At 59.6% G+C, this 54,491-nt stretch carries 62 protein-coding genes (2 of these 62 running past the window's edge); 38 read left to right on the top strand and 24 right to left on the bottom strand.

The genetic code is table 11. The features are described from left to right. From yaaA to AC2FD8_RS01935, 3 genes are all read right to left on the bottom strand, one after another. On the bottom strand, positions 1–306 hold the start of the coding sequence (gene yaaA / locus AC2FD8_RS01945) for a peroxide stress protein YaaA (protein ID WP_496853560.1). Its footprint begins 465 nt before the window's first position; the window shows 306 of its 771 coding nt (coding positions 1–306); its start codon is at positions 304–306; the stop codon falls past the left edge of the window. Positions 307–339: 33 nt separating this feature from the next. Further along, on the bottom strand, positions 340–2,379 hold the full coding sequence (gene recQ / locus AC2FD8_RS01940) for a DNA helicase RecQ (RefSeq protein WP_496853561.1): 2,040 nt from the start codon (positions 2,377–2,379) through the stop codon (positions 340–342). Between the two features lie 78 nt (positions 2,380–2,457). Next, entirely contained in the window at positions 2,458–2,745 is a 288-nt protein-coding gene (locus tag AC2FD8_RS01935) for a YggT family protein (RefSeq protein ID WP_170472916.1), read from the bottom strand. A 129-nt stretch (positions 2,746–2,874) separates the two neighbouring features. Between AC2FD8_RS01935 and AC2FD8_RS01930 the strand changes: the two genes are divergently transcribed. From AC2FD8_RS01930 to smpB, 10 genes are all read left to right on the top strand, one after another. Continuing rightward, positions 2,875–4,242, top strand: a complete 1,368-nt coding sequence (locus tag AC2FD8_RS01930; RefSeq protein ID WP_496853562.1) for an MFS transporter — start codon at positions 2,875–2,877, stop codon at positions 4,240–4,242. After that, positions 4,239–5,102: a penicillin-insensitive murein endopeptidase gene (mepA, locus tag AC2FD8_RS01925; RefSeq protein WP_496853563.1), complete on the top strand. Its 864-nt coding sequence runs from the start codon at positions 4,239–4,241 to the stop codon at positions 5,100–5,102. The genes AC2FD8_RS01930 and mepA overlap by 4 nt, the downstream gene beginning before the upstream one ends. Continuing rightward, positions 5,075–5,959 (top strand): esterase-like activity of phytase family protein, encoded by an 885-nt coding sequence (locus AC2FD8_RS01920; RefSeq protein ID WP_496874281.1) that lies wholly within the window; start codon positions 5,075–5,077, stop codon positions 5,957–5,959. The genes mepA and AC2FD8_RS01920 overlap by 28 nt, the downstream gene beginning before the upstream one ends. A gap of 91 nt (positions 5,960–6,050) precedes the next feature. Further along, entirely contained in the window at positions 6,051–6,695 is a 645-nt protein-coding gene (locus AC2FD8_RS01915) for a queuosine precursor transporter (protein ID WP_496853565.1), read from the top strand. Positions 6,696–6,958: 263 nt separating this feature from the next. Further along, on the top strand, positions 6,959–7,378 hold the full coding sequence (gene arfB, locus AC2FD8_RS01910) for an alternative ribosome rescue aminoacyl-tRNA hydrolase ArfB (RefSeq protein WP_496853566.1): 420 nt from the start codon (positions 6,959–6,961) through the stop codon (positions 7,376–7,378). Positions 7,379–7,438: 60 nt separating this feature from the next. After that, the gene (locus AC2FD8_RS01905; RefSeq protein ID WP_496853567.1) at positions 7,439–8,185 is read left to right on the top strand and encodes an SDR family oxidoreductase; all 747 of its coding nucleotides are present in this window, start codon (positions 7,439–7,441) and stop codon (positions 8,183–8,185) included. An 81-nt stretch (positions 8,186–8,266) separates the two neighbouring features. Beyond that, positions 8,267–9,292 (top strand): P1 family peptidase, encoded by a 1,026-nt coding sequence (locus AC2FD8_RS01900; RefSeq protein ID WP_496853568.1) that lies wholly within the window; start codon positions 8,267–8,269, stop codon positions 9,290–9,292. Between the two features lie 97 nt (positions 9,293–9,389). Beyond that, complete coding sequence (locus AC2FD8_RS01895) at positions 9,390–9,803, top strand: c-type cytochrome (protein ID WP_496853569.1); 414 nt, start codon at positions 9,390–9,392, stop codon at positions 9,801–9,803. A 204-nt stretch (positions 9,804–10,007) separates the two neighbouring features. Further along, the gene (idi, locus tag AC2FD8_RS01890; protein WP_496853570.1) at positions 10,008–10,550 is read left to right on the top strand and encodes an isopentenyl-diphosphate Delta-isomerase; all 543 of its coding nucleotides are present in this window, start codon (positions 10,008–10,010) and stop codon (positions 10,548–10,550) included. Between the two features lie 47 nt (positions 10,551–10,597). Further along, on the top strand, positions 10,598–11,074 hold the full coding sequence (gene smpB / locus AC2FD8_RS01885; protein WP_170379480.1) for an SsrA-binding protein SmpB: 477 nt from the start codon (positions 10,598–10,600) through the stop codon (positions 11,072–11,074). A 66-nt stretch (positions 11,075–11,140) separates the two neighbouring features. Here smpB and glpK read toward each other — a convergent pair whose 3' ends face one another. From glpK to panB, 3 genes are all read right to left on the bottom strand, one after another. Beyond that, positions 11,141–12,619 carry a glycerol kinase GlpK gene (gene glpK, locus AC2FD8_RS01880; protein WP_496853571.1) on the bottom strand — a complete coding sequence of 493 codons (1,479 nt, stop codon included), beginning with the start codon at positions 12,617–12,619 and terminating at the stop codon, positions 11,141–11,143. 72 nt (positions 12,620–12,691) lie between these two features. Then, a complete protein-coding gene (gene panC / locus AC2FD8_RS01875; RefSeq protein ID WP_496853572.1) occupies positions 12,692–13,543 on the bottom strand; it encodes a pantoate--beta-alanine ligase in 852 nt (283 codons plus the stop codon). Then, the gene (panB, locus tag AC2FD8_RS01870) at positions 13,540–14,376 is read right to left on the bottom strand and encodes a 3-methyl-2-oxobutanoate hydroxymethyltransferase (protein WP_496853573.1); all 837 of its coding nucleotides are present in this window, start codon (positions 14,374–14,376) and stop codon (positions 13,540–13,542) included. Before panB ends, panC begins: the two co-directional genes overlap by 4 nt. 171 nt (positions 14,377–14,547) lie before the next feature. Here panB and AC2FD8_RS01865 point away from each other — a divergent pair, with 171 nt between their 5' ends. Next, complete coding sequence (locus AC2FD8_RS01865) at positions 14,548–16,035, top strand: ABC transporter substrate-binding protein (RefSeq protein WP_496853574.1); 1,488 nt, start codon at positions 14,548–14,550, stop codon at positions 16,033–16,035. Between the two features lie 9 nt (positions 16,036–16,044). On the opposite strand, the gene AC2FD8_RS01860 is transcribed toward AC2FD8_RS01865, so the two are convergent. Continuing rightward, on the bottom strand, positions 16,045–16,371 hold the full coding sequence (locus tag AC2FD8_RS01860; RefSeq protein WP_496874280.1) for an SH3 domain-containing protein: 327 nt from the start codon (positions 16,369–16,371) through the stop codon (positions 16,045–16,047). 105 nt (positions 16,372–16,476) lie between these two features. Between AC2FD8_RS01860 and AC2FD8_RS01855 the strand changes: the two genes are divergently transcribed. The 4 genes from AC2FD8_RS01855 to AC2FD8_RS01840 are packed head-to-tail and all read left to right on the top strand — an operon-like array spanning position 16,477 to position 21,320. Continuing rightward, the gene (locus AC2FD8_RS01855) at positions 16,477–17,424 is read left to right on the top strand and encodes an ABC transporter permease (protein ID WP_496853576.1); all 948 of its coding nucleotides are present in this window, start codon (positions 16,477–16,479) and stop codon (positions 17,422–17,424) included. Then, a complete protein-coding gene (locus AC2FD8_RS01850) occupies positions 17,421–18,236 on the top strand; it encodes an ABC transporter permease (RefSeq protein ID WP_496853577.1) in 816 nt (271 codons plus the stop codon). The genes AC2FD8_RS01855 and AC2FD8_RS01850 overlap by 4 nt, the downstream gene beginning before the upstream one ends. Beyond that, on the top strand, positions 18,233–19,831 hold the full coding sequence (locus AC2FD8_RS01845; protein ID WP_496853578.1) for an ABC transporter ATP-binding protein: 1,599 nt from the start codon (positions 18,233–18,235) through the stop codon (positions 19,829–19,831). The genes AC2FD8_RS01850 and AC2FD8_RS01845 overlap by 4 nt, the downstream gene beginning before the upstream one ends. Positions 19,832–19,868: 37 nt before the next feature. Then, positions 19,869–21,320 carry an aldehyde dehydrogenase family protein gene (locus tag AC2FD8_RS01840; protein ID WP_496853579.1) on the top strand — a complete coding sequence of 484 codons (1,452 nt, stop codon included), beginning with the start codon at positions 19,869–19,871 and terminating at the stop codon, positions 21,318–21,320. Here the strand turns inward: AC2FD8_RS01840 and pncB are convergent. Continuing rightward, entirely contained in the window at positions 21,317–22,609 is a 1,293-nt protein-coding gene (pncB, locus tag AC2FD8_RS01835; RefSeq protein ID WP_496853580.1) for a nicotinate phosphoribosyltransferase, read from the bottom strand. The genes AC2FD8_RS01840 and pncB overlap by 4 nt on opposite strands. Before the next feature lie 165 nt (positions 22,610–22,774). Between pncB and AC2FD8_RS01830 the strand changes: the two genes are divergently transcribed. Further along, positions 22,775–23,272 (top strand): hypothetical protein, encoded by a 498-nt coding sequence (locus AC2FD8_RS01830; RefSeq protein WP_496853581.1) that lies wholly within the window; start codon positions 22,775–22,777, stop codon positions 23,270–23,272. Here the strand turns inward: AC2FD8_RS01830 and pncA are convergent. After that, positions 23,269–23,865 (bottom strand): bifunctional nicotinamidase/pyrazinamidase, encoded by a 597-nt coding sequence (gene pncA / locus AC2FD8_RS01825; RefSeq protein ID WP_496853582.1) that lies wholly within the window; start codon positions 23,863–23,865, stop codon positions 23,269–23,271. The two genes, AC2FD8_RS01830 and pncA, sit on opposite strands and share 4 nt — an antisense overlap. A gap of 94 nt (positions 23,866–23,959) precedes the next feature. On the opposite strand from pncA, the gene trhO reads away from it, so the two are divergent. Both trhO and AC2FD8_RS01815 read left to right on the top strand, forming a co-directional pair. Next, complete coding sequence (gene trhO / locus AC2FD8_RS01820) at positions 23,960–24,865, top strand: oxygen-dependent tRNA uridine(34) hydroxylase TrhO (protein WP_496853583.1); 906 nt, start codon at positions 23,960–23,962, stop codon at positions 24,863–24,865. A gap of 64 nt (positions 24,866–24,929) precedes the next feature. Beyond that, the gene (locus AC2FD8_RS01815; RefSeq protein WP_496853584.1) at positions 24,930–25,430 is read left to right on the top strand and encodes an ion channel; all 501 of its coding nucleotides are present in this window, start codon (positions 24,930–24,932) and stop codon (positions 25,428–25,430) included. Positions 25,431–25,533: 103 nt separating this feature from the next. Here the strand turns inward: AC2FD8_RS01815 and AC2FD8_RS01810 are convergent, their stop codons facing one another. Further along, positions 25,534–25,863, bottom strand: a complete 330-nt coding sequence (locus tag AC2FD8_RS01810) for a hypothetical protein (protein ID WP_170555375.1) — start codon at positions 25,861–25,863, stop codon at positions 25,534–25,536. A 164-nt stretch (positions 25,864–26,027) separates the two neighbouring features. On the opposite strand from AC2FD8_RS01810, the gene betB reads away from it, so the two are divergent. After that, positions 26,028–27,482: a betaine-aldehyde dehydrogenase gene (betB, locus tag AC2FD8_RS01805; RefSeq protein WP_496853585.1), complete on the top strand. Its 1,455-nt coding sequence runs from the start codon at positions 26,028–26,030 to the stop codon at positions 27,480–27,482. A 478-nt stretch (positions 27,483–27,960) separates the two neighbouring features. Here the strand turns inward: betB and AC2FD8_RS01800 are convergent, their stop codons facing one another. The 5 genes from AC2FD8_RS01800 to AC2FD8_RS01780 are packed head-to-tail and all read right to left on the bottom strand — an operon-like array spanning position 27,961 to position 32,602. Beyond that, positions 27,961–30,108: a hypothetical protein gene (locus AC2FD8_RS01800; protein WP_496853586.1), complete on the bottom strand. Its 2,148-nt coding sequence runs from the start codon at positions 30,106–30,108 to the stop codon at positions 27,961–27,963. Further along, on the bottom strand, positions 30,105–30,974 hold the full coding sequence (gene motA / locus AC2FD8_RS01795; RefSeq protein WP_496853587.1) for a flagellar motor stator protein MotA: 870 nt from the start codon (positions 30,972–30,974) through the stop codon (positions 30,105–30,107). The genes AC2FD8_RS01800 and motA overlap by 4 nt, the downstream gene beginning before the upstream one ends. 45 nt (positions 30,975–31,019) lie before the next feature. After that, positions 31,020–31,604, bottom strand: a complete 585-nt coding sequence (locus AC2FD8_RS01790; RefSeq protein ID WP_496853588.1) for a MotE family protein — start codon at positions 31,602–31,604, stop codon at positions 31,020–31,022. Continuing rightward, the gene (locus AC2FD8_RS01785) at positions 31,601–32,095 is read right to left on the bottom strand and encodes a hypothetical protein (protein WP_496853589.1); all 495 of its coding nucleotides are present in this window, start codon (positions 32,093–32,095) and stop codon (positions 31,601–31,603) included. The genes AC2FD8_RS01790 and AC2FD8_RS01785 overlap by 4 nt, the downstream gene beginning before the upstream one ends. Before the next feature lie 9 nt (positions 32,096–32,104). Beyond that, positions 32,105–32,602 carry a flagellar basal body-associated FliL family protein gene (locus AC2FD8_RS01780; protein ID WP_496853590.1) on the bottom strand — a complete coding sequence of 166 codons (498 nt, stop codon included), beginning with the start codon at positions 32,600–32,602 and terminating at the stop codon, positions 32,105–32,107. 119 nt (positions 32,603–32,721) lie between these two features. On the opposite strand from AC2FD8_RS01780, the gene fliF reads away from it, so the two are divergent. From fliF to fliP, 4 genes are read left to right on the top strand one after another with little or no spacing between them, the layout of a single operon-like run. Then, entirely contained in the window at positions 32,722–34,314 is a 1,593-nt protein-coding gene (gene fliF, locus AC2FD8_RS01775) for a flagellar basal-body MS-ring/collar protein FliF (protein ID WP_496853591.1), read from the top strand. Next, a complete protein-coding gene (locus AC2FD8_RS01770; RefSeq protein ID WP_496853592.1) occupies positions 34,314–34,910 on the top strand; it encodes a FliH/SctL family protein in 597 nt (198 codons plus the stop codon). The genes fliF and AC2FD8_RS01770 overlap by 1 nt, the downstream gene beginning before the upstream one ends. Then, positions 34,903–35,181, top strand: coding sequence for a FliM/FliN family flagellar motor switch protein (locus tag AC2FD8_RS01765; protein WP_496853593.1), 279 nt, complete (start codon positions 34,903–34,905; stop codon positions 35,179–35,181). The genes AC2FD8_RS01770 and AC2FD8_RS01765 overlap by 8 nt, the downstream gene beginning before the upstream one ends. After that, a complete protein-coding gene (gene fliP / locus AC2FD8_RS01760) occupies positions 35,181–35,912 on the top strand; it encodes a flagellar type III secretion system pore protein FliP (protein WP_496853594.1) in 732 nt (243 codons plus the stop codon). The genes AC2FD8_RS01765 and fliP overlap by 1 nt, the downstream gene beginning before the upstream one ends. A 177-nt stretch (positions 35,913–36,089) precedes the next feature. Here the strand turns inward: fliP and AC2FD8_RS01755 are convergent, their stop codons facing one another. Beyond that, positions 36,090–36,698 (bottom strand): MlaC/ttg2D family ABC transporter substrate-binding protein, encoded by a 609-nt coding sequence (locus AC2FD8_RS01755; RefSeq protein WP_496853595.1) that lies wholly within the window; start codon positions 36,696–36,698, stop codon positions 36,090–36,092. Continuing rightward, positions 36,688–37,458, bottom strand: coding sequence for an MlaA family lipoprotein (locus tag AC2FD8_RS01750; protein ID WP_496853596.1), 771 nt, complete (start codon positions 37,456–37,458; stop codon positions 36,688–36,690). Before AC2FD8_RS01750 ends, AC2FD8_RS01755 begins: the two co-directional genes overlap by 11 nt. Before the next feature lie 335 nt (positions 37,459–37,793). Here AC2FD8_RS01750 and AC2FD8_RS01745 point away from each other — a divergent pair, with 335 nt between their 5' ends. Genes AC2FD8_RS01745 through AC2FD8_RS01730 form a run of 4 tightly spaced genes read left to right on the top strand, consistent with a single transcriptional unit; the run spans position 37,794 to position 40,536 of the window. Then, positions 37,794–38,249, top strand: coding sequence for a RidA family protein (locus tag AC2FD8_RS01745; protein ID WP_496853597.1), 456 nt, complete (start codon positions 37,794–37,796; stop codon positions 38,247–38,249). Further along, a complete protein-coding gene (locus AC2FD8_RS01740) occupies positions 38,246–39,013 on the top strand; it encodes a glycerophosphodiester phosphodiesterase family protein (RefSeq protein WP_496853598.1) in 768 nt (255 codons plus the stop codon). Before AC2FD8_RS01745 ends, AC2FD8_RS01740 begins: the two co-directional genes overlap by 4 nt. A gap of 45 nt (positions 39,014–39,058) precedes the next feature. Further along, positions 39,059–40,246, top strand: coding sequence for a GNAT family N-acetyltransferase (locus AC2FD8_RS01735; protein ID WP_496853599.1), 1,188 nt, complete (start codon positions 39,059–39,061; stop codon positions 40,244–40,246). Continuing rightward, a complete protein-coding gene (locus tag AC2FD8_RS01730; RefSeq protein WP_170379422.1) occupies positions 40,243–40,536 on the top strand; it encodes a 4a-hydroxytetrahydrobiopterin dehydratase in 294 nt (97 codons plus the stop codon). The genes AC2FD8_RS01735 and AC2FD8_RS01730 overlap by 4 nt, the downstream gene beginning before the upstream one ends. On the opposite strand, the gene AC2FD8_RS01725 is transcribed toward AC2FD8_RS01730, so the two are convergent. The 3 genes from AC2FD8_RS01725 to AC2FD8_RS01715 form a co-directional block, all read right to left on the bottom strand. Continuing rightward, positions 40,533–40,844, bottom strand: a complete 312-nt coding sequence (locus tag AC2FD8_RS01725; RefSeq protein WP_170379420.1) for a hypothetical protein — start codon at positions 40,842–40,844, stop codon at positions 40,533–40,535. The two genes, AC2FD8_RS01730 and AC2FD8_RS01725, sit on opposite strands and share 4 nt — an antisense overlap. 14 nt (positions 40,845–40,858) lie before the next feature. After that, positions 40,859–41,203, bottom strand: coding sequence for an EF-hand domain-containing protein (locus tag AC2FD8_RS01720; RefSeq protein ID WP_480542064.1), 345 nt, complete (start codon positions 41,201–41,203; stop codon positions 40,859–40,861). 346 nt (positions 41,204–41,549) lie between these two features. Continuing rightward, positions 41,550–42,035 (bottom strand): peroxiredoxin, encoded by a 486-nt coding sequence (locus AC2FD8_RS01715; protein ID WP_496853600.1) that lies wholly within the window; start codon positions 42,033–42,035, stop codon positions 41,550–41,552. Between the two features lie 99 nt (positions 42,036–42,134). Between AC2FD8_RS01715 and AC2FD8_RS01710 the strand changes: the two genes are divergently transcribed. The 4 genes from AC2FD8_RS01710 to AC2FD8_RS01695 all read left to right on the top strand — a co-directional run bounded on the left by AC2FD8_RS01710 (position 42,135) and on the right by AC2FD8_RS01695 (position 44,609). After that, entirely contained in the window at positions 42,135–43,346 is a 1,212-nt protein-coding gene (locus tag AC2FD8_RS01710; protein ID WP_496854001.1) for an NAD(P)/FAD-dependent oxidoreductase, read from the top strand. After that, a complete protein-coding gene (gene rsmD / locus AC2FD8_RS01705) occupies positions 43,343–43,909 on the top strand; it encodes a 16S rRNA (guanine(966)-N(2))-methyltransferase RsmD (RefSeq protein WP_496853601.1) in 567 nt (188 codons plus the stop codon). The genes AC2FD8_RS01710 and rsmD overlap by 4 nt, the downstream gene beginning before the upstream one ends. A 130-nt stretch (positions 43,910–44,039) precedes the next feature. Further along, entirely contained in the window at positions 44,040–44,387 is a 348-nt protein-coding gene (locus tag AC2FD8_RS01700) for a hypothetical protein (protein ID WP_496853602.1), read from the top strand. Positions 44,388–44,429: 42 nt separating this feature from the next. Continuing rightward, positions 44,430–44,609 (top strand): hypothetical protein, encoded by a 180-nt coding sequence (locus AC2FD8_RS01695; RefSeq protein ID WP_496853603.1) that lies wholly within the window; start codon positions 44,430–44,432, stop codon positions 44,607–44,609. Here AC2FD8_RS01695 and map read toward each other — a convergent pair. Continuing rightward, on the bottom strand, positions 44,597–45,409 hold the full coding sequence (gene map / locus AC2FD8_RS01690) for a type I methionyl aminopeptidase (RefSeq protein WP_496853604.1): 813 nt from the start codon (positions 45,407–45,409) through the stop codon (positions 44,597–44,599). The two genes, AC2FD8_RS01695 and map, sit on opposite strands and share 13 nt — an antisense overlap. A gap of 190 nt (positions 45,410–45,599) precedes the next feature. Between map and AC2FD8_RS01685 the strand changes: the two genes are divergently transcribed. Then, positions 45,600–47,264: a tetratricopeptide repeat-containing sulfotransferase family protein gene (locus AC2FD8_RS01685; protein ID WP_496853605.1), complete on the top strand. Its 1,665-nt coding sequence runs from the start codon at positions 45,600–45,602 to the stop codon at positions 47,262–47,264. Between the two features lie 111 nt (positions 47,265–47,375). Then, positions 47,376–47,741, top strand: a complete 366-nt coding sequence (locus AC2FD8_RS01680) for a hypothetical protein (RefSeq protein WP_496853606.1) — start codon at positions 47,376–47,378, stop codon at positions 47,739–47,741. Here AC2FD8_RS01680 and sfsA read toward each other — a convergent pair. Continuing rightward, entirely contained in the window at positions 47,738–48,445 is a 708-nt protein-coding gene (gene sfsA, locus AC2FD8_RS01675) for a DNA/RNA nuclease SfsA (RefSeq protein WP_496853607.1), read from the bottom strand. The genes AC2FD8_RS01680 and sfsA overlap by 4 nt on opposite strands. Before the next feature lie 51 nt (positions 48,446–48,496). Here sfsA and AC2FD8_RS01670 point away from each other — a divergent pair, with 51 nt between their 5' ends. Genes AC2FD8_RS01670 through AC2FD8_RS01655 form a run of 4 tightly spaced genes read left to right on the top strand, consistent with a single transcriptional unit; the run spans position 48,497 to position 51,414 of the window. After that, positions 48,497–49,219 (top strand): competence/damage-inducible protein A, encoded by a 723-nt coding sequence (locus AC2FD8_RS01670; protein ID WP_496853608.1) that lies wholly within the window; start codon positions 48,497–48,499, stop codon positions 49,217–49,219. Further along, positions 49,216–49,926, top strand: coding sequence for a GNAT family N-acetyltransferase (locus AC2FD8_RS01665; protein ID WP_496853609.1), 711 nt, complete (start codon positions 49,216–49,218; stop codon positions 49,924–49,926). Before AC2FD8_RS01670 ends, AC2FD8_RS01665 begins: the two co-directional genes overlap by 4 nt. 16 nt (positions 49,927–49,942) lie before the next feature. Next, complete coding sequence (locus AC2FD8_RS01660; protein WP_480760081.1) at positions 49,943–50,515, top strand: peroxidase-related enzyme; 573 nt, start codon at positions 49,943–49,945, stop codon at positions 50,513–50,515. Further along, entirely contained in the window at positions 50,512–51,414 is a 903-nt protein-coding gene (locus tag AC2FD8_RS01655; protein ID WP_496853610.1) for an OmpA family protein, read from the top strand. The genes AC2FD8_RS01660 and AC2FD8_RS01655 overlap by 4 nt, the downstream gene beginning before the upstream one ends. Positions 51,415–51,477: 63 nt before the next feature. Here the strand turns inward: AC2FD8_RS01655 and AC2FD8_RS01650 are convergent, their stop codons facing one another. Continuing rightward, positions 51,478–52,383 (bottom strand): LysR family transcriptional regulator, encoded by a 906-nt coding sequence (locus AC2FD8_RS01650; RefSeq protein WP_496853611.1) that lies wholly within the window; start codon positions 52,381–52,383, stop codon positions 51,478–51,480. 227 nt (positions 52,384–52,610) lie between these two features. Here AC2FD8_RS01650 and AC2FD8_RS01645 point away from each other — a divergent pair, with 227 nt between their 5' ends. After that, positions 52,611–53,051: a DUF4399 domain-containing protein gene (locus AC2FD8_RS01645; RefSeq protein ID WP_496853612.1), complete on the top strand. Its 441-nt coding sequence runs from the start codon at positions 52,611–52,613 to the stop codon at positions 53,049–53,051. A gap of 137 nt (positions 53,052–53,188) precedes the next feature. On the opposite strand, the gene AC2FD8_RS01640 is transcribed toward AC2FD8_RS01645, so the two are convergent. Beyond that, positions 53,189–54,491: the 3' portion of a 2,4-dienoyl-CoA reductase FMN-binding domain-containing protein gene (locus AC2FD8_RS01640; RefSeq protein ID WP_496853613.1), read on the bottom strand. It continues 725 nt past the right edge of the window; only the last 1,303 of its 2,028 coding nucleotides appear in the window; its start codon lies beyond the right edge, outside the window; the stop codon is at positions 53,189–53,191.

The raw sequence follows: 54,491 nt of genomic DNA, 5'->3' as shown, positions 1-54,491 counted from the left end.
TGCCCATGCCATTTCATCAGCGTCCAGCGAGGCGGCCTCTAGCCCCTGATAGGTGTCACCGGCAAAGGCCAATGCGGCGGGGCGTGTAGCCTCAAGCTCGGGCGCGTCGGCGAAGGTGCGATAGCGGTCGCGGTTCAGACGGGCCAGATCATCGCTGAGGTCCATCAGTTTCTTGAGGTCGCCCAGTGTCAGGTTGCGCGCGGTCTTGGACAGCCGGATCGCATCGTCCTGAAAGTCGGGCTGCGTGGCCTCAACATCCCGTTCCGCCCAGTCCAGCCGTTTGGCCGGGGAAATCACTACCAGCATATCCGCCCTCGTTCCTTGCCTGATAGGGCGTATTTAGCCCTCTTGCCGCAGCACGTCCAGAAAGGCCGCCCCAAACCTTTCGTGACGACGATCGCCCAACACCTGTTCGACCCCGCGCGAGTCATCCGGCCGCAACTGCGCCACCTTCGCCAGTTGCGAGGCCGTGCAGCTGAGCGGTTTGTCGATCCCATCTGGCCCGCGGGACAATTGTGACTGCACCTCGAGCAGGCGATCGTAGATATCGCCCTGCTCGCGCCCGGCCAGCTTGCGGCGGGCGGGGTGGACAGCTTCGACGGCCCCAGAGATGACCTCAAGAAACGTGTCGCCGTAGCGCTCCAGCTTTTTGGCCCCGACCCCTCCGACCCGAGCCATGTCGTCCAGTGTTTGCGGGCGGTTCTCGGCCATTTCGATCAGGGTGCGGTCGGGGAAGATGACATAGGCAGGCACACGCGCGGCTTCGGCCAAAGCGCGGCGCTTGGCCTTGAGTGCTGAGAGCAGCGGCGCGTCTTCTTCGGCCACCATCGCCTTGACTGCAGGGCGGCGCGTGGCTTTGCGGATCGTATCTTTGCGCAGGTTGATCTGCGCCTCGCCCTTCAGGATAGGCTTCGCGGCCTCGGTCATACGCAGGGCACCGTGGCGTTCGGGGTCAGGGCGGACCAGATCATGGCCCATCATCTGCCGAAAGATCGCCTGCCATTGCGGGCGCGACCAGTCTTTGCCGATACCCCATGTCGACAGCGTATCATGGCGGCGAGCGCGGATCTTGTCGGTTTCATTGGCGAGCAGGATGTCGATCAGATGGCCACTGCCAAACCATTCCTCGGTCCGAAGGATCGCCGACAGCGCCATACGGACGGGGGTTGTGCCATCAAAAACCTCGGGTGGGGTGTCGCAGAGATCGCATTTCCCGCAGGGTTCGGCCGTTTCTCCGAAATAGCCCAGCAGAGTCTGACGACGGCACACCAGCGCCTCGGCCAGACCCAGCAGAGCGTTCAGGCGCGCGTGATCGGCCATGCGCCGTTCGGGCGGGGCGAGGCCCTCATCCACCTGTGATCGCCGCAAGCGAATGTCGTCGGGGCCAAACAGTGTCAGGGTTTCTGCCGGGCCACCATCGCGCCCGGCGCGGCCGATTTCCTGATAATAGGCCTCGATGGATTTCGGCAGGTCGGCATGGGCGACCCAGCGGATATCCGGTTTGTCGATACCCATGCCAAAAGCCACCGTGGCGACCACGATCAGCCCGTCCTCGCGGGCGAAACGCGTTTCGACGATGCGCCGGTCCTCAGGCTCCATACCACCGTGATAGTGACAAGCCGAGTGCCCTTCGTCGCGCAGAGCCTTGGCCAGCACTTCGGTCTTGTTGCGGGTGCCACAATAGACGATGCCGGATTGGGTTTTGCGCGCGGCGGCGAAATCGAGGATCTGCTTGCGCGGTCCGTCCTTGGCGGCAAAGGCCAGATGGATGTTGGGCCGGTCGAACCCGCGCAGAAACTTGCGCGGGGTGCTGCCGTCGAACAGTTTCTCGACAATCTCGTCCTGCGTTTCGGCATCCGCCGTGGCGGTAAACGCGGCCAGAGGCACGTTCAGGGCGCGCCGCAGCTCTCCGATCCGCAGGTAGTCGGGGCGAAAATCATGGCCCCATTGGCTGACGCAATGCGCCTCGTCGACAGCGATCAGGCTGACATTGATCCGACGCAACATGCCCAGCGCAGACCCGGCCGCAAGACGCTCGGGCGCCATATAAAGCAGCTTGAGCCGCCCGGCTTCGAGCGCCTCCCATACCGCATCGGTTTCCTCAGGCGTGTTACCCGAGGTCAGCGCACCGGCTTCAACCCCGGCCTCTTGCAAGCCTCGGACCTGATCGCGCATCAAAGCGATCAAAGGTGAGATCACCACCGTCACACCGTCACGCAGCAGCGCAGGCAGTTGGAAACACAGGGATTTGCCGCCGCCTGTCGGCATGATTGCCAGCACGTTTTCGCCCAGCGTGACGGCATCGACGATCTCTTCCTGACCGGGGCGGAAGTCGTCGAATCCAAAGACATCTCGCAGCAGGGGTGCGGCGTCGAACATGTGCGGGGTTGCCCTGTTTTAAGGTTTATCTGCTCTTAAGACAGGACAATCACATACTAAGATTCGGTGAACAAGAGGTCAGACGAAATAGCCCGCATTGTTGATCAGGATGATCCGCGCCGCATAGACCCCGATCAGCACGACCAGAGGCGTCAGGTCCAGCCCGCCCATATTCGGCAGGATACGGCGGATGGGGCCGTAAATCGGTTCGAGTATGCGGTTCAGGCCGTACCAGATCTGCGCGACCAGCTGTTGATGCAGGTTCAGCACCTGAAAATTGATCAGCCAGCTCATGATCACGTGGGCGAGGATGATGAACCAGACAATGTCCAGGATCAGTAGCAGGATTTGGATCAGCGACAGCATGGGTACTCCGTTCTTTGACCGAAAAAGACCTAAGCACACACGCCGCAAAGAGCAAGCCTGCGCAAACTGAAAGCTTGCGAATTGGGTCAAACACCCGTCTTAATGGACAAAAGAAAAACTGGGGCAGACATGGCAGAGATTTCCAATCGCAAGCGCATCTGGGGCTGGTGGTTTTTTGACTGGGCGTCACAGCCTTATCATACGCTGTTGGTCACTTTCGTTTTCGGCCCCTATTTCGCCGGGGTCGCCGCAGGGTATTTCACCGATGCTGGGCTGGACCCGCAGGCCGCCGCCGCGCGGGCGCAGACAGTTTGGGCCAATTGCCTGACCATCACCGGGTTGATCATCGCCTTTGGTGCGCCCCTGTTGGGGGCAATGGCAGATGTGTCCGGGCGTCGGATACCGTGGATTTTTGCGTTTTCGGTGATGTATGCGGTGGGGTCCGCTGCGCTTTGGTACACGTTGCCCGATGGCTCGAACATGTGGCTGATGTTGTCGGCCTTCGGGCTGGGTTTTGTCGGGGCCGAGTATGCGCTGATCTTCATCAACTCGCAGTTGCCTGAACTGGGCGACGATAGTCAGGTGGGTGAGATTTCGGGGTCAGGTTTTGCCTTCGGGTATTTCGGCGGGTTGATATCGCTGGCGATCATGCTGGCGTTGTTTGTCGAACAACCCAGCGGTAAAACTCTGATCGGGATAGAGCCTGCGCTGGGCCTCGATGCCGCCACACGTGAGGGGACGCGCTTTGTTGGGCCTTTCACCGCTGTTTGGTTCGTTTTGTTCATGGTGCCGTACTTCCTGTGGGTGCGCGATGACCCAAAGGTCGAGAAAACCGGAAGTATCGCCGAGGCGCTGCGTCTGTTGGGGCACTCAATCTCGAACCTGCGGCATCGGGTCAGTCTGGCGACCTATCTTGGGTCGTCCATGTTTTACCGCGATGCGCTGAACGGGCTTTACAGCTTTGGTGGGGTCTATGCGCGGCTGGTGCTGGAGTGGGACCTGATCAAGATCGGCATTTTCGGGATAGTCAGTGTTCTGGCCTCGGCCATCTTTGCGTGGATCGGCGGCAAGTTGGATCGGAAATACGGCCCTAAACCGGTCATTCTAGTTGCAATCTGGGTGCTGATCTTTGTCTGTATCACCGTCGTTTCGATGGACCGGACGCAGATCTACGGCATTGCACTGCCCGAAGGGTCCGGCCTGCCCGATATGGTGTTTTTCGGCTGTGGCATCCTGATCGGCGGGATGGGCGGCGTTCTGCAATCGGCCAGCCGCTCGTTGATGGTGCGCCATACCGATCCTGCTGCTCCGGTCGAAAGCTTTGGGCTTTATGGGTTGTCAGGCCGCGCCACGGCCTTTGCCGCGCCATTGCTGATCGGGGTGGCAACAACTGTGACCGGCAGTGCAAGACTAGGGGTGTCACCGATCATTCTGTTGTTTATTCTGGGGCTATTCCTGATGCGCTGGGTCAAGCCGGAAGGGGATCAGAGCAGATGATTTTACTACGTTTTTTGGCACTATTGGCCACGATCACATTTGCAGGCACGGCGGGGGCACAGCCCTTAGCCAAGCAGTTGTTCGGGGCGCAAAAGCAAAGTTCACAGCAAAAATCGGCCGCTTTCGGCAGTTATTCGCGCGGATGCGCCGCCGGGTCGGTGCAACTGCCCGAAACCGGGCCGACATGGCAGGCGATGCGCCTGTCGCGCAACCGCAACTGGGGCCACCCCGAGGCGATCGACTACGTGCAAGACCTCAGCCGGTTTGCGGCCAGGCAACCGGGGTGGAATGGTCTCTATGTCGGGGATATCAGCCAGCCACGGGGCGGGCCGATGACTTCGGGCCACCGCTCGCACCAGTTGGGGCTGGATATCGACATCTGGATGCTGCCCGGAGACAACATGCGGCTGTCGCGCAAAACGCGTGAGAACATCTCGTCGATTTCCCTGCGCCGCGCGAACGGAGCTTTCGTGAACGGCAACTGGACCAAACAGCACCACGCCGTTCTGCGTGAGGCCGCAAAGGACAAGCGTGTTGCGCGGATTTTCGTGTTCCCCGGTGCCAAGGTTCAGATGTGCAAGGATGAGAAGGGCAACAGGGCCTATCTGCGCAAGATCCGGCCCTGGTGGGGCCATCACTACCACTTCCATGTGCGCCTGAAATGTCCGCGTGGGTCGAAAGGCTGCGTCAATCAGGACCCGCCGCCAAAGGGCGATGGCTGCGCACAGGCGCAGGAGTGGGTCAACAATATCCTCAACCCTCCGCCACCAGATCCGAACGCGCCTGCGCCCAAAAAACGTCGTGAATATGTTTTAGCCGATCTGCCCCAGCAATGCTCTGCCGTATTGTCGTCCAACTGATTGCAGCCGCTTTGTGGGCCAGTCAGGTTGCAGCGGTTGAGGTCAAAAGCGCCACGCTACTGGGCAGTTACACAAGGGTCGAGGCCACCGATTGGTTCGGGGGTTTCTCGGCTATTCACCTGAGCGCCGACGGATCCCAGGCCACCCTCCTGAGCGACCGTGCGACCCTGGCCACGGCCCGGATCACGCGTGATGGAGATGCGATATCGGGTGTCGAAGTGCAAAGCCACACTCCGCTTCTGTCCAGTATGGGGCGAAAGCTTAGCGGCCGGGTGGGGGATTCCGAAGGCATCGCCCTTGCGCCGGGCGGCGGTCTATACCTGTCCTTCGAAGGTGTTCATCGCGTGGCCTATTATAGCTCTGCGGAGGCCAACGCGCAGGTTCTGCCGCGCCCCAGCGCTTTTGACAAACTGGATCACAACGGCTCGTTCGAAGGGCTGGCGGTTGACGGGCACGGACACCTCTATACCCTGCCCGAAAAAACCCGCACGGCGGGTGGCGATATTCCGGTTTTTCGCTGGGACGGGACCAGCTGGTCGACCCCTTTTACCCTGCCGCAACGGGATCGTTTCCTGCCCGTGGCTGCGGATTTCGGGCCCGATGGGCGTTTCTACGTGCTTGAGCGTGCGGTCGCATTCATCGGATTTCGCACGCGCCTACGTCGTTGGGACATATCCAACGATGCTCCACACGCCGAGGAGGTTCTTCTTGAAACCGATACCGGCACACATGACAACCTCGAAGGTCTGTCTGTCTGGCGCGACGATCAAAACCGCCTGCGCGCCACGATGATCTCGGACGATAACTTTCTGGCGCTGCAGCGGACCGAGTTGGTGGAATACCTGCTGCCCGATTGACAGGGCCAGACCAAGGGTCTAAACGCACGGCTTGCCTTGGGATGAGCCCTTGGCCAAGTCGCCGCTACCTTGTCAAAACGGGCATCTGAAAATGCAACGCTCTTATATTCCCGGCATTATTGCCATGGCCGCCATTGTTGTGGCCTCGAACATTCTGGTTCAGTTCCTGATCCTTGACGGATTGCTGACCTGGGGTGCTTTCACCTATCCGCTGGCCTTTCTGGTTACTGACATCATGAACCGCGTCTATGGCGTGGGTCCGGCCCGCAAGGTCGTGTTCGCCGGATTTGTCACCGGCATCATCTGCTCGCTGATCGGCAGTCAGATCATGCTGCAGGGCGACGGGTTCACCTATGCCGCCGTGCCGCTGCGGATCGCAATTGCGTCCGGCACCGCCTTCCTGATCGCACAGCTGACCGATGTGACCATCTTCAATTCGCTGCGTGGCGGTCGTTGGTGGCGTGCGCCGCTGGTGTCGACGCTGGTCGGATCGGCGTTGGACACCGCGATCTTCTTTACGCTGGCCTTCTCGGCCTCGGTTACCTTCTTCGGTGCCAACGCCGACGCCGCAATCAGCTGGGCGTGGGAGCCTGTGCCCTTCATGCTGTCCGGCCCGATGGCTCCGCTGTGGGTCACACTGGCCTTCGCTGACTGGCTTGTGAAACTGTCGCTCGCTTTGATTGCCCTGATCCCGTTCAAGGTGATCGTTGCACGTCTGTCTGCGCAGCCCGCGTAAAAAAGCGCTTTGAGAATGGCACAACTTGTGCCAACCTTCTTTTCAACCGCAACAGATAGAAAAGGAGGTGATCCAGTGTCAAGAAAGAGATTGGAGAGAGGTGTCGGAACAACCGGGGGGAAAGCCTGCTAGGGCAGCCCTTGGCGGAGCGCTCGCTCCGGCTGGTCGATTGATCTAACCGACCCGACCTCCTGAACTTTCGAAGGGCCGTCCCACCGGGGCGGCCCTTTCTGTTTCGACCCGCGCCTTGTAAGGTCCAACCCATGTTGCGCATCACTGACGATATCATCCTGCAGGATTGGGAAATGACCGAGAGCTTCGTCCGCTCCTCGGGTCCCGGTGGGCAGAACGTCAACAAGGTCTCGACTGCTGTCGAGCTTCGGTTCGAGGCCGCGCGCTCTCCATCCCTGCCGGACCCGGTAAAGAACCGCCTGAAACGTCTGGCCGGGCGGCGCTGGACCAAAGATGGCGCCATCATCATTCAGTGCGAAGAAACCCGCAGCCAGGCCCGCAACCGCGAGATTGCGCGCACTCGGTTGGCAGAACTGATCGCTCGGGCGCTGGTCAAGCCCAAGCGTCGGATTGCCACCAAGCCCACCTACGGTTCGGTCAAGCGCCGACTGTCCGCGAAAAAGGCGCGTGGGGACGTCAAGGCGCTGCGCGGGAAAGTATCTGAAGATTGATCTGGTATCTTGCCGACCCGTTGATACTCTGACCCGCAAAAGCGGCAGGAGGGGAACACCATGAGGCTGGAGGGGAAAACGGCAATCGTCACCGGCGGCGCGTCCGGATTCGGGGCCGGGATCGTGCAGACGTTTCTGGCCGAGGGCGCGCGCGTGATGATCGCCGACATCAACGGCGACGTAGCGCAGGATCTGGCAGCGCAACTGGGCCCTGCCGCCATAGCGCAGCAGGTGGATGTCAGCGATAGCGCGTCGGTTCAGGCGATGGCCGAAGCGGTCGAGGCTACCTTTGGCCAGCTCGATATCCTGGTCAATAACGCCGGCATCACCCATCTGCCCACCCCGCTGGAGGACGTCAGCGAAGAGGATTTCGACCACGTCTTCAACGTGAACATGAAGTCCGTCTACCTGACTGCTCGCACCTTTGTCCCAGCCATGAAAGCACGCGGCGCGGGGGCGATCCTCAACGTTGCCTCAACTGCCGGGCTGTCGCCGCGTCCCAATCTGAACTGGTACAACGCCTCCAAGGGCTGGATGATCACTGCGACGAAGACCATGGCGGTCGAGCTGGCCCCCTCCGGAGTGCGCGTCAACGCCATCTGTCCCGTCGCGGGGGAAACACCGCTGCTGAAATCCTTCATGGGCGAAGACACGCCCGAGATTCGCGCCAAGTTCCTCTCGACCATCCCGCTCGGCCGCTTCTCAACCCCTCAAGACATGGCCAATGCGGCCCTGTTCCTCTGCTCGGATGAGGCCAGCATGATCACCGGCACAGCGCTCGAGGTCGACGGTGGCCGCTGTATCTGATCTGCTCTTCTTCTGTTCAAAAATACCTCCGCCGGAGGCAGCGCGCGCTAGCGCGCTTTCGGCCCAGCTTCAAAGGCGAAAATGACCCCCGGACCCCGAAACCTGATCACCGATGTCCCCGGCCTGAAGGTCGGCAACGCACAGGACGCGGACCTTAAATCCGGCACAACTGTTCTGACCGCCGATGCGCCATTCACCGCCTCGGTCCACGTGATGGGCGGCGCCCCCGGTACGCGCGAAACCGACCTGCTGGCCCCCGACAAATCCGTCACTCATGTCGACGCCATCGCTTTATCGGGGGGATCGGCCTTTGGACTGGATGCCTGTTCGGGCGTCTCGGACGTGCTAAGGGCGCAAGACCGGGGGTTTCCCGTCGGGGATATCAAGGTCCCGATTGTTCCCGGCGCGATCCTGTTCGACCTGTTGAATGGCGGCGACAAGGCATGGAGCGAAAACCCCTACCGCGTTTTGGGACGCAAGGCTTTCGAATCCGCCAGCGAGGATTTTACCCTTGGCACAACTGGCGCAGGGACCGGAGCCTTGGCGGCGATGCATAAAGGCGGGCTAGGATCGGCGTCATTTGTATTGGACAACGGTGTAACCGTTGGCGCGCTCGTGGCGGCGAACCCGCTGGGAAGTGTCACGACGCCGGGCGATCGCCACTTCTGGGCCGCGCCGTTCGAGAACGGTGACGAATTCGGCGGTTTAGGGCCTGATCGCAGCGCCGGGTTGGGTCGGCTGCAAGTCAGCCGTAAGTCGCAGGCCATGCGCGCCGACCCGCAGAAATCCAACACAACGATTGCCATCGTTGCCACTGACGCGGCCTTGTCCAAACCTCAATGTCAGCGACTTGCGGTCGCCGCCCATGATGGGATCGCGCGCGCGATCGTTCCCGCGCATACACCGGGCGACGGCGATCTGGTGTTTGGCATCAGTACTGGGGCGAGGCCAGTGACCCCAGACGCCGAGCTTGGGCAGATTGGCCACGCGGCCTCTCTCTGTCTGGCGCGGGCGATTGCGCGGGCGATCTACCTTGCGACACCGGTCTGCGACGATCTGCTACCGTGCTGGTCGACGCTGAACGCAACAGATTGGAAACGCCCGTAAAGGCGCAAGGATGCACGTATGCGCGGCAATCTGCGCGTTGACTCTGGGCCGCTCACAAGCACCATCTGAGCAAGCCACCAAGTATCGGAGCCAAAATATGAATCGCATCCTAGCTACAGCAATCATCGGCCTGCTGGCCTTGCCAGCCTATGCGGAAGGCGACGCCGAAGCTGGCAAGAAAACCTTTAACAAGTGCAAGTCCTGCCACATGATCGCGGACCCCGAGGGTGAAGTGATCGTCAAGGGCGGCAAGACCGGACCGAACCTCTATGGCATCGCAGGTCGCACTGCAGGCACCTATGAAGGGTTCAAATACGGCGACAGCATCGTTGAGGCCGGTGAAAAGGGGCTGGTCTGGGACGAAGAGAGCTTTGTGGCCTATTCGCAGGACCCCAAAGCGTTTCTGAAAGACTACCTGGGTGAGACCGCGGCCAAATCCAAAATGTCGTTCCGGCTGAAAAAAGGCGGCGAGGATGTCTATGCCTACATCCTGAGCGTGTCCGGCGAATAGGCCCGCTCGAAAATCCTGTTGGACATGACGAAAGGCCGCACACCTGCGGCCTTTCGTGCGATTGATAACCAGACCGATCATTGCCACCTTTGTTCCATGCGGTGCCCGTGCCTGGCCTTACGGCCCCAAGTCGCCACGCCGATCCGGCCATTGCTTAACCCTAAATTCCTGCCGTTCCCGCGGATCGGTATCAGGAGATGACAGATGGGAATGATGATTCCGGCCTGGGTTGATGGCCAATTGACCCCCGTCGACAAGTTGGAGGCGCATGAAAAGGGCCTCAAGCACAAGGCCGTGTCTGTCTTTGTCGTGCGAGGCACCGAAATTCTGCTGCAACGCCGTGCCATGGGCAAATATCATACGCCGGGTCTTTGGGCGAATACGTGCTGCACGCATCCTGACTGGAATGAAAGCGCCTCGGCCTGTGCGGTGCGCCGCCTGCGTGAGGAATTGGGGATCACCGGATTGTACCCGGAATACCGCCACCGGCTGGAATATCACGCCGATGTCGGCAACAGCATGGTGGAACATGAGGTCGTTGACGTGTTCCTCGCCCATGTCCGAGGACCGTTGAAGATCGAGCCTAATCCGGACGAAGTGATGGATATCCGCTGGATCGACTATCACGATCTGCTGGCCGAAGTGCGCCGCCATCCGGATCGGTTCACGCCCTGGCTCAAGATTTATCTGACCAACCATGCCGACACGATTTTTGGCCCGGATCTGATCATCTCGGCCAAGAGATAGGCGCTGCGCCTTGCAAGGACCGCCCAAGCCGCCTACATCATCGCGTCATGGCCAAGCAGAAGACAGACCCGAATTACAAAGTCATCGCCGAGAACCGGCGCGCCCGCTTCGATTACGCAATCGAAGAGGATATCGAGTGTGGCATCATGCTGGAGGGCTCTGAGGTCAAATCCCTGCGGGCGGGTGGGTCGAACATCGCCGAAAGCTATGCCTCGGTCGATGACGGAGAGCTATGGCTGATCAACAGCTACATTGCCCCTTATGAGCAAGCCAAGGTGTTCAAGCATGAAGAGCGCCGCCGCCGCAAGCTGCTGGTGTCGCGCAAAGAGCTGTCGAACCTTTGGAATGCGACCCAGCGCAAGGGCATGACACTGGTGCCGCTGGTGCTGTATTTCAACCACAAGGGCCGGGCGAAACTGAAGATCGGGATCGCCAAGGGCAAAAAGCTGCATGACAAGCGCGAAACGCAGGCCAAGCGGGATTGGTCGCGGCAGAAGCAGCGGCTGATGAAAGATCACAGCTAACGCGAACGCTGTTCAGCGCCGCGCCGGGCTGAAGCCCGGCCTACCCAGTGATTGCAGATCAAGCGATCAGAACGCCATGGCCGCCTGAACGGCGCGTTGCCAACGGGAATAGGCCGCGTCGCGGTCCTCTTGTTGCATGTCAGGCTCGAATCTTTGATCCAACTGCCATGTTTCGGCGAAACCGTCCTGATCGGGATAGATCCCGGCCTTCATGCCTGCCAACCATGCAGCCCCTAAGGCGGTTGTTTCCTGCATCACAGGGCGATCGACTGACGCGCCCAAAATGTTCGAGAGGCCCTGCATGGCCCAGTCAGAAGCGCTCATCCCGCCATCGACGCGCAGGATCACCTCTGCCTCGGCCCCCCAGTCACCCTGCATGGCATGCCACAGGTCTCGGGTCTGGAAGGCGATGCTTTCCAGCGTGGCACGGGTGATTTCGGCTCGGCCCGAGTTGCGGGACAACCCGAACATTGCGCCACGGCAATCCGGCTTCCAATAGGGCGCACCAAGGCCGGTGAAGGCGGGCACAAGCACCACATGCTGGTTTGGATCGGCTTGAGCGGCAAGATCGCCGCTCTGTGGGGCCGAATCGATGATCTGCAGCGCGTCGCGCAGCCATTGCACAGCGGCCCCGGCGATAAAGATCGAGCCTTCCAGCGCATAGGTCCGCTGCCCATCCAACTGATACCCGATAGTGGTAAGCAGACGATTTTTTGAGGCAACCGGCTGCGTGCCAGTGTTCAGCAAGGCAAAGCAGCCGGTGCCATAGGTCGATTTCATCATGCCGGGCTGGAAACAGGCCTGTCCGATGGTGGCGGCCTGCTGGTCTCCGGCCACGCCCAGAATAGGGATAGTACCGCCGAGCAGCGTGGTTGTGCCGAAATCAGCGGCGCAATCCAACACCTCTGGCAGCATCACCATCGGGACGTCCAGCAGTTCGCAGATCTCGGCGCTCCATGCGCCTTTGTGGATGTCGAACAACAGGGTCCGGGCGGCGTTGGTGGCATCGGTGACGTGCTTGCGACCCTCGGTCAGACGCCAGATCAGGAAACTGTCGATGGTGCCAAACAGCAACTCTCCGGCTTCGGCCTTTTCGCGCGCGCCGGGAACGGTATCCAGCAGCCATTTTACCTTGGTGCCCGAGAAATAAGGGTCTAACAGCAGCCCGGTTTGCAGGGTCACATCATCCTCGCACCCGGCTTGTTTGTAGCGGGCGCAGATATCGGCGGTGCGGCGGTCCTGCCAGACGATGGCATTGTAGATTGCTTTGCCGGTGGTCTTGTCCCAGACCACGGTGGTTTCACGCTGGTTTGTGATACCAATCCCGGCGATTTGGGCAGGCGTTGTGCCCGTGGATTCCATCACCTCCTGACAAACGTTCAGAACGCTGTTCCAGATATCCTCGACATCATGTTCGACCCAGCCTTCCTGCGGGAAATGCTGGGGAAATTCCTGCTGGGCCGTGCCCACGCGCTGCATCTGAGCGTCAAACAAAATGGCGCGCGATGATGTCGTGCCCTGATCAATAGCCAGAATGTAAGTCATGCCCGCGTTCCTCCCCCGGTGGTGTTTTGCGGGACTTTAGCGCAAACACTCGCTCAGGGGCCAGAGCAGAAATTAGGCCGCAGCGACCGGTATGTTGTCGATCAGTCGCACGCCATCCGCCCAGGCGGTAATGAACAGACGGGCGGGTCTGGCGGCGCGGGGAAGGGCCTGGAGCGTCTCAGAGCAGCGCAGGTCGATATATTCGACCTCGGTGAAGCCCGCCTCAATCAGGGTGTCCCTTGCTGCCTGCGCAAGCGGCGCGAAATCCGCGCCCCGTGACAGCGCCTCTGCCATTCCGCGCATGATCTGGTTCTTTTGCGCCGCGATCTGCAGCCCTTCGGGTGAGAGGCGCAGATTGCGCGATGACATCGCCAAGCCTGACGGCTCACGCACGGTGGGACAGCCTATGACCTCGGTCGGGATGTCCAGATCACGGGCCATGCGCCGCACGACCAATAGCTGTTGATAGTCCTTTTCGCCGAAATAGGCTCGATCTGACTGCGTTTGCAGAAACAGTTTGGCGACCACGGTGGCGACGCCCTCGAAGTGACCGGGGCGGAACGGCCCCTCCATCACATCGGTCAGACCCGCGACCGCAACGGTTGTCGAGAACCCCTCGGGGTAGATTTGATCCGGGTCCGGCACATAGATCGCGTCAACACCAAGGGGGGCCAGTTTTTCGGCATCTTCATGCTCGGTGCGCGGGTAGTTGGCCAGATCTTCGGGATTGTTGAACTGTTTGGGGTTCACAAAGATCGTGACAATCACGCGGTCGCATCCGGCTTTGGCCGCCTCGACCAGTGACAAATGCCCCTGATGCAGCGCGCCCATTGTGGGGACGACGCCAATCACCTCTCCGTCACGGCGCCATTGAGTGGTCAAAGCCCGCAGGTCCGCCAATTGGCGCAGAATAGGAGCGGTCATTTGCTGGCGCCCTTGGGGGCCTGATCCGCAAACACATGCTCATCCGCGGGGAAAGTACGGGCGCGCACTTCGGCGGCGTATTCGGCAATGGCGGCTTCGGCCAATGGGCCAAGTTCGGCGTAGCGTTTGACGAATTTCGGTTTGAACGCGGTGAAAAAGCCAACCATGTCGTCGACCACAAGGATCTGCCCATCACAGCCGGCCGAGGCCCCGATGCCGATGGTCGGGATTTCCACCTCAGCCGTGATCCGGTCGGCCAGACCTTGCGGAACTTTCTCTAACACAACCGAAAATGCACCTGCCTGCGCCACGGCGGCTGCATCAGCCAGAACCGCCTGTGCCTGTTCATCGCGGCCCTGCACCTTGTAGCCGCCCAGCGTGTTGATGGATTGCGGCGTCAGGCCGATATGGGCCATGACAGGGATTCCGCGCTTGACCAGAAAGCGGATGGTCTCGGCCATCTCGACCCCGCCTTCCAGTTTCACCGCGCCAGCCCCGGTTTCCGCCATCAGGCGGGCGGCGTTGCGGAAGGCTTGCGCCGGGTTTTCCTCGTAGCTGCCAAACGGCATGTCGATCACCATCATCGCGCCTTCCAGCCCGCGCGCGACGGCCTGACCGTGCAGGATCATCATCTCCATCGTCACGCCAAGGGTCGATTCCAACCCGTGCAGCACCATTCCGACGCTGTCGCCAACAAGGACAAAGTCGCAATGGGCGTCCATCAGTCGGGCCATCGGCGTGGTATAGGCCGTCAGACTGACCAAAGGATCGCCGCCTTTGCGGGCGCGGATATCCTCGGCGTTCGGGGCTTTTTTGCGGGCTGTGGCGCTCATGCTCGGCTCCGGCACGGTTCATGTTGCAGTGCGGCATAACAGATCGAACCGGGCCCGCGAAACCCCGATTGCGCGAACATTTCCTTGAATGACCCTAGGTTTAAGGGAACACTGGCGCCTGAAAGGCCCGAAAACACGCGGCTACGTTGACATCAACGGGGAGAGATTTTCATGACAAAGCAGATGTTTCGAACCTTCGGATCCGTCTTGGCGCTAAGCGCCAGTGTGCTGGCGACGCAGGCATTGGCGAAATCCGACATCACCATCGCCATGCAGCTGGAGCCACCGCATCTGGACCCGACCAGCGCCGCCGCGCAGGCCATTGATTCGGTGGTTTACACCAATATTTTCGAAGGTCTGACCCGGTTCATGGGCGACGGCTCGGTCGTGCCGGGACTGGCGGAAAGCTGGGAAATCTCGGACGACGGCACCGTCTATACCTTCAAACTGCGCGATGGGGTGACTTTTCACGATGGCACCACGATGGATGCCGAGGACGTCAAGTTCAGCCTGGATCGCGCCACGGCCGAGGACAGTGCGAATGCGCAAAAGGCGCTGTTCGCCGGCATTGAAAGCGTTGAGGCCGTGGAGCCCCTGACCGTTAAGGTCACCCTGTCCGAGCCAAACGGGAACTTCCTGTTCAACTTGGCCTGGGGTGACGCCGTGATCGTGGCCTCAGACAGCATCGACGACATCAAGACCAACCCGGTCGGAACCGGGGCGTTCACCTTTGGCGAATGGGTGCAGGGCGACAGCATCACGCTGAACCGCAATCCCGGTTATTGGGGCGATCAGCCCGCGTTAGAGACGGCTACGTTCAAGTTTATCTCGGACCCGACCGCCGCTTTTGCCGCCATGATGGCCGAGGATGTGGATGTGTTCGACAATTTCCCCGCGCCCGAGAACCTGCCTCAGTTCGAGGCCGATCCACGCTTTCAGGTGCTTGTCGGCTCGACCGAAGGGGAAACGATTCTGTCTACGAACAACAAGCAGGCGCCCTTTGACAATATCCTTGTTCGGCAGGCGCTGGCCCATGCGATCGACCGTCAGGCGATCATTGATGGTGCCATGTTTGGCTATGGCACCCCCATCGGCACCCATTTTGCGCCACATCACCCGGCCTATGTCGACCTGACCGGACAATCCGCCTATGACCCGGAAAAAGCCAAATCCCTGCTGGCCGAGGCCGGTCTGGCAGACGGGTTCGAAACCACCCTGCATCTGCCGCCCCCGTCCTATGCGCGCCGTGGCGGCGAGATCATTGCCGCTCAATTGGCCGAGGTCGGAATCACGGCCGAGATCATCAATGTCGAATGGGCGCAGTGGTTGGAATCGGTCTTCAAGGGCAAGGATTTCGGTCTGACCATCGTCAGCCATACCGAGCCGATGGATATCGGCATCTACGCCCGGCCCGACTACTATTTCCAGTATGAAAGCTCGGATTTTCAGGCGCTGATGGAGCTTCTGAACACCACAACCAACCCGGATGAGCGCACCCGTCTGATGGGTGAGGCACAGCGGCTGATCTCCAGCGACTATGTCAACGGCTACCTGTTCCAATTGGCCAAGCTCGGCGTGGCGAAAGCAGGCGTTCAGGGGCTTTGGCAGAATGCGCCAACAGCCGCCATTGATCTGACCGCGATCAGCTGGGCCGAGTAACCTTCGGGGCTAACCCGCCCCGTCAATCAACCAATTGCTATGAACCCAGCCCTTGCGTCGGGGCTGGCCATAGTAAACACCGATCCACTCCCCCTGCTGCGCGCAGGTGCGGACTGTGTCGCCGTTCCGCAGTTGGTCGACCTGGAAATAGTTCGAACCGGGCCCGGTGCGCACAGCCAGAAAGCCATCACCGTTCGGATCCAGACCCGAGACGATACTGGCCGCGCATCCCGCGGCTTGCCCGTCTTCGGTGATCACGAAATCCACATCCAGTTGCTGAGCGGGCGCCGCGCCCGCTGCGGTTAAAAACAAAGCCGCAAGTACAGGTATTCTCATCATCAATTTCCTTTCAAACAATGGTCACAGGATAAGGCCCACGCTGATTCCCGACAACGGAACTGGTGCTGGACCCAAAGCGCGGCCCGGCCTAACGTGGCGCTGATGCTTCGCTATGCCCTCAAACGTCTGATTTCGCTGTTGATCAGCCTGGCGGTTGCCTCGGTGGTGATCTTCGCCGTGATCGAGATCGCGCCGGGCGATCCGGCCTCGTTCATGCTGGGCGTCAATGCGCAGCCCGATACGCTGGCCGCGCTGCGGGCCGAGTTGGGGTTGGATATGTCCAAACTCGATCGGTACTTCAATTGGGTCGGAGGAATGTTGGTCGGCGATTTTGGCACCTCCTACACCTATCGCACGCCGGTCTCGCAGATGATCGCGGATCGGCTATGGGTGTCTTTGCCGCTGGCGCTTTATGCGCTGACCCTGTCCACCCTGATTGCCTTTCCCGCGGGCATCTACGCTGCGGCCCGGCGCGGGAAACCGGGCGATCTGACGGTCATGGGGGCCACGCAATTGGGCATTGCCGTACCGAATTTCTGGTTCGCGATGATGCTGGTGCTGATCTTCGCCATCAACCTGCGCTGGTTCAACGCCGGAGGGTTCGCCGGTTGGGACAAAGGGTTCTGGACCGGACTGCATTCCCTGACCCTACCCGCCATCGCCTTGGCACTGCCACAAGCGGCCATTCTGGCGCGGGTGATGCGGTCGTCGCTGCTCGACATACTTGGTGAGGATTTCATGCGCACCGCCCGCGCCAAGGGCTTGTCTCGACGTCAGGCGCTGTGGAGACACGGAGTGCGCAACGCACTGATCCCGGTGCTGACCATAATCGGGCTGCAGTTTTCGTTCCTGCTTGCCGGGTCGATTATCATCGAGCAGGTCTTCTACCTGCCCGGCCTTGGACGTTTGGTGTTTCAGGCGATCTCGGCCCGCGACCTGATCGTGGTGGAATCCGTGGTGATGCTGCTGGTTTTTGCCGTCATTACCGTGAACTTTCTGGTCGATCTGGCCTATGCCGTCGTTGACCCACGGCTGAGGAGCCGGACATGAGCCGAAACTTGATCCTCGGCGCAGTGCTGTCGTCTCTGGTTCTGCTGGCGGCGCTGATCTCGTTTGTCTGGACGCCCTATGACCACGCTGCTCTGGACATTCCTGCCAAACTGCAACCGCCCAACGCGCAGCATTGGTTCGGCACCGATCACTTCGGGCGCGATATGTTCTCGATGATCATGGTTGGCGCACGGACGTCCATTGCCGTGGCGCTGGTGGCGGTGGGGATCGGTATGGCGTTGGGCGTGCCCTTGGGCCTGACGGCGGCAGCGCGCAAAGGGTCTTGGCTGGATGAGGTCATCATGCGCGGCAATGATCTGGTCTTTGCCTTCCCCTCTCTGGTCATTGCCATCCTGATCACAGCCGTTTTTGGTGCCGGAGCGGTCAATGCGATCATCGCCATCGGCATCTTCAACATCCCTGTCTTCGCCCGCATCACCCGCGGCGCGGCCCTGTCCCTGTGGGAGCGGGAGTTCATCCTCGCTGCTCGTGTCTCGGGCAAGGGGGCCGCGCGGATTTCCGCAGAACATATCCTGCCCAATGTCGCCAACCTGCTGATCGTTCAGGGGACCATCCAGTTCAGCCTTGGAATTCTGGCCGAGGCGGGGCTGAGCTACGTCGGTCTCGGTGCACAACCACCCACGCCAAGCTGGGGCCGGATGCTGGCTGATGCGCAGACGATGGTCAGTTTTGCCCCGCATTTGGCTCTGATTCCGGGTTTGGCAATCATTGTGACGGTGCTGGGTCTGAACCTGCTGGGTGACGGTCTACGCGACTGGTTGGACCCCCGCATTCGGGTGGCGCGGGCATGAACCTGTTGCGGATCGAAAACCTGTCTCTGGCCATTCACGGGGCCCAGATTCTTAGGCAAGTCAGTCTGTCGATTGCACCCGGTCAGATCGTAGCGGTCACGGGCGAGAGTGGTTCGGGCAAGTCCATGACCGCGCTGGCCGTCATGCAACTGACGCCGGATGGAGCGCGCACCGACGGGTCGATACACTTGGATGGGCAGGAGGTTCTGCACCTGCCCGAGACTGAACTATGTGCCCTTCGCGGTGCGTCGATCGGAATGGTGTTTCAGGAACCGATGACCGCCCTGAACCCGGTCAAAACCATCGGCGACCAGGTGATGGAGACCATCCTGATCCACAAAGCGATGCCGCGCGCGCAAGCTGAGACCCGTGCGCAAGAGGTTCTGAGCCGTGTTGGCCTGCCGCCGGATCGTTTCCCATTGTCCCGTTACCCGCATGAACTGTCGGGCGGCCAGCGTCAGCGCGTGGTCATTGCGATGGCGATCGCACTCAGGCCCAAACTGCTGATCGCAGATGAGCCGACAACGGCGCTGGACGTGACCACGCAGGCGCAGATTCTGGACCTGCTGAAGGGGCTGGTGCGCGAATATGACATGGGGCTTCTTATGATCACCCATGATCTGGCTGTGGTGGCCGATATGGCGGACCAGATCGTGGTGATGCGTCGGGGCGAAGTGGTCGAAAGCGGCGCAACTAACCATCTGCTCAAGAATATGCAGCACCCCTATACGCGGATGCTGTTTGACGCCTCGAACCATCAGGTTGTTCTGCCCGAGCCACAGGCGCAAAAGCCCTTGCTTGAGGTCACCGACGTGGTCCGTGACTACCGCCTGCCACGCACGGGCCTGTTCACAAGACCCGAACATATGCGGGCGGTGGACAAGGTCAGCTTTACCCTCAATCGCGGAGAGCGCCTGGGTCTGGTCGGAGAGTCAGGGTGTGGAAAATCGACCCTAACACGAGCGATTCTGGGTCTTGAAGAGGTCCAATCCGGCGAAATACGGCTGGACGGTGCGCCCGTTTTCTCGGGCCACAAGCCAAATCTCGACGTGCGCCGTAAGATGCAGGTCGTGTTCCAGGACCCTTACGGCAGCTTCAACCCGCGCCACCGCGTCGCGCGGTTGATCACTGAACCGTTTCACCTGCTGGAAACACCTCCGACCGGGTCCGAGCGTCAGGACAGGATCGCCGAGATGCTGCGAGCCGTCGGCCTCAGCCCGGATGATGCCGGGAAATACATCCACGAATTCTCGGGCGGGCAGCGGCAACGTATCGCCATTGCCCGCGCGTTGATCATTCGACCAGAACTGATCCTGTTTGACGAGGCGGTCTCGGCCCTCGACGTGTCGGTCCGGGCGCAGATCCTAGATCTTCTGGCCGAGCTGTGCGCGGCCTACGATCTGACCTACCTGTTCATCAGCCACGATCTGAGCGTCGTGCGCACGATCACGGATCGGGTGATGGTGATGCAGGCTGGGAAAATCGTCGAACAGGGCGAGACCGAGGATGTCTTTGCCAATCCCCGCCATCCCTATACCCGCAAGCTGATCTCTGCCGCGCCGCAGCTACCCGAGATCGGGCGCAAAACCGCATGATATTCGCTTTATTAGAGTCTGAACTTAGGAGTTCCCGATGACCAAACCGATTTGGTTCGACCCCAGCCAATGCCTGATCGGCGGGGAATGGAAAACGCCGGAAGCGGGGGAATACTTGTCACTTGTGAATCCTTCGGATGGGTCGGAACTCTGCCAGATTGCACGTGGTCAGCAGGCAGATATCGACATGGCCGTTGCTGCGGCGCGATCTGCGTTGGATGGAGACTGGGGTCGGATGCCCGCATTCGAGAGGGGGCGCATCCTGAGCAGACTGGGGCAATTGGTTCTGGACCGGGTGGACGACCTGGCCCGGCTTGAGGCTATGGATGTCGGTAAACCGCTGACCCAGGCCCGCGCCGACGCCATCGCTTTGGCGCGGTATTGCGAATTCTACGGGGGCGCGGCGGACAAGGTGATGGGTGAGACCATCCCCTATCTCGACGGCTATACAGTCTACACCCTGCGCGAGCCGCATGGCGTCACGGGGCATATCGTGCCGTGGAATTACCCGATGCAGATCATCGGACGCTCGGTCGGGGCGGCGCTGGCCATGGGCAATGCATGCGTTCTGAAGCCCGCCGAAGAGGCCTGCCTGACCGCGCTCGCCTTCGCCCATCTGGCGGTTGAGGCCGGTTTGCCGGACGGGGCGCTGAACGTCGTTCCCGGTCTGGGGGCCGAGGCTGGTGCGGCGCTATCCGAGCACGCGGGTGTCGACCATATCTCGTTCACCGGTTCGGTTGCGACGGGGGCCTTGGTGCAGCAAGCGGCCGGGAAAAATGTGGTTCCGGTGACGCTGGAGCTGGGCGGCAAGTCTCCGCAATTGGTGTTCGATGACGCCGATCTGGAGGCGGCCCTGCCGTTTCTGGTCAATGCGGGCATTCAGAACGCGGGACAAACCTGCTCAGCCTCGTCGCGCATTCTGGTGCAGCGCGATGTGTATGATCAGGTCAAGGAGCGGATGGCCGAGGCCTACGCGCAACTGACCGTCGGGCCTGCGTTGGATGACTTGCGCGTAGGACCGCTGATCTCGGATCGGCAGAAGGCAATTGTTTCGGGGTTCTTGTCCAAAGGCGCGGATTTGACGATTGCCGGGCAGGGGCAAATCGTACCCGACGCACCCGATGCGGGGGCCTATGTGCGTCCGACCCTCTTCGCTGACGTTCCTGCCGATCACGCTCTGGCCCGGGAAGAGATCTTTGGCCCAGTGCAGGTCTTGATCCCGTTTGAAACAGAACAACAGGCTCTAACCATAGCCAACAGCACTGACTATGGGTTGGTTGCTAGCATCTGGACACGCGACGGAGCGCGGCAGATGCGATTGGCCAAGCGCCTGCGTTCGGGGCAGGTGTTCATCAATAATTACGGCGCCGGCGGAGGCGTAGAGCTACCGTTCGGAGGGGTCGGAAAATCCGGACACGGTCGCGAGAAAGGGCTCGAGGCGCTCTATGGTTTTTCACAACTCAAGACGGTGGCCGCCCTGCACGGCTAAACGATCACCTCGATCGGTTTCTGCGCGCCAACGCCGAACACGCGCTTGTAGCGCTCGATTTCCTCGGCAGGTCCCATGGCCTTTTCAGGGTTGTCCGACAATTTGACCGTTGGGCGCCCATTGGCCGAAACCGCCTTGCACACCAGCGAGAACGGCGCCAGCGCGTCATCCGGCACCAGACTGCGGAAGTCGTTGGTCAGCAAAGTGCCCCAGCCGAATGAGATATTGGTGCGTCCTGCGAATTGGCCATGCAGTTCGGTGATTTTGTCGACGTCCAGCCCGTCGGAAAAGATGACCCGTTTCTGGGCAGGGTCTTCGCCGCGGGATTTCCACCAGTCGATCGCAATCTCGGCTCCGGCGGCAGGATCGCCACTGTCGATGCGGATACCCGTCCATCCGGCCAGCCAGTCCGGGGCGTGATCCAGAAACCCTTTGGTGCCATAGGTGTCGGGCAGAATGATGCGCAGATTGCCGTCATGTTCATCATGCCAGTCGCTGAGAACATCATATGGGGCTTGCGCCAGCGCCTCATCCGTTTCGGCGAGCGCGGAATAGACCATGGGCAGTTCATGTGCATTGGTGCCGATGGCTTCAACCTCGCGCCGCATGGCGATCAGGCAGTTCGAGGTACCGGTGAACGATTTACCCAGCCCCTCGATCATCGCCTGTACGCACCAATCCTGCCACAGAAAGGAATGCCGCCGCCGCGTACCGAAATCCGCTATCCCAAGACCGTCGATGGAACCCAGCTGGTCGATCTTTTCCCACACACGCGTCATCGCACGGGCATAGAGCACCTGAAGCTCGAACCGGCGCATGTCGTTCAGCACCGCGCGCGAGCGCAGCTCCATCAGCACCGCCAAAGCCGGGATTTCCCACAGCATGACCTCGTGCCATTTGCCCTCGAAGGTCAGCTCATATTGGTCGCCCCTCCGCTCCAGATGGTAAGGTGGCAGGCGCATATTCTCGAACCACTCCATGAAATCCGAGCGGAACATCTGCCGTTTGCCGTAGAACATATTGCCCCTCAGCCAGGTGCTTTCCCCCCGGCTGAGGCTGAGCGAACGGATGTGATCCAGTTGTTCCCGCAGCTCACCTTCGTCGATCAAACGGGCCAGCGGCACGTGATTCGAGCGGTTGATCAGGGAGAACACGACATTTGTTTGGGGCTTGTTTCGAAACACTGACTGGCACATCAGCAGTTTGTAGAAATCCGTGTCGATCAAAGACCGCACAATCGGGTCGATCTTCCATTTGTGATTGTAGACACGGGTCGCGATGTCGACCATGGGGAACTCCTGCAATTTCCGTTGTTAGATCAATCAGCACGGTGAATGGCAAGAGTCGCTGATTCGGTGACAATGCCCGTTTGACGTCACAATGCGGGCTTATTGTCCGGTGTTTTCACCAATTAGTGATGGGGTGGGATGGAAAGACAAAACTGATGGTTGTTAATGAGTCTGTTGTACGATTTTGATATCGTTGAAAGACCGGCGGAAGGGGATGCTCCGCCTCAGGTCTGTGCACGGTTCAGGGATGTGAAAACCTCTGACGCATTGCGGGGCGCGTCTCCGGGTATTCGCATGATGTTTCAGGACGCGGGGTTTGATCTCGACTCCCATGTCAGTGGCATTGTGCCGGACAAGTTTCCAACCGAAGACCTGCCCGACCGAACCCGGATATTGCGTACTCTGTTCGACAACATCAAAACCCGCGGTTTGCAGGGGGAATATTGTGGTGAGTTCGACCTGCAGCAATTCCTTGGCCACATTCGCCGCGCCGAGGCGGTTGATGGTCTTGTCCGGGTTGTGCCCGTTCGGGACCCTCTGACCCCGCAGCCCAGCAGGCCCAAACGCAGGACCGCAAAGGGGCGGATTGGTGTTGGTCTTGGAGTGGCGGTGATTCTGTTCGCGGTGCTCAAGTATTTTGCCGAAGCAGGCGCCGCGCCCTAGTCCGTCAGTTTGACGCCCGCGGCCTGCATGGCCTGTTGCGCCGCTGCCAATGAGCCTTCCATGTCAATCGCACGGCAGGCGCTTTGCGCAACGGTCACATCGAACCCAAGCTTGGCGGCATCAACTGCCGAATAGTGAACACAGAAATCAGTCGCGAGCCCCACAAGGGTCAGCTTTGAAATGCCACGCGTGTCCAGATATCCTTTTAATCCGGTCGGCGTGGTCTGGTCATTCTCGAAAAATGCCGAATAGCTGTCGATGGCGCTGCGGAACCCTTTGCGGATGATCAGGTCGCCATCCGTGCGCAGATCCGGGTGAAAACCCGCGCCATCGGTACCTTGCACGCAATGATCGGGCCACAGAACCTGCGGGCCATAGGGCATTTCGGTCATTTCAAACGGGGCCTTGCCCGGATGCGAACTCGCGAATGAGGAATGCCCCGCCGGATGCCAGTCCTGTGTCAGGATGACGGCATCGAACATGTCCATCATGGCGTTGATCGGGGCAACGATCTCGTCCCCTCCGGTCACGGCCAGCGCGCCGCCGGGGCAGAAATCGTTCTGGACGTCGATAACAAGCAGGGCATGGGGCATGGCAATCTCTCCTTTGGTCTATCGGTACGGCGCGGTGCGGGGGGCGTCAATCCGATCCCTTGCGACTCTGTGCTGTCAGGTTTAGACCGCGCGCATGTATACGATCGCTGCCCTCTACCACTTCACCCGTTTCGCTGATCACGCCGCCCTGCGCGCGCCGCTGTTGGACCTGTGCCGCGCACAATCGGTCAAAGGCACCCTGTTGCTGGCGCAAGAGGGGATCAACGGCACGATTGCAGGCCCGCGCGCCGGGATCGACGCCGTTCTGGCGCATATCAAGGCCCTGCCGGGCTGTTCCGATCTGGAGTGGAAGGAGGCCAGCGCCGTCCATCCGCCCTTTGGCAAGATGAAGGTGCGCCTGAAGAAAGAGATCGTGACCATGGGCCAGCCGGATGTCGATCCGCGCGCCCGCGTCGGCAACTATGTCGAACCTGAGGAATGGAATGATCTGATCCGCTCGGATGATGTGGTCGTGATCGACACGCGCAACGATTATGAGGTGGCGATTGGCACGTTTGAGGGCGCAATAGACCCTGAAACCGCCAGCTTCCGCGAATTTCCCGACTGGTGGGAACAGAACAAGGACCGGTTCCACAACAAGCGTGTGGCGATGTTCTGCACGGGTGGTATCCGCTGCGAGAAATCCACCAATTTCCTGCTGGGGCAGGGAGTCGAGGACGTCTATCACCTCAAAGGTGGCATCCTGCGCTATCTTGAGGAAATGCCCGCCGAGGACAGCACCTGGCAGGGCGAGTGTTTCGTCTTCGACAACCGTGTGTCAGTGGGCCATGGTCTGGTCGAGGGGCCGCATAACCTGTGCCACGGGTGCCGCCGCCCGATCCTGCCCGAAGATGTGAAGCACCCGGAATATGAACATGGCGTATCCTGCCATCTTTGTGTGAACGAGACATCCGAGGCCGACAAGACGCGCTTCCGCGAGCGGCAGAAACAGATCCTTCTGGCCCGCGCGCGCGGTGATGAACATCTGGGCAGCGTCTGAATTCCGCTTGCAGGCCGGCGGGGAATCTCGATGATCATCCCCGAAATGGTGTGATGGAGCGTCTATGACCCGCAAACCAACAACTCTGTCAGAATGGAAATCGACCTTTCTGGCCGCTGCTGGGATGGTGCTGGCCAGTTTCCTTGCATGGTTCGGCCTGTCGCGCCTGAGTGAGACCACCGCAGGGGACACGATTGGAACCATTGCCTCGATCGGGCTGCTGATCTGGCTGGTGTCGCAGTCATGGTACTACATGACTCAGGTGAAATCGCCGCGCAGGTTATTGTTCCTGATGGGCGTTTCTTTCATTCAGGTGGTGCCGTTCCTGTTCGCGGCCGTCTATGGGGCCTTTGGCTACAACGACAATTGTGTTCTGGGGGCAGAAGGCCCAGCCGATATCCTGTATTTCTCATATGTCACTTTCACCACTGTGGGATACGGCGACATGAGTCCAACAGGCCTGTGTCGCGGCGTAGCTGTGTCCGAGGCCGTCATGGGCTACATCCTGTTGGGTATGTTTGTTGCGGCTGCAGTGTCGCTTTATTCGCGCAACCACGCGCATTAAAGAGTTTTGCGTTTTACCTTAGGTAAAACCATCGAAATGCGCGTTCGACCGCAGGGAGAGGCAGCGCATTTCGATTCAAATCAAATGCAAAACGATCCTGGCTCTATTTGTTCTGGTCGATCCAACGCGACATCAACTGCTTGTCGCGAAAGCACTCGGATGGGATCGGGCGACGTTTGCTGCGCGATATCCGTTCAGCAAAGGCGACTTGCTTGCCAGTCGGGTAGTTGGCAAAGGGCGATGGATCCTCGGGCTTATGGGCCGAGATCCAAGCCGACATGGACTTGCGATCGCGCTGCGCTTCAACTGGGATTTCCAACGCGGTCTGCTCGGCGATGGCGCGGGCATAACGCATCTGCCGATCTGTGACGGGCAGCAGGTGATAGTCGTTCGAAGGGCCGTTCAGGGCCTGATTTCGGGCGTGGTAAGACATCGGAATGTTCCTCTGACTATGTGGAACATAAATAGAACATTAACTCTTTTTTTCAAGGGCACGGCGATTCACATCAGCGGGAGTCTGCCGTGATTCAGTTTTATTGACTGATCAATCAACAAAAGATACACGCTTGGGAAATTGCTTCGGAAAAGGAACCCGGCATGAAATTTCAGCCCAAGGCGAGCCATTTCATTGATGGCGCATATGTCGAAGACACCAACGGCGCGCCGATTGATGTGATCTACCCTGCAACGGGTGAGATCATCGCCCGGCTGCATTCAGCAACGTCCCAGATCGTTGATCAGGCTCTCAGCAGTGCAAAAGCCGCGCAAGCGGAATGGGCCGCCATGTCCGGGACCGAGCGTGGCCGCGTTCTGCGCCGCGCCGCGGACATCATGCGCGACCGCAATCACGACCTCTCGGTGCTGGAAACGCATGACACCGGCAAACCCCTGCAAGAGACGCTGGTGGCCGACGCGACTTCGGGCGCGGATGCGCTGGAGTATTTCGGAGGTCTGGCCGCATCCCTGACCGGGGAACACATCCCCCTGGGTGGTGGAGACTTTGTGTACACTATCCGCGAGGCGCTGGGCGTTTGCGTCGGGATCGGCGCGTGGAACTACCCGACCCAGATCGCCTGTTGGAAGGGCGCTCCGGCGCTGGCTTGTGGCAATACGATGGTGTTCAAACCCTCTGAGACGACCCCGCTCTCTGCCCTGAAAGTGGCCGAGATCCTGATCGAAGCAGGCGCACCGAAAGGCATTTACAACGTGGTTCAGGGCTATGGCGATGTGGGCGCATCGCTGGTGACCGATGCGCGCGTAGCCAAAGTGTCGCTGACGGGCTCGGTGCCGACCGGCCGAAAGGTCTATGCCGCTGCAGCCGATAGTATGAAGCACGTGACCATGGAGTTGGGCGGCAAATCCCCCATGATCGTGTTCAATGACGCCGATATCGAGAACGCGGTCTCGGGCGCCATACTGGGTAATTTCTATTCCTCAGGCCAGGTCTGTTCGAACGGTACCCGCGTGTTCGTCCAAAAGGGCATCAAAGAGGCGTTTTTGAACCGATTGACCGAACGTCTGGCGACCGCCAAGATCGGCGATCCGTTGGATGAAGAGGTCAACTTTGGCCCCATGGTCAGCGAAAATCAGATGAACATTGCGCTGAGCTATGTGGAAAAAGGCAAGGCTGAAGGCGCGCGTCTGGTCTATGGCGGCGCGCGGATCGAGGGCGAGGGGTTCTACATGCAACCCACCGTGTTCGCTGATGTTACTGACGGCATGACCATCGCCCGCGAAGAGATCTTTGGCCCGGTCATGTCGGTGCTGGATTTCGACACCGAAGAAGAGGTCATGGCCCGCGCCAACGACACCGAATTCGGCCTCGCGGCTGGGGTCTTCACCAACGACCTGACCCGCGCCCATCGCATCGTCGCTGGGTTCGAGGCCGGGACCTGTTACATCAACACCTACAACCTCGCCCCGGTTGAGGCACCGTTTGGTGGGTCTAAGATGTCGGGTGTCGGTCGCGAGAACTCGAAACTCGCCATCAACCATTTCAGCGAGATGAAAACTGTCTACGTCTCTATGAACGATGTCGAGGCACCATACTGATCACCCGCCCTTTTGACGTTCTGCCCCTTCGATATGCATCAGGGGCAGAATGCTGTTCATCGTTCTCTTTTGGAATGACTAGCCGCGCCTGAATCCCACGCTCCAAATCGCGCCGGATTTAGGTTCAGGGTTAGTTCCCAGTAGATGCCCTTCGCGGCGTGAGCGATGACGAAGAGGAATGCACTTGGATATCTGCCATTGTTCCGTGTTCAAACCCTGAACCATGCAGAGCCATAGACATCAAAGTACCCTGAGCCGAGGCGGCTTCGGGCACGTCCTGTTACCGAAACCTCTCAGCAAGTCGCCAAACTCGGTGGTCAAGGGTTTGAAGATAGCCATGCGCCTGTTGCGGTACACCGTCGCAAAAGTGCAAAGAGCCCGTCAGGTTTGATCAAGGAATTCGTTCGGCGCAGCGCAAGGGCGAACCGCTCTGGTGGTGTGGACAGAGCGTCTTGGACAAGATCTTAGATGATTGGCGTCATCGGTCGGGATCTTTTCCTTCCTCGGAAACGACTTCCGGATCAGGGAGCAATGCGAACAGGTCGGCAATATCAGCTCTGGTCTCCTGGCTGTCGGTCAATAAGCCACGGGCATCGGCCAGTGGCGTTTCAAGACGACGAGGCGGCAAGGCAAGTTTGTCCGAAATCTCGGCCAGTTCCGCAAAGCGTCCTTCAGGCCCAATACTTTCAGGGCTTCCAGCCAACCAGAAATACCGGTTTGCAATCTCGGTTTCGCCAAGATCACGGTACAGGTTCGCCGTTGCAGCCAGATCGCCGGTCGCCGCCAGCGCTTCAGCGCGCAGGTTGCCGGCAGCGGTTGACGCATCATCGGACAATTCCAACATCGCTTTGTGCGGCTTTTCGTCCAAAAGGGCTGCGCGCGCGCGCAATCGGGCACGTTGGGATCGGTCCGTGGTATCATGCGTCCGATTGGCGAATGCAGAGCTGTGAGCCGCAAATCCCAGTGCACCTAACCGGTCTGACACCGCAATAGCGGCTTGCGTGGTCAAGGCCATCGAGTCGCTGTCGGATATGGAAAACATCTGTTTCAGAAAAGTTACATCGTTTGACCGTTCTTCCAGCAGATGTATGTGGCGGTTTAGAACATCCGCGCGATCAACACCCTCGGGCATAGCCCGGATAAGGTCGTATGCCGTGTCGAACTCATTGTTCAAACTCAGCGCAACAATATGCGTTTTCTGCATCATGGGACCGGTCTTCGATCCACGAAACTCCAGCGCATAGGCTGCGGCAAGGGCAACGTCCTGCGGGGATATGGCCCCTCGCTCAGTCCAGCGTTTTTCGACCAGTCGCGCCACGGCCAAAGGGGCATCTGTTGCAGTTTCCGGCGTGGAAATGATCTCTTGCAGGATGGCATCGGCCATCTCAGAGTCACCTTCGGCCTGAGCGATCTGAGCCTTGGCAACACTGGGCTGTTCCGCCGTTTCAACGCGATCAACGGAACGCATCACCCGTCTCGCGGCTTCCAACTTGTCGGCATCGACCAGTATCGACGACAATCTCGGGCCCAAACTGCGGCGCAAGTGTCGGGGAAGGCTGGAAAACGACTGCTCTATCGCGTTCAAATCCGCATCCGGGCTCAGCTTTTGTTCACTGAGTAGAGACCAAAAAGCCGCATCACTGCTGCAACGCTGAAGGCCTCGAAAAGGGGTATCTTCTGCAGGCTCACGGTGATCTGTAAGCGCGGCTATAGCCTGCACCCAACGCTGTTCTTCGGAATGTTCCCCTGCCAAGTCGAGCGTTGCGACGGCCTCGGCACCAAACCCGTAAAACGCGTAGAGCCTTGCCATCTTCAGGGCTTTGACGGTGTCCACGCGATCAAACTCCTGAAACAGGCCAGAGCGCAGATCAGCGAGCTGTTCGTCAAACGGGCGCGCGTCGGACCATGTGTCGAACCCCAGTCGGGCGCTGCTGATACAGGCGGGCCGTCTTTCGATTTGAGGAATATCGGGTCCAAGAAGACCTTCCAACTCGTCCACGATCGTTGAGACATTCACATTCGCTGCAAAATTCGGCGGCACGAACGTGTCGCTTGGCAGAGTGGAAGTGCGAGGTCCTATAGCGGCGAGGTCCAGGTCCAGAACCTCTCGGTCTGCACCTTGCAGCAGCCTGGCCGAGAGTTGATCCTTGAACCCCTGCTGGTTCAGCGCCAATAGCGGCAAAGCCAATGGTTCCGGCGGGTCTTCTACCTCCAACGGCGGTAGAGGCGGAGGTAAAGGGATGTTGGCCGCTAGGGGCGGAGGCAAAGTGCCCGGCGAAATGTCCACGACGATCATCGACTGTTGAAACAGAAAGGCCGTGGCCACGCAATCGCAACCAAACTCCAAGTCAAGCGCGGCACCTGGTTCCGATTGCGACAGTGCAGACAGGCGATCCGATGTCAGTCGCCCAAAAACGCCGTCTGTCTGAAACAGGACATCTTTGATTGAAACGGTCAGGCGCGCCCCGTTCTTGCGGCGTGCTAGAGCCCACTCGGTGCCTGGCGGGACCTTTACGACCAGGCGGGTGTGGCTGTCATGTTCTCCAGACCGGACAGTCAGGGTTTCAGCCGCCGCTGCGGTTGCCATTGCGATCAGGATCAACGTGAAGAGAACTGCGTGTTTCATGCCGCCGCCTGTTTGAGTTCCTTGAGAGCGTCCTCAAGCTCCGAGAAACCGGGCCGGTTGTGGGTTGGTGTGTTCTGGCGGCCGACCTCGATACACATGGCGGCATTGTGGTTGTGCAGATTTGCCACCAAAACCTCTTTGATCAGTTGATAGAAGTGATTGTCTTCTTCCACGACGGTTTTCAGCTTGCCCGCAAAGGGCCCCACCAGACCATAGGCCAGAAATACCCCCAGAAATGTCCCGACCAGAGCGCCCCCGATCAGCTTGCCCAGAACCTCGGGCGGCTGGTCAATTGACCCCATCGTTTTGATCACGCCCAGAACTGCGGCGACGATCCCGAGGGCGGGCAATCCATCGGCGACGGTTTGCAGCGCATGGCTGGAATGCATGGCATGATGGAAATTGGCTTCCATTCGCTTTTCCAGAACTTCTTCGACCTGATGCGGGTCATCATAGTTCAGCGCGGCCGAGCGCATCGTGTCGCAGATCAGGTCCACAGCTTCCTTGTCGGCCTGGATTTTCGGGTAGGCGGAAAACAGGCTCGAGCTTTTGGGGTCTTCAATGTGCTGTTCAACCTCGACCGGGTTTGCACGTGCGATCCGGATCAAAGAGAAGAGAAGGCACAGAAGGTCCCGGTAGTCTTCGGGTTTCCACTTTGCCCCCTTGAAGACCTTAGCCATGTCTTTGATCGTATGTTTGACCCCGCCCATATCGTTGCTGATCAGAAAGGCGCCAACAGCGGCGCCGCCGATCATCATCATCTCAAACGGCAGGGATTTCATGATAATCGTCATCTTGCCGCCCGCTGCCAGGTAGCCGCCGAACACCATCACAAAGATTACGACAATTCCAATAATTCCAATCATTTGCGATCTCCGACAACTGTCAAATTAGCTTTGATAAGCACGTGATTATTCCTGTGGCGCATTGGCATTTCGGCCTGCCATAACAACGCTGATCGTATATGCAGCCTCGGGGCTGAGACCGGCCAGCACACCCGCTGCTGCATCGGCGGGCATGCGTGACAGGAAACCGGCAGCAAAACTCGGATCCATCGTCTCGAACAGGGCGGCGGCATCTTTAGGTTTCATGCTTTGGTAGACGTCCGTCAGCCGGGTCAGATCCGTTTCTGCCGCCTGGTCCGCCAGTGCCAATGTTTCCCGCAGGTCTTCTTCGGCCTGCTGTAGTGCGGCCAAGCGCGTTTCGATGGCCTCATGGGCAATCTCAAGCGCCTTTTCCCTTTCTTCCAGAGCTTCTTCCCGCTGTTTCAGGCGTTTTTCACGGCGCAGAAGTTCGGTCAAAAGCACTTGCAGATCCGGAGAGGGTTTTGACATCGGCGACTCTTCGGCCTTCGTCGGTTCAACCGTCTTGGCCAATGCAGGCCCGGCTTCCAGCCCTAGGCGAATCGCAGCGGACCCGATCATCAGCAGAGCAATCACCGCCAACACGCCGCCGCGGGGACGCGCCCTGCCTTTCTGCGTGCCAGGGCGTTTCATTCCGCAGCCTCCACACCCTGCCGTTTGTGCCGGAAAAACATCAAACCTTCAGGTGCTTTTTCGGGTTGCTCGGGCTTGTTTTCCTCGGCGGGCGTGTCGTTTGCGTCCGATTCCTGAGTGTCAGATATCTTCTCTGGCTCGGCCTTGCCCTCAGCCTCTTTGTCCGGTTCTGACGGCGCTGCCGGTTCAGGCGTTGCCTTTTCCTCCGGAATGACGTCATGCATCGAGGCCATCATCAACTCGAGCCGCTGCGCAACCGATTGCGCGCGCTCCGTCAGTTCTTTCAGATCATCTCCGGATTGGTCCGAGGCAACCCGCGCGCTGTCCAGCGACTTTTTCAACTCTTCCGCCTGGGTCGACAGCACTGCGACGGCCCCACCCACGCCTTGTTCCAGGTCCGTGAACCGTCTCAGGCGGCGTGACAGAACAAAGCAATACAGACCGGCGCCCAGCGCGCCCGCGACCAGCAAAATATCTGCAATAAGCTCCAATTTCGCCTCCTAATTCAGAACAAATTCCATCACCAGAACGTCGCGCACGCGACCCTCTCCGACGACGATTTCAATGCGCCGCAGCAGATGGCCCCGGATACGTATCAACGCCACAGAATCCTCGAGATCCGAAACCTCAAGCGCGCGAAGATATCCGTTCAGCACATCCATGATTCGCGGCTGCATTTTTTTCACATCACTGATGTAGGCCGAGTTAACTTCGAGCTGCGCGTGGAATTTCAGATGCCGCGACTCACCCGCATTCACCGACAGGATCACGGGCGGAAGATTGACGAATCCCACATCCGGCAGGGCCTTGGCCGGTTTGTCTTTTTCTGCGTCCAGCGATTCCGCCTTCTCGGGTTTTGCCCCGAAGGGCAACAGCCCGGTCGTGGTCGCAAAATAGCCGCCACCCGCCCCGACGAGCGCCAGAATCACTCCGACGATCAGGCCCATTTTTCCTGATTTCTTAGGGGCTTCTGCCTCTTTTGCTGTAGCGTCAGTCATGACGTCCTCATTCATTCGATCTGAAGCTGTCATAACCCGACAGGGACTAACCGATTGTTAAGGGCAATCGTTCAAACAAGGGATGCGCCGGGCAGAATGTCGGCGAGTCGGAGGTGAGCGTGCAGCAGATCGGAACTGTCTGGGCAAGTTTGGACAGGCGAAAGCAAATCATTGTCGTCGGCGCGGTTGCGCTGGTGTTTCTGGGGGTTCTCGGGATGTCCCGTCTTGTGACGGCACCGTCTATGACCCTTCTTTACGCAGGGCTGGAAAGCGGTGCCGCGGGCGATATCGTGCGCGCGCTCGATCAGCGCGGCGTCACGTATGAAATCAGGGGTGGCTCAATCTACGTGTCCAGTTCGCAGCGGGATGAGTTGCGCATGACTCTGGCCAGCGAAGGCCTGCCTGCCAATGGCAATCGCGGCTATGAATTGCTCGATTCGCTAAGCGGATTTGGCACTACGTCGCAGATGTTCGATGCCGCCTATTGGCGCGCAAAAGAAGGGGAGCTGGCGCGCACCATCGTCGGAGGCCCTCATGTCAGTCAGGCCCGGGTGCATATCGCAAATGGATCGACCAACCCGTTTCAGCGCAGCGTTGCGCCCACGGCCTCGGTCTATCTGGTTCCATCGGGCGGGCAGATAACTGGCGATCAGGCCAAGGCGATTCGCTTTCTGGTCGCCTCGGCGGTCAGCGGGCTAGCGCCGGAAAACGTGACGGTTGTGGATTCGAACGGTGCCGTGATTGGCGGCCAGGACACAGCGGTTGTGGCTGACACGGCGGATGACAAATCCCGTCAACTGCGTGAACGCGTGCTGCGACTTGTCGAGGCGCGTGTGGGCACCGGAAACGCCGTGGTTGAGGTCAGTGTGGACACAGTAACCAAGACCGAATCCATCCGCGAACGCCGCTTTGACCCAAAGGGGCGGGTCGCGATCAGTACAGATGTCGAAGAACGCTCGGACAGTGCGCGCAATCAGTCTGGCGATGTGACGGTAGCCTCCAACCTGCCGGATGGTGATGGCGCGGGCGGGGACGAATCGAACTCAAACGCGACGCAGACCCGCGAGCGTGTGAACTATGAGGTCTCGGAAACGGAACTTGAGGTTCACAATGCACCCGGAGCCATCAAGCGCCTGACTGTCGCGGTGTTAGTCAATGGCATCCGGTCAGTCGATGAAGCAGGGACGGAAAGCTTTGAACCCTTGCCTCAGGTCGAGCTTGACGCGCTAGAGGAGCTGGTGGCCTCAGCCGTTGGCTTCGATGCCGCTCGGGGCGATGTGATCACGTTGAAATCGCTTGATTTGCCGGTGGTAGAGCCGCAGGGAACACTGGCTTCATCCTCCATGTGGCAGAATATTCATCTGGACGCGATGTCTCTGATCCAGATGGCGGTGCTTGCACTTGTTTCGCTGGTTCTGGCCTTGTTCGTCATTCGCCCGATCCTGATGAAACCGTCTGCTGTCCCCGCCTTGTTGCCTGCAGGTGGCGGAGACGCACAGGATACTCAGGTTCTAGTCGGTGAGATCGCGTCAGATGAGGCGACCGAGTTCACGGCTCTGCCGGGACAGGCGCAGTCAGCTGGCGTACCGGCGCTTGGGTCGGACAGCAACGCAGATCCCGTGGATCGGTTGCGGGCGATGATCGGCGACAAACAGGAAGAGACGGTCGAGATTCTGCGCAGTTGGCTTGAAGAAGGCGAGGAGCGGGTCTGATGTCGATTGCTCACCTTCTTGAGGATTTCACCGCGCAGGTCGAAGGCGGCAAGCTGCATCTTCTGGACGAAGACGCGCTGGAGGAACTGCGCCTGGCTGCCTTCGAACAAGGCTATGGCGCGGGATGGGAAGACGCCGTTCAAGCGCAGGAACACAACCGGGGCCAGGTTTCGGCGGAACTGGCCAAGGCTTTGGAAGATATGTCCTTTACCTACCACGAAGCGCTGACACGCATGACCCTGTCGCTGGAGCCGATGTTCCAAAGCCTGGTGAACTTGGTGCTGCCGGATTGTATCGACCGCAGCTTTGCCCACCGCCTGTCGGAACAGTTGCAAGACATGGCACGAACCCAGATCGACCAACCCATCCAAATCCTTGTGCCAGAAGGGCGCGCAACCGAGGTCGAAGATTTGCTGTCATCGGATATGCCACAGCCACCGCGTGTGATCGAAGATCCGTCGCTGCAACCCGGACAGGCGCGGCTGCAGGTCGGTATCTCGCGGCGCGAGGTGGATTGTGCGGACCTGCTGACCTCGGTGCAGCAGGCATTTGACTCCTACATGTTTGAGGCGAAAGAGGCTTTGACCCATGACTGATACCCCATCCCAGAAAACCAACCCTTTTGATGCTGTCCCGATCGAGGTCACAGTTTCCGTCGGACGCGCCCGCCCGTTGATCCGCGACTTGTTGAACATGGGCGAAAATGCGGTGCTGACGCTGGACAAACGGATCGAAGACCCCGTGGATCTCTATGTCGGTGACCAACTGGTTGCCCGTGGCCTTCTGGAAGAGATGGAGGGCGATCAGGCCGGTCAACTGGCCGTGCGCCTGACCGAAATAGCAGACTTGCAGAACGGTATCGGCTGATGCGCCTGTGGCTCTGGCTGATTGTGGTAGCGGTGGCAATGTTGCCTTCGCTGGCTGCGGCGCAGGATGTGAGCCTGTCGCTTGGGGAGGGCGGGTCCATTTCGGCCCGGACGATCCAGTTGATTTTGTTGATCACCGTCCTCAGTCTTGCGCCCGGGTTGGCGATCATGATCACCTGTTTTCCCTTTCTGATCACGGTTCTTGCGATCCTGCGGCAGGGTATCGGGTTGCAGCAATCGCCGCCGAATATGCTGATCGTCAGTCTTGCGCTGTTCCTGACCTATTTCATTATGGAGCCGGTGTTCGCCGAAGCCTGGACCGTCGGTATTGAGCCTTTGATCAATGAAACGCTTGAGGTTGAAGCGGCCCTGGAACATGCCCTGAATCCGTTCCGTGAGTTCATGGCGGCGCGACTGGATGTGGATACCTTTCAATCCATGGCCGCGCTGCGCCCCGGAGGGGAGGGGATGGTCCTGTCTCCGGATGCTCCGCTTTCGGTCCTGATGCCGTCCTTCATGTTGTCGGAAATCGCCCGGGCGTTTCAGATCGGGTTCCTTATTTTCCTGCCTTTTCTGATCATTGACCTGGTCGTAGCCGCCGTATTGATGTCGATGGGCATGATGATGGTTCCTCCTGCAATCGTCTCGCTGCCGTTCAAGCTGGCGTTTTTCGTGATCGCTGATGGATGGGCTTTGATCGCAAGCGCGTTGGTGCGCAGCTATATGCCTTAGAGGGTCTCGGCTGGGCGTGGAACGAGAGGCATCTCCTGTTGAGAGGGCTTTGGAAAGCCACACACAGGTCCCGGAGTGAGCGCGCTTAGAAAGTGCAATCACCATCTTACGGGTGCAGAAATGAAAACGCCTCCGACGCACAGGGCGCGGAGGCGCGTTCATCAAACAAACAAGCCGTTAGCCGGTTTTTCCCAGGTCTTTGATCAGCTGATTCAGGTTGCCTTTGCGCGCATCCAGCATCGCCCCGATTTCGGTACGCTCGGTCAACAGCAAGTTCACACCCTCAATGAACATGTTGAAGAATTTGTCGCGACCGGATTTGTCAGAGACCAGGAAGGTCACATCAAAGGGCGATGATCCACGCAGCTTGACCGAGGTGCGCACTTCGTACCCGGCTTTGATTTTCCGCGCATTTCGCACATCCACCTGACCGCCAATGAATTCGCGGAACCGGCGTCCGTATTTGCGTGAGATATAGCCCTGAAACGCCTTGGTGAATTGCTTCAGCTGCGCCGGAGAGGCCGATCGGGCGTCCGCCCCAAGGGCATAACGCGCCATGATCGGCACATCCGCGTATTGCACGAAAATCTTCTCGAAATCGCGCAGCATGGCTTTTTCGGATTTGCCCGAGGCGATCACGCGGTTGATATCTGTGACAACACTGTTGACCAATTGCTTGGCACCGGCCTCGGTCAGGGCCAAAGCGGGCAGAGGCAGGGCAACAATAGCTGCCCCGGCGACAGAGGTTTTCAGGAAATATCTTCGGTTCAATGCGTTACTCAGCATAGGGGTCCTCGTAAGGGTCGAGAAAGGGGTCACTGACTGGGTCGGTTCCGGTGTTGGCATATGGATCATTGTAAAGATCCAGGAAGGCGTCCTCGTCGTCTCGTGTCAATTCGAAGCGGCGGTTTTGCAGATAGATCAGCCGGGCCTGCGCATAGCTGTCGGCACTTTCATAAAGAATCGAATCCACTGTATCAGAAAAACGGCCTCGATCCCCCATCCGGCGAACAACCTCGGCATAAACCCCCAGATTGTCCGCAGGGCGTACCGGAGTGAAGTTGATTGGATTCGAGAACAGGTTGACCACAACACCCACGGCGTCGCGGGTGGTTGAAGGCCCGTAAAACGGCAGCTCGACATACGCGCCTTCGCCGACGCCCCAGATGTGCAGGGTTTCGCCAAAATCCGTGTCGACGGGCGGCAGGTTCAGCTCATCTGCTGGAGCCGACAGGCCAAAACCACCCACGGTCATGTTGATCACGAACCGCAGCAGCGCATTGCCCATCTGTTTGGGATTGCCCTGCAATAGGTAGTCCACAGCCTGACCGGGCAGAGAGATGTTTTCTGCAAAGGTACTGAAGCTTGTCACCATCGGATCAGGGACGATCTTCACATAGCCTTTCGAGGCCGGGCGAAACAGAAACCGGTCGACGCCGAGGTTGAACTTGTGAATGCCTCTGTTGGCATTCTCGTAGGGGTCGAAAACCTCACCCCGGGCAGCCTGCTCGGGAGGTTGTGTCGCACAGGCCGACAAAACAACCATAAGTGACAGAACAATAAGATGTTTGAGGCCAAATCTGCTCGACACGGTGTTAGCTACTCCAATACTGCCCGGCAAAATTGCTTGGGCTATCAATCAGTACCCATGTGCTCCATCGACACAAGTTGCTGTCACATAGTGGTTCCGTCGGTCGAATGAAACACATAGCGTTAAACCCGGTAAATCAAACAAGGTAAAGTGACACGGCTTCAACAGTTCGAAAATAGGACAGGATACGCCCACTGATTGCAACGGCCAAAAAAATCGATTTCCGGCTTTTCCAGCGGCATCATCCCGGTTAGCGTCCGCCCGAGTAGAATTTGGGTGAGGACAATCACATGAGCATCTCGGAAAAACTGCAAAGCCTGGGCGTATCGCTGCCGGACGCACCAGCCCCTGCCGCCAACTATGTACCTTTCGTGCGCGTGGGCAATATCATCCATGTTTCGGGCCAGGTTTCCAAAACGGACACCCTGATCACCGGCAAACTGGGCGATGACATGGACGTCGACGCGGGTGCCGCGGCGGCCAAGGTTTGTGCGATCAACCTGCTGGCTCAGGTCAAAGCGGCCTGCGGTGGGGATATCGAGAAACTGGTGCGGGTGATCAAGCTGACCGGCTTTGTGAACTCGACCGCTGATTTCACCGCGCAGCCGCAGGTGATCAATGGCGCGTCCGATTTCCTGGTTGAGGCGCTGGGCGACGCGGGTCGTCATTCCCGCTCGGCCGTCAGCGCTGCATCGCTGCCGCTGGGTGTTGCTGTCGAAATCGAAGGTATCTTCGAAGTCCAATGACACCTGCTCTGCCGCCCGCGTTTCTGAAAGCCCCGATCGCGCACCGGGCGCTGCATGACAAAACAGACAACCGCCCGGAAAACAGCCGGGCGGCTATTCGCGCCGCGATCGAGGCCGGCTACGGGATCGAGATTGACCTGCAGCGGACCTCGGACAACCGCGCGATGGTGTTTCATGACTATGACATGGCGCGCCTAACGGGGCAGTCCGGCCCGATCCAGCAGGTCTCGGCGACGCAGGCGCAGGCCACGCAGCTGTTGCATGCCGAGGATGGCATTCCCACCCTCGATGAGGTGCTTGAGATGGTCGCGGGCAAGGTTCCGTTGTTGATCGAGTTCAAGGATCAGGATGGGGCCATGGGCACCGATGTCGGCCCGCTTGAGGCGGATGCCGTGCGGGCGCTAGAGGGTTATGACGGTCCCGTGGCGCTGATGTCGTTCAACCCCAACAGTGTGGCCGAGCTGGCCCGCCTGGCCCCGCATCTGCCACGTGGGATCGTGACTTGTTCTTACAAGCCCAAGGTCGAACTGCTGCCGCAATCGGTGTGCGATCACCTGCGCGACATCCCGGATTTCGACCGGGTTGGGGCGAGTTTCATCAGCCATGAGGTTCATGATCTGGACCGTCCGCGCGTGGCCGAATTGAAAGCGCGCGGTGTGCCAATCCTGTGTTGGACGGTAAAGTCGCCCGAACAAGAGGCAGAGGCCCGCGCCGTTGCCGACAATGTGACCTTCGAGGGGTATCTGGCCAAGCATCCGGGTTGAACCCGTCGCACCTCGTCACAGATAAAGAGCAGACGCGGAGGGCATATGGATCAGGCGCAGATCGAAATTCAGGTACTCGGGTCACTCTCGCAAGTCTCTGCGGCCGAGTGGGATGCCTGCGCCTGCCCAGAGGCGGCGGATGGCGGGCGTCCGCTGGATCCATTTACCACGCACCGGTTTTTGCTGGCCCTGGAAAACAGCGGCTCGGTTGGGCGGGTCACCGGTTGGCAGCCTCAATACCTGACGGCCTATCTGGATGGAATGCTGATCGCGGCGGCGCCTATGTATGCCAAGTCGCACAGTCAGGGTGAGTATATCTTCGACCACAGCTGGGCCCATGCGTATGAAAACGCGGGCGGGCGGTACTATCCTAAACTGCAGATCGCGGCCCCTTTCACGCCCGCCACCGGGCGGCGCTTTCTGGTGCGTCCGGGATATGAAGGGATTGGGATGTCCGCGCTGGTGCAGGGCGCTGTGCAACTGGCGGCAGACAATCAGGTCTCGTCGCTTCACGCGACTTTCTGCACCGAGGACGAGGCGCTGGCGGGTGAGCAGATGGGCCTGATGCTGCGCAGCTCGCAGCAATTTCATTGGCTGAATGACGATTACACGGATTTCGACGAATTTCTGGCGGCGCTGTCCTCGCGCAAGCGCAAGAATATCCGCAAAGAACGTGCGCAGGCCAATGGGTTCGGTGGTGAGATCCTGACCCTGACCGGCGATGACCTGCGGCCCGAGCATTGGGATGCCTTCTGGCGGTTCTATCAGGACACCGGCGGGCGAAAATGGGGCTCACCCTACCTGACGCGCCAGTTCTTTGATATCGCCCAGGAGACGATGGCCGGTGACATGGCTTTGGTGCTGGCAGAACGCGATGGGTATCCCATTGCAGGCGCGCTGAATTTCATCGGGCGTGAGACACTCTATGGTCGTTACTGGGGCTGTGTGGAACATCATGCCTGCCTGCACTTTGAACTGTGCTACTATAGGGCCATCGATTTTGCCATCGCACATGGCATGCAAAGGGTCGAAGCCGGAGCGCAGGGCGAACACAAGCTTGCACGTGGCTACCTGCCAACACGCACGCACAGCCTTCATTGGATTGCCGATCCCGGATTCGCCGATGCCGTCAAAAAATATCTGGACGCCGAAGGCCGCGCGGTGGGAGAAGAGATTGAGATTCTGACGGATTACGGTCCGTTCAGAAAATCGAACCCGGAGGAACAGCAATGACCGAGCTTTTGTCGACCGAGACCCGTGGCCCCCTTCTGGATCCGCTGTTCAACAATGGATGGACGATGGTTGAAGGCCGGGATGCGATCACCAAGACCTTCATCTTTGACAATTTCGTCGCTGCTTTTGGATGGATGACCCAAGTGGCGATCTGGGCTGAAAAGTGGAATCACCACCCCGAATGGTCCAACGTGTACCGCACGGTCGAGGTCGTACTGTCCACCCATGACGTCGGCGGGTTGTCTTCGCTGGATGCGAAACTGGCGCGCAAGATGGACGGACTGGTCTAGTCGCGATCCTGTCCGGACCCAATTCCGCCAGCCAAGGATGCCGTGATCGCCATCTGGCGGAACTCATCCGGCGTGACCGTGCCACTACTGACGTCGATATTGCCCGGAATGCGGGTCGTTTTGTTGCCTATAGACCGGACACTGCGCGCCGCTGGGTTGATGTCCAGACACCGCCTCTCATAGCAGGTCAGCCCGCTGGTGTTGATCTGGATGCGGGCCTGCCCGTCGGGACCGGTCACAACTGGGGCCTGTGGTACGTCACAAGCCGCCAATACGGCCAGCGCGCCGATCCAGATCCATCTGTTCATCTCACCCTCCGAGGTTAGTCCAACCGGCCGTTTCCATCCTTGTCCGCAGAGTCGAAATCGTTGCTCATCTGCGCATCGTATTCCGCTCTTGAGATAAGGCTGTCGCCGTTCCGGTCAACGTCCTGAAATTGCTCTATGTCGAGGAACGGTTTGGCCTCGGACAGGCCGAGCGTGCCGTTCTTGTCTTCGTCCATCGCCTGAAAGGCGTAGTCTGAGAAGGCATTGAACTCGTCCTTGGACAGAAAGCCATCGTTGTTCGAGTCGATGGCTGTCAGCTCTTTTTCATTTAGCTCAGTTACGTCGTCCGCAGCTGCGGCACTGGCTATCACAAGCGCGGCGATACAGATTACTCGTTTCATAGCTGTCCCCCTCAACATGCGAATCTTGCGCCACTGATACTTCCGGTAGCCGCACCTGCACCCGTCAGAATGGACTTGCCCGAACCGCCTCCGAACTGATTGCCGATTGCGCCCCCGATCAACGCACCACCCAAGGTGCCGCTCAGGCAGGCGATTTCATGTTGCCGTGCCGCTTGTTGCTGTGGTGTCGGGGCAGGGCCGCAAGCTGCAAGAAGGCCTGCGCCGCCCAAAATGAGTGAAATGGCCCTGAGATACATAAACCAAACTCCCCAGCTATATGCATTTGATATTCGCACACTGGGGAGTTCTATCAAGTTAAATTGGGTTTAGCCGGGGCTGAACAGCATCAGATGACTTCGAGCAAGCCTTCACCGGCCGAAATCTCGCAAGCGCCGGGGCTTTCTTCCAGGTTCAGCGCGGTGACCTTGCCATCTTCGACCAGCATCGCGTAACGCTGGGAACGCGCCAGCAGCCCGGCGGGCGGGGCGTCGAAATCCATGCCGATGGCCTTTGTGAACTCGGATGCGGCATCGCCCAGCAGGGTCAGGCCTGCGTCAGTCGCGCCGGTCGCTTCGCCCCAGGCTTTCATCACGAACGGGTCGTTGACGGAAATGCAGATGATTTCATCTACGCCCTTGGCGTTGAACTGATCTTTGGTGCGCATGAAGCTGGGCACATGGGCTGAATGACAGGTCGGCGTGAACGCGCCGGGAACGGCAAAGATCACCACTTTTCGTCCCGCGGTCTTGTCTGAAATCCGAACCTCTTCGGGGCCTTCTGCACCCATTTGGGTCAGCGTGGCGTCGGGCAGCATCTCACCTGTTGTAATCATTTATCAGCTCCTGTCGTTTGGATTTGCAGAGTCGGGCTATGCCGCAATATAGGTGGTCGGACAAAAGTAACCATGAGAATTCGACAGGGTGTGATGCACATGAGCCATATTGTCGTGATCGGCGCCGGGCAGGCCGGATCGTCACTTGTTGCGAAACTGCGCAAGGATGGGTTTGAAGGGGATATCACCCTGATCGGGGCCGAGCCGCATCTGCCCTACCAACGCCCGCCCTTGTCCAAGGCCTATCTGCTGGGCGAAATGGAGCTGGAGCGTCTGTTCCTGCGCCCCGAAAGCTTCTATGCCGACAACAACATCACCCTGCGTCTGGGCCAGCGCGTCACTGCCATTGACCCCAAGGCCAAGACCGTGACCGTGGGGGATGAAGTCATCTCATACGATGAACTGGCGCTGACCACCGGGTCGGATCCGCGCTATCTGCCTGCCTCTATCGGCGGTGATCTTCAGGGCGTTCATGTGGTACGTGATCTGGCCCATATCGACGAGATGGAGCCTCGGGTCACCGAAGGCGCGCGGGCGCTTATCGTGGGCGGTGGCTATATCGGGCTTGAGGCCGCAGCCGTATGCGCCAAGCGCGGGGTCAAGGTGACTCTGGTAGAAATGGCCGAGCGTATCCTTCAACGCGTCGCCGCCAAGGAAACCAGCGACTATTTCCGCGCGCTGCATATGGGTCATGGCGCCGATATCCGCGAGGGTGTGGGCCTTGATCGTCTGATCGGTGAAAACGGCAAGGTGATCGGCGCAGTTCTGACGGATGGAACCGAAATCGAGGTTGATTTTGTGGTCGTCGGCGTGGGCATCGCGCCGTCCAGCCAACTGGCCGAGATGGCCGGGCTTGAGCTGGACAACGGCATCAAAACCGACGCGCATGGCCGCACATCTGATCCGTCGATCTGGGCGGCGGGGGATTGTGCCTCGTTCCCGCATGGCGCGGGGCGCATTCGTCTGGAAAGTGTGCCCAACGCCATCGATCAGGCCGAGATCGTGGCTCAGAACATGCTGGGGGCGGCCAAGGATTATACAGCAACGCCCTGGTTCTGGTCGGATCAATATGACGTCAAACTGCAGATCGCGGGCCTGAACGCGGGCTATGATCGGGTTGTGACCCGTCAGGGCGAAGGTCAGACCGTGTCGTTCTGGTACTACAGGGGCGATCAGCTGATTGCGGTCGATGCGATGAACGACCCGCGCGCCTATATGGTGGGCAAGCGCCTGATCGACGCGGGCAAAACCGCTGATCCTGCCGTGGTGGCCGACCCGGCTGCGGATCTGAAACCGCTGCTCAAAGCGTGAGGATCATCGCCGGAGAGTTTCGGGGTCGTGCCTTGGCCTCGGTCGGCAAAGGGGATGCGGGTGCCCATCTGCGTCCCACCACCGACCGGGTGCGTGAAAGCCTGTTCAACGTCCTGAGCCATCAGATCGACTTTGAGGGCTTGCGCGTTTTGGACCTGTTCGCAGGCACCGGCGCGCTGGGGCTCGAGGCGCTGTCGCGGGGGGCTGACCATGTCACCTTTGTGGATGACGGGCGTGTGGCGCAGGGCCTGATCCGCAAGAATATCGACCTGACCCGCAGCGCGGACCGGACCGATCTGATCCGCCGGGATGCGACGCGTCTGGGTGAAAACCCGAACGCGCCCTACGACCTGATCTTTCTGGACCCGCCTTACGGCAAATCCATGGGCCAAAAAGCGCTGGCAAAGGCAGCCGAGGCTGGATGGATCGCTGAGGGGGCCTTTATCGTGTGGGAAGAAAACGCCCCGATGCAGGCACCGGATGGATTCCAGTTGTTGGACAGTCGAAAATACGGCGACACGCATATCTCGCTGATGCTTCAATCACTTGATCATGTGGGTTGATCCAGATTGTCTTAGTTCGTTTCAAAATTGAATTTGGGCGGCCAGCAATTTAACGTATCTCTGCCAAATTTGCGGCCAAATTCGCCTCTAGGCGCGGTGGAAACGCGGAACAACCCTTAAAGGACTTTCTATGCTTTTCAGAGCTGCCCTGACCTCGGCCATCGTGCTGGGGTCCTCCCCTGTTGTTGCAGGGCAAACACAACTCGATTTGAATGACTTTACAGTCAATTGCACCTCATCCGTGGATCAATCGAATGTGACGGTGGCGCGTTCGAGTGGGTCTGAAAAGGGCTACCTTGCGGCTGGAGACTTGCAGGGCGAGGCGGACATTTTGCCGGGGTTGGACAATCTGACGTTTTTGCTGATTCAGGAGGGTCAGGTCGTGAACTTTGCCTTTGACCTCGTGAACCTCGAATATGACATGATGATCAAGGGTTCCGCACAGCGATTTGACAAAGGCAGCTGTACGCCCTCTTGATCCGGTTTTGAGGCGCGGGCCGGATCGTGCTAAGCTTCTGGCATGGACCGCGCCCTACCGCCCTTGTTCTGGGGACTGGCTCAGGACACTGACACAGAAACTGGCTCGCCGCGCAAACCTGCACGCGCGCCGGTGTTCATCCACGACGCGATCACGCCGTGGGGGGCTGAGACGATGCTGCTGAAACTGCTACGGGATCAGGCTGCCGATCAAGACGAATAGGTCGGATGGAAGGTGCCGCCGGGCGACAGGGTAAAGATCTCGACCCCATTTGCGGTTACACCGACCGAATGTTCAAACTGCGCCGAGAGTGACTTGTCGCGGGTCACAGCCGTCCAGTCATCAGCCAGAGTCTTGGTTTCGGGGCGGCCCAGATTGACCATGGGTTCGATGGTAAAGAACATCCCTTCTTCCAGAACGGAACCGGTGCCGGGGCGGCCATAGTGCAGTACGTTTGGCGGCGCGTGGAACACCCGGCCCAGCCCGTGACCACAGAAATCGCGGACAACGCTCATGCGGTGCGCTTCGACATAGGATTGGATCGCGTGGCCGATATCGCCAAACGTGTTGCCCGGCTTGACCATTTCGATGCCTTTGAACAGCGCATCATGGGTGACCTGAATCAGGCGCTCGGCCTTACGCGGCAGTTTGCCTGCGACATACATCCGCGAGGTGTCGCCGAACCAGCCGTCAACGATGACGGTCACGTCGATGTTCAGGATATCACCGTCCTTTAGCTTTTTCTCGCCGGGAATGCCGTGGCAGACCACGTGATTCACGCTGATGCAGCTGGCGTGTTGATAGCCTTTGTAACCAATCGTGGCTGAGGTCGCGCCCGCGTCCTCGACCATCTGGGTGATGATCCCGTCGATCGCACCGGTGGTTTGGCCGGGGAAGACATGTTGCGCGATCTTATCCAGTATCTGCGCCGCCAAAGCCCCTGCCGCATGCATGCCGGCAAAGTCACCTTGTTCATAGATGCGGATACCATCCTTGGTCAGACGGCCACGGTGTTCTTTCATGGATGCAAGGCTCCAAATGTTTCGCGCAGTGTGTTATTTACGCTGCTTGTGCAGAAAGTTCCAGAGGGTCCTGCGTCGCAGGGTTGAACCTGGGGCGGGTGACGATCCGATCACAGGTGGACGCGTACAGCGATATAAACTAGCACAGAAAAGATAGTTCTCGGGTGTAAAAAAGAAGAAGGGCAGTCAGATGCAGAAAGCCGACCAGCTGAGGGCCGAGATTGCCACCATTAGCGAAATGCTCAAGACCGGGCGCGCTGACCGGGCGATGAAGCGTGCGGTCAAGGCTGGGAAGAAATGGCCCAAGATGCCCGCGTTTCCGCAGATGGCAGGTCTTGCTTGCATTCACCAAGGGGATTTCAAACAGGCACAGACCCATCTGGAGCGCGCCTGGAAGATGGAGCCGGAGAACCCCGACCTGATCCAGAATTTCGGGCTGAGCCTTGTTCAGGGCGGCGATGCTGGCAAGGCGCTGACCCTGATGAACAAAGTTGCGGCCAAGGCTCCTTTGACCCCGCCGCAACGCTACGTTCGCGCCATGGCCCTGTTGCAGGACCGTCAGCTGAGCGAGGCGCTGGTGGATGTTGATGAGGTTCTGCGTCACCAAAACGGCAATCTACAGGCCCATTGCCTGAAGGCTGATATTCTGGATGAGATGCACAAGTGGGATCAGGCCATCGACGTCCTGTTGGCCGTGGCCGAGAAGCACTCGAAATTCCACTACGGTCAGCTGCGACTGGCCAAAGGTCTGGTCGGTTTGGGGCGTATGTCCGAGGCGCTGACACATGGCCGCGCCGCCTTTGCGCTGGCTCCCGAGGATCCCGAAACGCTGGAATTCGTAGCAACTCTGCCGAACTTGTCGGCTGAGGATCGAGCGGATTTGCAGGTTCGGACCTCTAAACTGCTAGAGGCGGGCGATGCCAACCGGGAAGCCGCCGCCACGGTGCATTTTGCCGCCGCGAGCCTTGCGAAACAGGATGGCGATACGGCGACCGAGATGCTCCAACTGCGCAAGGCGCATGAACAGTTGCAGCATGGGTTCAAAAGCTGGGAAACCCGTGCCGAGAAAGCCTGCCGTCAGCGGCTGAGCGCGCCTCTGCCCACCCCCGCCTCAGCGCCGCGCACCGATATCCCGCGCCCGGTGTTCGTGGTTGGCTTGCCGCGCTCCGGCACCACTCTAATCGAGCGGATTTTGGCCTCGCACTCCGCCGTTCAGGGGCTGGGAGAGTTGGCAGGCGTGCATCACTGGGCCCGTAAGGTCGAAAGCCAATCGAGCGCTGTAAGTGACGCGCAGGCGCTGGCTGACTATTACGCGGAGAATTTGCCCCAGACGGCGGAAGGAACGCGCGCCTTTGTCGACAAGGCGCCGGGGAACTATGCTTTTCTGGGGGCGATTGCGCAGGCCTTCCCGAACGCCGTGATCCTGAATGTCATGCGCGATCCGCGCGATGTGGCGCTGTCGATGTGGCGCACGCATTTCGGGGCGGGCGGCCTGTATTACACGCATGATCTGAGCTGGATGGCGGCCGAAGCCAACCGCTATCGCCGCTATATTCAGCACTGGCATGCCGTGCTTCCGGGGCGCGTCCATGACATAAGCTACGAACATCTGGTGAATAATCTGGAGGACGGTGCCAAGGAACTGGCCCAGCTCTGCGACCTGCCTTTTGAACAGGCGATGCTGTCACCCGACAAATCCTCGGACGCGATTAGAACGGCCAGTAATCTGCAGGCTCGGAAGCCGGTCAACACGGCTTCGGTCGGGGGTTGGCAGGCTGTGGCCCAGCATTTTGAACCGTTTGTGAAAGGGTTGGACGCCGATCTTTGGCCTGAAGTCTTCACTGATCAGGCCTGAACTCCAAGCGCGGGGTTCAAATTCCGTTGATCATTCCGCCCGCGCGTGGCCATCCGCGCTGCTTTGCGGCACGGTGCCACGGAGAATGCATCAGCGGGAACAGGGGCTGAGATGGTCAGAGCGATTGCTGCTCTTCTGGTTGTTCTGACCTGCGGTTGCCGCGAAGAGGTGACGATGCTGACACAGGATCAGCTTGCGGCGCTTTTAGTAGAGGATCGCCAGATTGTCTTGAATCGTGCTGGCATCACCGGCACGGCACGCGTGAACACCGACCAGAGTCTTGAAGTCGAGGTCCCCCGGCTTGGCCGGGACACTGGCGTCTGGTGGTTGGAGGGCGACAGGATCTGCAGCCGCTGGGAGACGTTCCGCAAAGATCAGGACCTCTGCGCTGTGGTGGGGCGGGTTGAGGATGGCGCCTATCGCGGCTACACACCAGGGCGAGGCTCTTATCTCGGAGAGTTCACTCTCCTGCCTTAACCGATTGCCCAGGCCTTCGCCGCATCGACCTCGATCCCCTGTGGAGAGATGGTGGTGCCGACGACCAACCGCTCAACCCCCTGCGCCTGCGCCGCGTCAAAGGCCGCCGCATAGGCCGGGTCGATATCGGCGGCCAGCGCAAAGCGGTCGCAATCGGTGCGCTGCACCAGATACAGCATGATCGCGCGGTGGCCCTGCTCGGCCATGGCGGCCAGTTCATGCAGATGTTTGGTGCCGCGCGCGGTGACGCTGTCGGGGAATTCGGCCAGACCGGGCTGGCGGGAGAGGGTGACGCTTTTGACCTCGACATAGGCATCTGGCAGGCCGGGTTGGGTCAGCAGGAAATCTATGCGGCTGTTCTGGCCGTATTTCACCTCGGCCCGGACGGATTTGTAGGCGGCCAGTTCGGGAATCTCGCCGCACTCCAGCGCCGCACGCAGTGCCCGGTTCGGCACCGAAGTATCAACACCTGTGAAATGGCCATTCTCGTGATCAACCAGCCGCCAGCCATATTTCAGCTTTTTCTTCGGATCGTCATTGGGTTCCAACCAGATTTTCTCACCTGGTTCAGCCAATCCCATCATCGAGCCCGGATTGGCGCAATGGGCTGTCACCTCGCGCCCATCCTCTAGCGTGCAATCGGCCAGAAAGCGTTTGTAGCGGCGGATCAGGCGGGCGGGGACAAGGGGGGTTTCAAATCGCATGGCCTAGGGCCTATACCTGCCCCATCAGCCGATCAAGAGGGGGCGTGCGCCATGGCCAATCCAACCGCTGCAATGCTTGTCATCGGGGACGAAATCCTCTCGGGCCGGACGCGCGATGCGAATATGCACTATCTTGCGGGTGAGCTGACCAAGCATGGCATCGACCTGAAAGAAGTGCGCATTGTCAGCGATGACGCCCCGGCCATCGAAGCGGCGGTCAAAGCGCTGTCTGGGTCTTACGACAATGTCTTCACCAGCGGCGGCATCGGGCCGACACATGACGATATCACCGCCGATTGCATCGCCCGCGCTTTCGACACCCCGATTGACGTGCGCGACGACGCGCGCGCGCTGTTGCAGGCGCATTACGACAAGTCGGGGCTGGAGTTGAACGAGGCCCGCCTGCGCATGGCTCGCATTCCAGACGGAGCCACGCTGATCGACAACCCGGTCTCAACCGCGCCCGGTTTTACCATCGAAAACGTGCATGTGATGGCCGGGGTGCCCTCGGTCTTCCAAGCCATGGTCGCCAGCGTTTTGCCGGGCCTGACAGGCGGCAGCCCGCTATTGTCGCAGACCTTGCGGGTGGATCGGGGCGAAGGCGATATTGCCGCCACGCTGTCTGCACTGGCCGAGGGGTTCTCGGACCTGTCCATCGGCTGCTATCCGTTTCAGATCAACGGGGTCTTCGGCGCCAACGTGGTGATCCGGGGGACAGAGGGTGCGCGCATCGACGCGGCCATGACCCAATTGGCAAAAGAGCTTGAGTTGTGAGCATCAACTGGCCCGACATCGTTGACGGAACATGGCCCGCTGCGCGCTATGAGGCCCTTGGCCCCTTCCGCCTGCGCCAAGGGCAGGGCGGTGGATCACGCGTCTCTGCCGCCAATGCGCTGGGTGACGCCACCGAGGCCGATATCATCGCGGCCGAGGGTGCCATGCAGGCCATGGGTCAGAAGCGCATCTTTTGCTTGTGGCCCGATGACCAGAAGCTCGACGCTCAACTGGAAGCGCGCGGCTATGAGGTTCTGGACCCGGTCAACATCTACGCCTGCCCGCCGGAACAGCTGACCGATCAGCCTCTGCCTCGCGTGACCGCGTTCGGCATCTGGCCCCCGCTTGCGGTGATGGAGGAGATCTGGGCCAAGGGCGGTATCGGTCCTGAACGTCTGGCCGTGATGGCGCGTGCTGCGGTTCCCAAGACCGCGTTCCTGCTGAGGCATTCCGATCGCCCGGCGGGAACTATGTTCACGGCCATGCAAGGCGAGGTGGCCATGGTGCATGCGCTTGAGATTCTGCCCATTCACCGCCGTCAAGGCGCAGGCCAATGGGCCATGCGGGCGGCGGCGTTCTGGGCGCGGGACAACGGGGCGAAAACGCTCAGCGTGATCTGTACAAAGGCCAATGACGGGGCAAATGGCCTCTACCGTGCGCTCGGGATGGAGATTGTCGGGGAATACCATTATCGTCAACGTGTCTAAGGAGTTAAGAAAGCCCGTGACCCAGACCGATCTACCCACCGCGCTGAACCTGCCAATGGCTGACCCTTTGCCGCCCGAGACGCAGAAATACTTTGACGTCTGTCTCGAAAAGCTGGGCATGGTGCCGAATGTGCTGAAAGCCTACGCGTTCGATATCGACAAGCTGAATGCCTTCACGGCCATGTATAACGACCTGATGCTGGCAGATAGCGGGCTGTCCAAGCTTGAACGTGAGATGATCGCGGTGGTCGTTTCCTCGATCAACAAGTGCTTCTACTGCCTTGTTGCCCATGGCGCTGCCGTCAGGCAGATGTCCGGTGATCCGCAATTGGGCGAGATGCTGGTGATGAACTACCGCACCGCCCCTCTGGATGCGCGCCAGCGTGCGATGCTGGATTTCGCGGCCAAGATGACCACTGCCAGCGCCGAGATTGAAGAGGCCGACCGCCAGCACCTGCGCGATCAGGGCTTCAGTGACAGGGATATCTGGGACATCGCCAACGTCACCGGTTTCTTCAACATGTCCAACCGGGTGGCCAGTGCCACCGCCATGGCGCCCAACCCCGAATACCACGCGCAAGCCCGATGATCCGAAACCTCGCCTTTGCCCTTTGTCTGATGCCCGGGCCGGTTCTGGCGCAAGACCTGACCCTGCCCGCCAGCGCCCGTCAGATCAGCGAGAGGACCTCGCCCCTGGACAGCTATGAGCTGCCCACAGGTCCCGCCGTCGATGGCAAAGTGCCCGCCCGTACGGTTGAAGGGCGGGTCGAGAGGCTGACATGGCGCTTGCAGGCGGGTTCCAGCACGACGTTGCAGTTGCTGGCCCCTCTGCGCGATCAGCTTGTGGCGCAGGGCTATGACATCCTGTTCGAATGTGAGGCCCGCACATGCGGCGGGTTCGATTTCCGCTTCGGAACCGAAGTGGTGCCAACGCCGGATATGTATGTCGCCCTTCGCGATTATCGTTTTCTATCCGCCATCAAAGGGGATGAGACGCTCAGCCTATTGGTCAGTCGCAACCCGCCGGATGGCTATGTGCAAGTGATCCGCGTCGCGCCTGTTGATGCCCCGGCTGCAACCCCTGTGGTCGCTGAACAACCCGCCAGCGGAACCGAAGGCCTATTGGACGCGCTGCAGCAGTCGGGCCATGTGATTCTGGACGACTTGCATTTCCGCACGGGTGAGGTGGCGTTGGGCGACGGTCCGTTCGCATCATTGTCGTTGCTGGCGCAGTTCCTGGCTGACAACCCGTCGACCCGGCTGGCGTTGGTCGGGCACACTGATGACACCGGCACGCTGCTGGCCAATACCAAAGTCAGCACCGAACGGGCGCAGGCCGTGCGCACCCGCCTGATCGACACGCATGGCGTCGCTGCTGATCGGATCGAGGCGCAGGGCGTTGGCTATCTGGCGCCGCTGACCTCGAACGCAACCCCGGAAGGGCGCGACCTGAATCGCAGGGTCGAGGCGGTCTTGCTGGTCAACTGACGCCTGCGCACAAAAAAAGGCCCGCACGCAGAACGCACGGGCCTGTCCAGTTCACCGGGAGAATTACCAGTCCATCGCGCCTTTTTCGGCAAAAGCGTCGACGAGGAAGTCAATGAAGGCCCGTACTTTGGGCTGGGTGAAGCGGCCCGGAGGATAGACCGCGTAAACGCCCTGCATCTCATCTGGCAGGGACGGCATGGCATCTACAACCTCGCCTGAATTCAGCGCGTCGGCGTAAAGATAGCTGGGCAAATACGCGATCCCGAGGCCCGAAACCGCCGCATTCAATAGCGATTGCCCGTCATTCACGCTGAGCCAACCGGCAGTACGCACCTGTCGTTTCTCGCCCGACGGGGCCGTCAAGCGCCAGACATTGCCCGAGGATTGGCTGGAATAGTGCAGCAGCTTGTGTTCGTTCAGATCGTCGATCTTCTGCGGCCGACCGTATTTCTCAATGTAGCTGGGGGCGGCGACCATGCGCTTGACGGTCTCAGTCAGCTTGCGGGCGCGCAGGGTGCTGTCTTCCAGCTCTCCAATGCGAACGGCGACGTCAAAGCCTTCGGAAATCAGTTCCACGTAGCGGTTGTTGAGCACCATGTTGACGGTGATGTCGGGATATGTAGCCAGAAAATCCGACAGCACAGGCGACAGATGATTTACGCCGAAATCCGTGGCCACGCTGATCCGCAGCAGGCCCGAGGGGGCCGATTGCATCGCGGTGACCAGCGAATCTGCCTCACCTGCGTCATTCAGGACCCGGCGCGCGCGGTCATAGTAGGCCAATCCTATCTCGGTCGGGGAAACGCGCCGAGTTGTTCTGTTCAGCAGTCGCGCCCCAAGCCGCGACTCGAGACTCGACACGTGTTTGGAAACGGCTGATTTGGAGATACCCATCTTCTTGGCCGCATCGGTGAAGCCACCCTGGTCCACCACGTTGGCAAAGGCTTCCATTTCGGTCAGTCGATCCATTCTCGTTCCCCAGGTCTTGATACTTTCAGCGACTTTCGCCTGCAATCTGGGCGGAATCGGGGCAGACATGGGATAATATCAGGGTTTTGAATCGGATCGTTTGCGTATCAGAAACGCGGAAACAGTCTTTTCGCGGGATGATGATCGCCCTGAAATGGCGCGTTTTCTGGAAAATTTTCCAGATGTGCTAGGTTGAGAATGGCATTTTTGTGACGAGGGAGGAGATCATGAAAGCCACTATAGCAGCTATTTCAGTAGCTCTGTTTGCAACTGCCGCCGCGGCGCAGGAACAAACACCATCCGCACCGGAGGCGCAGGTCTATTTCGCGAACCTTGCGGATGGCGACACAGTACAATCGCCGGTCACGGTGATCTTTGGCCTCAGTGGCATGGGCGTCGCGCCAGCCGGGACCGAAGCCGACAATACCGGCCACCACCATCTGCTGATCAACCGCCCGCCGCTGGGTCAGGGCGAAGACGGCGCGGATGAGTTGCTCTATGGGTTGCCCGCAGACGACAACCACATGCATTTCGGCGGTGGCCAGACCGAGGTGACGCTGGATCTGCCCGCAGGTCAACATACGCTGCAACTGGTTTTGGGCGATGCGGGTCACGTGCCGCACGACCCTCCGATTGTGTCCGAGGTGATTACGATTTCGGTTGAGTAGTGCGACCGCCGGGCAACCCCGTACCCGAGGGTTTTGGGGCTGCTCAGCGTATTAAGTACCTGTTATGTGGCGGTATTTCTTCGATCACATTGGGTGATCAGGGGGGCAACACTTGGCGCAGAGCAGGTTCTGCGCCCCTACATTGCGGCGGCCAGACGTGTGCCCTGATTGATGGCCCGTTTCGCATCCAATTCTGCTGCTACATCCGCACCACCAATCACATGCGGCGTGATCCCGCGTTCGATCAGGGCGTCCGCAAGGCTGCGCTCGGACAGTTGACCAGAACACAGAACGATGGTGTCCGCAGCAATCACCGTCGGGTCGGCGCGCTCTTCGCCAAAGCTGATATGTAGGCCGTCATCGTCGATATGCTCATAGTTCACGCCGCCGACGAAGTTGACGTTTTTCATCTTCAGCGTCGCGCGGTGAATCCAGCCGGTGGTCTTGCCCAAGCCTTTGCCATGCGCCTGTTTCTTGCGCTGCAGTAACGTGATCTGACGTGCTGGAGCTGCAGGCTGAGGGCCTTCCGGTGCCAGACCCGAGCGGTGCTGTTCCGGGTCGGTTACGCCCCATTCCTTCATCCATGCAGGCAGGTCGGTGGTGATGCTGTGGCCGTCCTCCAGCAGGAACTCGGACACGTCAAAGCCGATTCCGCCCGCGCCGATCACGGCGACGGATTTGCCGACCTCTGCTTTCTCGCGCAGCACGTCGATATAGCTGATGACGTTGTCGCGGTCCTGACCAGGGATTTCCGGATCACGCGGGATGACGCCAGTGGCGATGACCACTTCGTCAAAGCCGGTCAGGTCGTCGGCGCTGACCTCGCGGTTCAGTTCCACTTTCACGCCCAGATCATCCATCATGGTGCGGTACCAGTCGACCAGCCCCCAGAATTCCTCTTTTCCCGGCACCTGTTTCGCCATGTTCAACTGTCCGCCGATCTCCGAGGCACGGTCGAACAGCGTGACGTCATGGCCGCGCTGGGCGGCGGTCATGGCAGTGGACAGACCTGCCGGGCCAGCGCCCACAATGGCAACGGTCTTGCGCGTCTCGGCCTTGCCAATGACCAGTTCGGTCTCATGACACGCACGTGGGTTGACCAGGCAGGAGGTCAGCTTGCCGCCAAATGTGTGGTCCAGACATGCTTGATTGCAGGCGATACAAGGCGCGATCTGCGCGGACTGACCGGCATTCGCCTTGTTGACGAAATCTGCGTCCGCCAGCATCGGACGCGCCAGCGAAACCATGTCGGCGCAGCCGGTTGACAGGACCTCTTCGGCGACTTCGGGCGTATTGATCCGGTTCGAGGTGATCACCGGGATACCAACCTTGCCCATCAGCTTTTTGGTCACCCACGCAAAAGCTGCGCGCGGCACGCTGGTTGCGATGGTGGGAATCCGAGCCTCGTGCCAGCCGATGCCAGTATTGATGATCGTCGCA

This window comes from Ruegeria sp. YTSC192 (assembly GCF_059609705.1).
Note: the sequence above shows the minus strand (reverse complement) of the source record. Positions and strands in the feature narration are given on the sequence as shown.

Coding starts and splice junctions, on each gene's coding strand:
- recQ (WP_496853561.1), bottom strand. CDS start 2,379: ATGTTCGACGCCGCACCCCTGCTGCGAGATGTCTTTGGATTCGACGAC.
- AC2FD8_RS01935 (WP_170472916.1), bottom strand. CDS start 2,745: ATGCTGTCGCTGATCCAAATCCTGCTACTGATCCTGGACATTGTCTGG.
- AC2FD8_RS01930 (WP_496853562.1), top strand. CDS start 2,875: ATGGCAGAGATTTCCAATCGCAAGCGCATCTGGGGCTGGTGGTTTTTT.
- mepA (WP_496853563.1), top strand. CDS start 4,239: ATGATTTTACTACGTTTTTTGGCACTATTGGCCACGATCACATTTGCA.
- AC2FD8_RS01920 (WP_496874281.1), top strand. CDS start 5,075: ATGCTCTGCCGTATTGTCGTCCAACTGATTGCAGCCGCTTTGTGGGCC.
- AC2FD8_RS01915 (WP_496853565.1), top strand. CDS start 6,051: ATGCAACGCTCTTATATTCCCGGCATTATTGCCATGGCCGCCATTGTT.
- arfB (WP_496853566.1), top strand. CDS start 6,959: ATGTTGCGCATCACTGACGATATCATCCTGCAGGATTGGGAAATGACC.
- AC2FD8_RS01905 (WP_496853567.1), top strand. CDS start 7,439: ATGAGGCTGGAGGGGAAAACGGCAATCGTCACCGGCGGCGCGTCCGGA.
- AC2FD8_RS01900 (WP_496853568.1), top strand. CDS start 8,267: ATGACCCCCGGACCCCGAAACCTGATCACCGATGTCCCCGGCCTGAAG.
- AC2FD8_RS01895 (WP_496853569.1), top strand. CDS start 9,390: ATGAATCGCATCCTAGCTACAGCAATCATCGGCCTGCTGGCCTTGCCA.
- idi (WP_496853570.1), top strand. CDS start 10,008: ATGGGAATGATGATTCCGGCCTGGGTTGATGGCCAATTGACCCCCGTC.
- smpB (WP_170379480.1), top strand. CDS start 10,598: ATGGCCAAGCAGAAGACAGACCCGAATTACAAAGTCATCGCCGAGAAC.
- glpK (WP_496853571.1), bottom strand. CDS start 12,619: ATGACTTACATTCTGGCTATTGATCAGGGCACGACATCATCGCGCGCC.
- panC (WP_496853572.1), bottom strand. CDS start 13,543: ATGACCGCTCCTATTCTGCGCCAATTGGCGGACCTGCGGGCTTTGACC.
- panB (WP_496853573.1), bottom strand. CDS start 14,376: ATGAGCGCCACAGCCCGCAAAAAAGCCCCGAACGCCGAGGATATCCGC.
- AC2FD8_RS01865 (WP_496853574.1), top strand. CDS start 14,548: ATGACAAAGCAGATGTTTCGAACCTTCGGATCCGTCTTGGCGCTAAGC.
- AC2FD8_RS01860 (WP_496874280.1), bottom strand. CDS start 16,371: ATGAGAATACCTGTACTTGCGGCTTTGTTTTTAACCGCAGCGGGCGCG.
- AC2FD8_RS01855 (WP_496853576.1), top strand. CDS start 16,477: ATGCTTCGCTATGCCCTCAAACGTCTGATTTCGCTGTTGATCAGCCTG.
- AC2FD8_RS01850 (WP_496853577.1), top strand. CDS start 17,421: ATGAGCCGAAACTTGATCCTCGGCGCAGTGCTGTCGTCTCTGGTTCTG.
- AC2FD8_RS01845 (WP_496853578.1), top strand. CDS start 18,233: ATGAACCTGTTGCGGATCGAAAACCTGTCTCTGGCCATTCACGGGGCC.
- AC2FD8_RS01840 (WP_496853579.1), top strand. CDS start 19,869: ATGACCAAACCGATTTGGTTCGACCCCAGCCAATGCCTGATCGGCGGG.
- pncB (WP_496853580.1), bottom strand. CDS start 22,609: ATGGTCGACATCGCGACCCGTGTCTACAATCACAAATGGAAGATCGAC.
- AC2FD8_RS01830 (WP_496853581.1), top strand. CDS start 22,775: ATGAGTCTGTTGTACGATTTTGATATCGTTGAAAGACCGGCGGAAGGG.
- pncA (WP_496853582.1), bottom strand. CDS start 23,865: ATGCCCCATGCCCTGCTTGTTATCGACGTCCAGAACGATTTCTGCCCC.
- trhO (WP_496853583.1), top strand. CDS start 23,960: ATGTATACGATCGCTGCCCTCTACCACTTCACCCGTTTCGCTGATCAC.
- AC2FD8_RS01815 (WP_496853584.1), top strand. CDS start 24,930: ATGACCCGCAAACCAACAACTCTGTCAGAATGGAAATCGACCTTTCTG.
- AC2FD8_RS01810 (WP_170555375.1), bottom strand. CDS start 25,863: ATGTCTTACCACGCCCGAAATCAGGCCCTGAACGGCCCTTCGAACGAC.
- betB (WP_496853585.1), top strand. CDS start 26,028: ATGAAATTTCAGCCCAAGGCGAGCCATTTCATTGATGGCGCATATGTC.
- AC2FD8_RS01800 (WP_496853586.1), bottom strand. CDS start 30,108: ATGAAACACGCAGTTCTCTTCACGTTGATCCTGATCGCAATGGCAACC.
- motA (WP_496853587.1), bottom strand. CDS start 30,974: ATGATTGGAATTATTGGAATTGTCGTAATCTTTGTGATGGTGTTCGGC.
- AC2FD8_RS01790 (WP_496853588.1), bottom strand. CDS start 31,604: ATGAAACGCCCTGGCACGCAGAAAGGCAGGGCGCGTCCCCGCGGCGGC.
- AC2FD8_RS01780 (WP_496853590.1), bottom strand. CDS start 32,602: ATGACTGACGCTACAGCAAAAGAGGCAGAAGCCCCTAAGAAATCAGGA.
- AC2FD8_RS01770 (WP_496853592.1), top strand. CDS start 34,314: ATGTCGATTGCTCACCTTCTTGAGGATTTCACCGCGCAGGTCGAAGGC.
- AC2FD8_RS01765 (WP_496853593.1), top strand. CDS start 34,903: ATGACTGATACCCCATCCCAGAAAACCAACCCTTTTGATGCTGTCCCG.
- fliP (WP_496853594.1), top strand. CDS start 35,181: ATGCGCCTGTGGCTCTGGCTGATTGTGGTAGCGGTGGCAATGTTGCCT.
- AC2FD8_RS01755 (WP_496853595.1), bottom strand. CDS start 36,698: ATGCTGAGTAACGCATTGAACCGAAGATATTTCCTGAAAACCTCTGTC.
- AC2FD8_RS01750 (WP_496853596.1), bottom strand. CDS start 37,458: ATGGTTGTTTTGTCGGCCTGTGCGACACAACCTCCCGAGCAGGCTGCC.
- AC2FD8_RS01745 (WP_496853597.1), top strand. CDS start 37,794: ATGAGCATCTCGGAAAAACTGCAAAGCCTGGGCGTATCGCTGCCGGAC.
- AC2FD8_RS01740 (WP_496853598.1), top strand. CDS start 38,246: ATGACACCTGCTCTGCCGCCCGCGTTTCTGAAAGCCCCGATCGCGCAC.
- AC2FD8_RS01735 (WP_496853599.1), top strand. CDS start 39,059: ATGGATCAGGCGCAGATCGAAATTCAGGTACTCGGGTCACTCTCGCAA.
- AC2FD8_RS01730 (WP_170379422.1), top strand. CDS start 40,243: ATGACCGAGCTTTTGTCGACCGAGACCCGTGGCCCCCTTCTGGATCCG.
- AC2FD8_RS01725 (WP_170379420.1), bottom strand. CDS start 40,844: ATGAACAGATGGATCTGGATCGGCGCGCTGGCCGTATTGGCGGCTTGT.
- AC2FD8_RS01720 (WP_480542064.1), bottom strand. CDS start 41,203: ATGAAACGAGTAATCTGTATCGCCGCGCTTGTGATAGCCAGTGCCGCA.
- AC2FD8_RS01715 (WP_496853600.1), bottom strand. CDS start 42,035: ATGATTACAACAGGTGAGATGCTGCCCGACGCCACGCTGACCCAAATG.
- AC2FD8_RS01710 (WP_496854001.1), top strand. CDS start 42,135: ATGAGCCATATTGTCGTGATCGGCGCCGGGCAGGCCGGATCGTCACTT.
- AC2FD8_RS01700 (WP_496853602.1), top strand. CDS start 44,040: ATGCTTTTCAGAGCTGCCCTGACCTCGGCCATCGTGCTGGGGTCCTCC.
- AC2FD8_RS01695 (WP_496853603.1), top strand. CDS start 44,430: ATGGACCGCGCCCTACCGCCCTTGTTCTGGGGACTGGCTCAGGACACT.
- map (WP_496853604.1), bottom strand. CDS start 45,409: ATGAAAGAACACCGTGGCCGTCTGACCAAGGATGGTATCCGCATCTAT.
- AC2FD8_RS01685 (WP_496853605.1), top strand. CDS start 45,600: ATGCAGAAAGCCGACCAGCTGAGGGCCGAGATTGCCACCATTAGCGAA.
- AC2FD8_RS01680 (WP_496853606.1), top strand. CDS start 47,376: ATGGTCAGAGCGATTGCTGCTCTTCTGGTTGTTCTGACCTGCGGTTGC.
- sfsA (WP_496853607.1), bottom strand. CDS start 48,445: ATGCGATTTGAAACCCCCCTTGTCCCCGCCCGCCTGATCCGCCGCTAC.
- AC2FD8_RS01670 (WP_496853608.1), top strand. CDS start 48,497: ATGGCCAATCCAACCGCTGCAATGCTTGTCATCGGGGACGAAATCCTC.
- AC2FD8_RS01655 (WP_496853610.1), top strand. CDS start 50,512: ATGATCCGAAACCTCGCCTTTGCCCTTTGTCTGATGCCCGGGCCGGTT.
- AC2FD8_RS01650 (WP_496853611.1), bottom strand. CDS start 52,383: ATGGATCGACTGACCGAAATGGAAGCCTTTGCCAACGTGGTGGACCAG.
- AC2FD8_RS01645 (WP_496853612.1), top strand. CDS start 52,611: ATGAAAGCCACTATAGCAGCTATTTCAGTAGCTCTGTTTGCAACTGCC.